General features: G+C 62.7%; 56 protein-coding genes (1 of these 56 running past the window's edge). 30 read left to right on the top strand and 26 right to left on the bottom strand.

The window, feature by feature from the left end; all coding sequences use genetic code 11:
• On the top strand, positions 1–214 hold a 214-nt coding region (locus tag ASE69_RS22370), incomplete at its 5' end, for an SGNH/GDSL hydrolase family protein (RefSeq protein ID WP_414882950.1).
• Between the two features lie 170 nt (positions 215–384).
• Here ASE69_RS22370 and ASE69_RS21810 read toward each other — a convergent pair.
• A complete protein-coding gene (locus tag ASE69_RS21810; RefSeq protein WP_156362145.1) occupies positions 385–810 on the bottom strand; it encodes a hypothetical protein in 426 nt (141 codons plus the stop codon).
• Between the two features lie 195 nt (positions 811–1005).
• Between ASE69_RS21810 and ASE69_RS04770 the strand changes: the two genes are divergently transcribed.
• Positions 1006–2811 carry a DUF885 domain-containing protein gene (locus ASE69_RS04770; RefSeq protein WP_056483771.1) on the top strand — a complete coding sequence of 602 codons (1806 nt, stop codon included), beginning with the start codon at positions 1006–1008 and terminating at the stop codon, positions 2809–2811.
• Positions 2812–3026: 215 nt separating this feature from the next.
• Here ASE69_RS04770 and ASE69_RS04775 read toward each other — a convergent pair whose 3' ends face one another.
• Together ASE69_RS04775 and ASE69_RS04780 are read right to left on the bottom strand one after the other, a co-directional pair.
• The gene (locus ASE69_RS04775) at positions 3027–3896 is read right to left on the bottom strand and encodes an SDR family NAD(P)-dependent oxidoreductase (RefSeq protein WP_056483965.1); all 870 of its coding nucleotides are present in this window, start codon (positions 3894–3896) and stop codon (positions 3027–3029) included.
• Between the two features lie 94 nt (positions 3897–3990).
• Positions 3991–4662, bottom strand: a complete 672-nt coding sequence (locus ASE69_RS04780; RefSeq protein ID WP_056483774.1) for a TetR/AcrR family transcriptional regulator — start codon at positions 4660–4662, stop codon at positions 3991–3993.
• A 142-nt stretch (positions 4663–4804) separates the two neighbouring features.
• On the opposite strand from ASE69_RS04780, the gene ASE69_RS04785 reads away from it, so the two are divergent.
• Both ASE69_RS04785 and ASE69_RS04790 read left to right on the top strand, forming a co-directional pair.
• The gene (locus ASE69_RS04785) at positions 4805–6115 is read left to right on the top strand and encodes a spinster family MFS transporter (protein ID WP_056483777.1); all 1311 of its coding nucleotides are present in this window, start codon (positions 4805–4807) and stop codon (positions 6113–6115) included.
• On the top strand, positions 6112–7722 hold the full coding sequence (locus tag ASE69_RS04790; RefSeq protein ID WP_056483779.1) for a carboxylesterase/lipase family protein: 1611 nt from the start codon (positions 6112–6114) through the stop codon (positions 7720–7722). Before ASE69_RS04785 ends, ASE69_RS04790 begins: the two co-directional genes overlap by 4 nt.
• 55 nt (positions 7723–7777) lie before the next feature.
• Here ASE69_RS04790 and ASE69_RS04795 read toward each other — a convergent pair whose 3' ends face one another.
• The 3 genes from ASE69_RS04795 to ASE69_RS04805 form a co-directional block, all read right to left on the bottom strand.
• Entirely contained in the window at positions 7778–8473 is a 696-nt protein-coding gene (locus ASE69_RS04795; RefSeq protein ID WP_056483782.1) for a TetR/AcrR family transcriptional regulator, read from the bottom strand.
• Positions 8474–8488: 15 nt separating this feature from the next.
• Positions 8489–10075, bottom strand: coding sequence for an AMP-binding protein (locus ASE69_RS04800; RefSeq protein ID WP_056483785.1), 1587 nt, complete (start codon positions 10073–10075; stop codon positions 8489–8491).
• 81 nt (positions 10076–10156) lie between these two features.
• Positions 10157–12424 (bottom strand): TonB-dependent receptor, encoded by a 2268-nt coding sequence (locus tag ASE69_RS04805; protein WP_056483788.1) that lies wholly within the window; start codon positions 12422–12424, stop codon positions 10157–10159.
• A 165-nt stretch (positions 12425–12589) separates the two neighbouring features.
• Between ASE69_RS04805 and ASE69_RS04810 the strand changes: the two genes are divergently transcribed.
• The 7 genes from ASE69_RS04810 (at position 12590) to ASE69_RS04840 (ending at position 19214) form a co-directional block, all read left to right on the top strand.
• On the top strand, positions 12590–14113 hold the full coding sequence (locus ASE69_RS04810; protein WP_162236837.1) for a carboxylesterase/lipase family protein: 1524 nt from the start codon (positions 12590–12592) through the stop codon (positions 14111–14113).
• A gap of 80 nt (positions 14114–14193) precedes the next feature.
• Entirely contained in the window at positions 14194–15495 is a 1302-nt protein-coding gene (locus tag ASE69_RS04815) for a glycoside hydrolase family 1 protein (RefSeq protein ID WP_056483794.1), read from the top strand.
• Positions 15492–16637, top strand: coding sequence for a DUF3089 domain-containing protein (locus tag ASE69_RS04820; RefSeq protein ID WP_082452882.1), 1146 nt, complete (start codon positions 15492–15494; stop codon positions 16635–16637). The genes ASE69_RS04815 and ASE69_RS04820 overlap by 4 nt, the downstream gene beginning before the upstream one ends.
• A 411-nt stretch (positions 16638–17048) precedes the next feature.
• Positions 17049–17246: a hypothetical protein gene (locus ASE69_RS04825; RefSeq protein ID WP_056483968.1), complete on the top strand. Its 198-nt coding sequence runs from the start codon at positions 17049–17051 to the stop codon at positions 17244–17246.
• A gap of 109 nt (positions 17247–17355) precedes the next feature.
• Entirely contained in the window at positions 17356–17541 is a 186-nt protein-coding gene (locus ASE69_RS22765) for a DUF5818 domain-containing protein (protein WP_414882951.1), read from the top strand.
• A 125-nt stretch (positions 17542–17666) separates the two neighbouring features.
• Positions 17667–18110, top strand: coding sequence for a hypothetical protein (locus ASE69_RS04835; RefSeq protein ID WP_056483803.1), 444 nt, complete (start codon positions 17667–17669; stop codon positions 18108–18110).
• 157 nt (positions 18111–18267) lie between these two features.
• Positions 18268–19214, top strand: a protein-coding gene (locus ASE69_RS04840; protein ID WP_156362147.1) for an IS630 family transposase whose coding sequence is annotated in 2 segments (ribosomal slippage) — positions 18268–18604 and positions 18604–19214 — 948 coding nt in all. Because the reading frame shifts where the segments join, the coding sequence is not laid out codon by codon here.
• Between the two features lie 209 nt (positions 19215–19423).
• Here ASE69_RS04840 and ASE69_RS04845 read toward each other — a convergent pair.
• The 6 genes from ASE69_RS04845 to ASE69_RS04865 all read right to left on the bottom strand — a co-directional run bounded on the left by ASE69_RS04845 (position 19424) and on the right by ASE69_RS04865 (position 23794).
• Positions 19424–20686: an NAD(P)/FAD-dependent oxidoreductase gene (locus ASE69_RS04845; RefSeq protein ID WP_082452883.1), complete on the bottom strand. Its 1263-nt coding sequence runs from the start codon at positions 20684–20686 to the stop codon at positions 19424–19426.
• 141 nt (positions 20687–20827) lie between these two features.
• Positions 20828–21673, bottom strand: coding sequence for an S-formylglutathione hydrolase (gene fghA, locus ASE69_RS04850; protein ID WP_056483973.1), 846 nt, complete (start codon positions 21671–21673; stop codon positions 20828–20830).
• Between the two features lie 5 nt (positions 21674–21678).
• Positions 21679–22062 (bottom strand): VOC family protein, encoded by a 384-nt coding sequence (locus ASE69_RS04855; RefSeq protein WP_056483809.1) that lies wholly within the window; start codon positions 22060–22062, stop codon positions 21679–21681.
• 93 nt (positions 22063–22155) lie between these two features.
• Positions 22156–22473, bottom strand: coding sequence for a 2Fe-2S iron-sulfur cluster-binding protein (locus tag ASE69_RS04860; protein WP_056483812.1), 318 nt, complete (start codon positions 22471–22473; stop codon positions 22156–22158).
• 1 nt (position 22474) lies between these two features.
• Positions 22475–22600 (bottom strand): hypothetical protein, encoded by a 126-nt coding sequence (locus ASE69_RS23190; RefSeq protein WP_268795478.1) that lies wholly within the window; start codon positions 22598–22600, stop codon positions 22475–22477.
• A gap of 375 nt (positions 22601–22975) precedes the next feature.
• Positions 22976–23794: a phytanoyl-CoA dioxygenase family protein gene (locus ASE69_RS04865; protein WP_162236838.1), complete on the bottom strand. Its 819-nt coding sequence runs from the start codon at positions 23792–23794 to the stop codon at positions 22976–22978.
• A 158-nt stretch (positions 23795–23952) separates the two neighbouring features.
• On the opposite strand from ASE69_RS04865, the gene ASE69_RS04870 reads away from it, so the two are divergent.
• From ASE69_RS04870 to ASE69_RS04885, 4 genes are read left to right on the top strand one after another with little or no spacing between them, the layout of a single operon-like run.
• Entirely contained in the window at positions 23953–25242 is a 1290-nt protein-coding gene (locus tag ASE69_RS04870; RefSeq protein WP_082452884.1) for an aromatic ring-hydroxylating oxygenase subunit alpha, read from the top strand.
• 4 nt (positions 25243–25246) lie between these two features.
• A complete protein-coding gene (locus ASE69_RS04875) occupies positions 25247–27178 on the top strand; it encodes a prolyl oligopeptidase family serine peptidase (protein ID WP_156362148.1) in 1932 nt (643 codons plus the stop codon).
• Complete coding sequence (locus tag ASE69_RS04880; protein ID WP_056483823.1) at positions 27175–28359, top strand: MFS transporter; 1185 nt, start codon at positions 27175–27177, stop codon at positions 28357–28359. The genes ASE69_RS04875 and ASE69_RS04880 overlap by 4 nt, the downstream gene beginning before the upstream one ends.
• On the top strand, positions 28356–29573 hold the full coding sequence (locus ASE69_RS04885; RefSeq protein ID WP_056483826.1) for a cytochrome P450: 1218 nt from the start codon (positions 28356–28358) through the stop codon (positions 29571–29573). Before ASE69_RS04880 ends, ASE69_RS04885 begins: the two co-directional genes overlap by 4 nt.
• Here ASE69_RS04885 and ASE69_RS04890 read toward each other — a convergent pair.
• The gene (locus ASE69_RS04890) at positions 29560–30219 is read right to left on the bottom strand and encodes a TetR/AcrR family transcriptional regulator (protein ID WP_056483830.1); all 660 of its coding nucleotides are present in this window, start codon (positions 30217–30219) and stop codon (positions 29560–29562) included. The genes ASE69_RS04885 and ASE69_RS04890 overlap by 14 nt on opposite strands.
• A 415-nt stretch (positions 30220–30634) precedes the next feature.
• Between ASE69_RS04890 and ASE69_RS04895 the strand changes: the two genes are divergently transcribed.
• Positions 30635–32719 carry a TonB-dependent receptor gene (locus ASE69_RS04895; protein ID WP_162236839.1) on the top strand — a complete coding sequence of 695 codons (2085 nt, stop codon included), beginning with the start codon at positions 30635–30637 and terminating at the stop codon, positions 32717–32719.
• A 208-nt stretch (positions 32720–32927) separates the two neighbouring features.
• Here the strand turns inward: ASE69_RS04895 and purU are convergent, their stop codons facing one another.
• Genes purU through ASE69_RS04920 form a run of 5 tightly spaced genes read right to left on the bottom strand, consistent with a single transcriptional unit; the run spans position 32928 to position 38837 of the window.
• Positions 32928–33785, bottom strand: a complete 858-nt coding sequence (gene purU, locus ASE69_RS04900) for a formyltetrahydrofolate deformylase (RefSeq protein WP_056483836.1) — start codon at positions 33783–33785, stop codon at positions 32928–32930.
• On the bottom strand, positions 33785–34333 hold the full coding sequence (locus tag ASE69_RS04905; protein ID WP_056483839.1) for a sarcosine oxidase subunit gamma: 549 nt from the start codon (positions 34331–34333) through the stop codon (positions 33785–33787). The genes purU and ASE69_RS04905 overlap by 1 nt, the downstream gene beginning before the upstream one ends.
• Positions 34326–37283 (bottom strand): sarcosine oxidase subunit alpha family protein, encoded by a 2958-nt coding sequence (locus tag ASE69_RS04910; protein ID WP_056483842.1) that lies wholly within the window; start codon positions 37281–37283, stop codon positions 34326–34328. The genes ASE69_RS04905 and ASE69_RS04910 overlap by 8 nt, the downstream gene beginning before the upstream one ends.
• Complete coding sequence (locus tag ASE69_RS04915; protein ID WP_056483845.1) at positions 37280–37576, bottom strand: sarcosine oxidase subunit delta; 297 nt, start codon at positions 37574–37576, stop codon at positions 37280–37282. The genes ASE69_RS04910 and ASE69_RS04915 overlap by 4 nt, the downstream gene beginning before the upstream one ends.
• A 10-nt stretch (positions 37577–37586) precedes the next feature.
• A complete protein-coding gene (locus tag ASE69_RS04920; protein WP_414882952.1) occupies positions 37587–38837 on the bottom strand; it encodes a sarcosine oxidase subunit beta family protein in 1251 nt (416 codons plus the stop codon).
• A gap of 103 nt (positions 38838–38940) precedes the next feature.
• On the opposite strand from ASE69_RS04920, the gene ASE69_RS04925 reads away from it, so the two are divergent.
• The 4 genes from ASE69_RS04925 to ASE69_RS04940 all read left to right on the top strand — a co-directional run bounded on the left by ASE69_RS04925 (position 38941) and on the right by ASE69_RS04940 (position 41707).
• A complete protein-coding gene (locus ASE69_RS04925; RefSeq protein ID WP_056483849.1) occupies positions 38941–39882 on the top strand; it encodes a bifunctional 5,10-methylenetetrahydrofolate dehydrogenase/5,10-methenyltetrahydrofolate cyclohydrolase in 942 nt (313 codons plus the stop codon).
• Positions 39879–40949, top strand: a complete 1071-nt coding sequence (locus ASE69_RS04930) for an S-(hydroxymethyl)glutathione dehydrogenase/class III alcohol dehydrogenase (protein ID WP_056483852.1) — start codon at positions 39879–39881, stop codon at positions 40947–40949. Before ASE69_RS04925 ends, ASE69_RS04930 begins: the two co-directional genes overlap by 4 nt.
• 130 nt (positions 40950–41079) lie before the next feature.
• A complete protein-coding gene (locus tag ASE69_RS04935; RefSeq protein ID WP_056483855.1) occupies positions 41080–41262 on the top strand; it encodes a hypothetical protein in 183 nt (60 codons plus the stop codon).
• 22 nt (positions 41263–41284) lie between these two features.
• Entirely contained in the window at positions 41285–41707 is a 423-nt protein-coding gene (locus tag ASE69_RS04940; protein ID WP_056483858.1) for a cupin domain-containing protein, read from the top strand.
• Positions 41708–41732: 25 nt separating this feature from the next.
• On the opposite strand, the gene ASE69_RS04945 is transcribed toward ASE69_RS04940, so the two are convergent.
• On the bottom strand, positions 41733–42206 hold the full coding sequence (locus ASE69_RS04945) for an Lrp/AsnC family transcriptional regulator (RefSeq protein WP_056483861.1): 474 nt from the start codon (positions 42204–42206) through the stop codon (positions 41733–41735).
• Between the two features lie 94 nt (positions 42207–42300).
• On the opposite strand from ASE69_RS04945, the gene phhA reads away from it, so the two are divergent.
• The 8 genes from phhA to ASE69_RS04985 all read left to right on the top strand — a co-directional run bounded on the left by phhA (position 42301) and on the right by ASE69_RS04985 (position 49544).
• Positions 42301–43167, top strand: a complete 867-nt coding sequence (gene phhA / locus ASE69_RS04950; RefSeq protein ID WP_056483864.1) for a phenylalanine 4-monooxygenase — start codon at positions 42301–42303, stop codon at positions 43165–43167.
• Complete coding sequence (locus ASE69_RS04955; protein WP_056483867.1) at positions 43164–44369, top strand: aromatic amino acid transaminase; 1206 nt, start codon at positions 43164–43166, stop codon at positions 44367–44369. Before phhA ends, ASE69_RS04955 begins: the two co-directional genes overlap by 4 nt.
• An 11-nt stretch (positions 44370–44380) precedes the next feature.
• A complete protein-coding gene (gene hppD / locus ASE69_RS04960; protein WP_056483869.1) occupies positions 44381–45445 on the top strand; it encodes a 4-hydroxyphenylpyruvate dioxygenase in 1065 nt (354 codons plus the stop codon).
• A gap of 121 nt (positions 45446–45566) precedes the next feature.
• Positions 45567–46844, top strand: coding sequence for a homogentisate 1,2-dioxygenase (gene hmgA / locus ASE69_RS04965; protein ID WP_056483872.1), 1278 nt, complete (start codon positions 45567–45569; stop codon positions 46842–46844).
• Positions 46841–48133, top strand: coding sequence for a fumarylacetoacetase (gene fahA / locus ASE69_RS04970; protein ID WP_056483875.1), 1293 nt, complete (start codon positions 46841–46843; stop codon positions 48131–48133). Before hmgA ends, fahA begins: the two co-directional genes overlap by 4 nt.
• Positions 48130–48579 carry a glutathione S-transferase N-terminal domain-containing protein gene (locus ASE69_RS04975; protein WP_056483878.1) on the top strand — a complete coding sequence of 150 codons (450 nt, stop codon included), beginning with the start codon at positions 48130–48132 and terminating at the stop codon, positions 48577–48579. Before fahA ends, ASE69_RS04975 begins: the two co-directional genes overlap by 4 nt.
• A gap of 10 nt (positions 48580–48589) precedes the next feature.
• Positions 48590–49240: an SDR family NAD(P)-dependent oxidoreductase gene (locus tag ASE69_RS04980; RefSeq protein WP_162236840.1), complete on the top strand. Its 651-nt coding sequence runs from the start codon at positions 48590–48592 to the stop codon at positions 49238–49240.
• Between the two features lie 13 nt (positions 49241–49253).
• The gene (locus ASE69_RS04985; RefSeq protein ID WP_056483976.1) at positions 49254–49544 is read left to right on the top strand and encodes a 4a-hydroxytetrahydrobiopterin dehydratase; all 291 of its coding nucleotides are present in this window, start codon (positions 49254–49256) and stop codon (positions 49542–49544) included.
• Positions 49545–49756: 212 nt separating this feature from the next.
• On the opposite strand, the gene ASE69_RS04990 is transcribed toward ASE69_RS04985, so the two are convergent.
• From ASE69_RS04990 to ASE69_RS05010, 5 genes are all read right to left on the bottom strand, one after another.
• Positions 49757–50992, bottom strand: a complete 1236-nt coding sequence (locus ASE69_RS04990; protein ID WP_056483884.1) for an integrase — start codon at positions 50990–50992, stop codon at positions 49757–49759.
• A 213-nt stretch (positions 50993–51205) separates the two neighbouring features.
• Positions 51206–51715, bottom strand: a complete 510-nt coding sequence (locus ASE69_RS04995; RefSeq protein WP_156362150.1) for a hypothetical protein — start codon at positions 51713–51715, stop codon at positions 51206–51208.
• A gap of 57 nt (positions 51716–51772) precedes the next feature.
• Positions 51773–52117, bottom strand: coding sequence for a hypothetical protein (locus tag ASE69_RS05000; RefSeq protein WP_056483890.1), 345 nt, complete (start codon positions 52115–52117; stop codon positions 51773–51775).
• A 109-nt stretch (positions 52118–52226) separates the two neighbouring features.
• Positions 52227–52853: a hypothetical protein gene (locus ASE69_RS05005; protein WP_056483892.1), complete on the bottom strand. Its 627-nt coding sequence runs from the start codon at positions 52851–52853 to the stop codon at positions 52227–52229.
• Between the two features lies 1 nt (position 52854).
• On the bottom strand, positions 52855–53352 hold the full coding sequence (locus ASE69_RS05010; protein ID WP_056483895.1) for a hypothetical protein: 498 nt from the start codon (positions 53350–53352) through the stop codon (positions 52855–52857).
• A gap of 296 nt (positions 53353–53648) precedes the next feature.
• Here ASE69_RS05010 and ASE69_RS05015 point away from each other — a divergent pair, with 296 nt between their 5' ends.
• Complete coding sequence (locus tag ASE69_RS05015) at positions 53649–53861, top strand: hypothetical protein (protein WP_056483898.1); 213 nt, start codon at positions 53649–53651, stop codon at positions 53859–53861.
• A gap of 522 nt (positions 53862–54383) precedes the next feature.
• Here the strand turns inward: ASE69_RS05015 and ASE69_RS05020 are convergent.
• Both ASE69_RS05020 and ASE69_RS05025 read right to left on the bottom strand, forming a co-directional pair.
• Entirely contained in the window at positions 54384–54713 is a 330-nt protein-coding gene (locus ASE69_RS05020) for a hypothetical protein (RefSeq protein WP_056483901.1), read from the bottom strand.
• Complete coding sequence (locus ASE69_RS05025) at positions 54710–54925, bottom strand: hypothetical protein (protein WP_056483904.1); 216 nt, start codon at positions 54923–54925, stop codon at positions 54710–54712. Before ASE69_RS05025 ends, ASE69_RS05020 begins: the two co-directional genes overlap by 4 nt.
• Before the next feature lie 701 nt (positions 54926–55626).
• On the opposite strand from ASE69_RS05025, the gene ASE69_RS05030 reads away from it, so the two are divergent.
• Positions 55627–56570, top strand: the 5' portion of a protein-coding gene (locus ASE69_RS05030) for a hypothetical protein (protein ID WP_156362151.1). 478 nt of this gene lie beyond the right edge of the window; the window shows 944 of its 1422 coding nt (coding positions 1–944); the start codon lies at positions 55627–55629; the stop codon falls past the right edge of the window.

Genomic DNA, 56570 nt, shown 5'->3' on the forward strand with positions numbered 1-56570 from the left:
ACAAGGCGAGGCGGTGCGACAGGCGCTTAACAATTGGATCCGAAGTTCAGGGGCCTTCGATGGCGTAATCGATTTTGCGTCGTCGGTCGCTGACAAGACTGATCCCCAAGCCATCGCCTCGGCGTTCAACGACGGTGACAAGCTGCACCCCAACGACGCTGGCTACAAAGCCATGGCAGATGCGGCTGACCTGCAAGTAATTACCGGTATGTGATCGGCTAGCTCGTGTCCCGTACGCCCGTATCGAATGGTGCGTAGTTCAGCGCTTTGTCCCCCTCGAGCATCGGACAAGACGTCGGTCGCTACCATTCACAATCGCAGATCACCTGACCCATAAACGGTCATCCACGTGCCTCTACCCGCCTCCCAACTTTGGACACTCGTTCATTCGGACTCGGCAGGATCGTCATCGAGCGTAGCGACCCCCATCAACGGATGCATGACGAAGGTCCAGCCGTCGCCGCCGACGATCATAAGGCGCAGCGATTGACGATCTGCGGTGCCAAGCAGCGATGCCGCTCCTGACGAAGCCGGCAATGTGACCGTCCTGCCATCCTGTAGAATACCGGTTGCCCAGCCACGGCGGCCATTGCGGATCTCGTTAGCAAGGCGCTCCAAGGCCGTCTCGAGCGCAGTGCGCGCACGTTTTCCTGTGACCCATGCATATCCGCCCGAACTCAATTGCAGCGGCGTTACTTGGGGTTGGTTGGGGACTAGCGACGGCTGTTTGACAATACGGCTGGGGTTTTCTTTCAGGGTGTTGAGAGGACGCACACCCTCCGTACTCATCACGCGCGCAAACTCATCCATCGCTGTTTCCTCAGTGGTAGCGCTCGGAGCGAATGGGTTTGACTACTGGTTCCTTCCTGGTGCGAGGATGTCGTCCGAGCACGACCGCATGCTTCGGTCCGAGTGCCCCCGGAGCATGCTCGACAAATTCGGTCGGAGCCTTCAGACCGTGTCCGTACCGCGCAGGTGCGCGTAACCGATCGGTCTGGAGCGTTCATGCATCGTCGCCACTTTATCACGTCCGCCGGGCTCGCCTCTGCTCTGTTGGCGCTGCCAGCGTTCGCGCGTGCTGCGATTGGTCGCGACGACGCGAAATTGCGTGCCATGCTCGACCGGTTCTTCTACGCCCGGCTGGACGACAGCCCCGAACAAGCGACCTCGCTCGGCCTCGACGTCGGCGCGCGGATCGGACTTAGATCGAAGCTCGACGATACCTCGCGTGCCGGCGAGCAACGCCAGTTCGCGCGGGCCAAGACCGAACTCGCTACGCTGAAGACGGTGTCGCGCGACGCGTTGGGCGACGCGGCAAAGATCGATTACGACGTCGTCCAATACAGCCTGGACCGCATGATCGCGGGGCAGCGCTTCGCGTACGGCGCCAGTGCGGGCCGGTACGCGCCCTATGTGCTGACCCAGTTGAGCGGCGCCTATCGCGACGTCCCCGACTTCCTGGCCAACCAGCATGCGGTGAAAACCGCCGCCGACGCGGACGCCTATGTCGCCCGCGTGCAAGCCTTTGCAGGCGTTATCGATGCCGAAACCGAGCGGCAGCGCGAGGATGCAGCCAAGGGCGTGTTCGCGCCGGACTATATCCTCGACACCACGCTGAAACAGTTGGCGTCGGTGCGCGACAAGGCGCCCGAACTGTCCGGCCCGGCAACCGATCTGGCTGCCAAGCTCAAGGCGGCCGGCTTGCCGCCCGAGCGCGGCTTGGCGGTCGCGGCGCTGATGCGTGAACGGGTGTTTCCTGCGCTCGATCGGCAACGTGCGCTGGTGACCGAACTGCGCAGCAAGGCGACGCACGATGCGGGCGTCTGGCGCTTGCCGGACGGCGACGCGTATTACGCCGCCGCAGCGAGTGCCGCCACCACGGTGGAACTGACAGGCGACGAGATCCACAAGCTGGGTCTGGCGCAGGTCGCCGAAATCAGCGCGCGCATCGATGGCATCCTGAAGACGCAAGGCATGACGCAGGGTAGCGTCGGCGAGCGTCTGGTCGCGCTCAACACGCGACCCGACCAGCTCTACCCCAACACCGATACCGGTCGCGAGGCGCTGCTCGAGCAACTCCGTGCGCAAATCGCCGCGATGGCGAAGCGGCTGCCCGAGCAATTCACGGTTCTGCCCAGGGCGCCGGTCGAGGTGCGCCGCGTTCCCGAGGCGATCCAGGCCGGTGCGCCCGGTGGCTATTATCAATCCGCCTCTCTCGATGGGTCGCGATCGGCGATCTATTTCATCAATCTGCGTGATACGTTCGACCGCCCGAAATTCGGCTTGGCGACGCTGAGCTATCACGAGGCGATTCCGGGCCACCATCTTCAGGTCATGTCGGCGCTGGAGAGCGAGGACATCCCGCTGATCCGCCGCCGCGGCTTCTATTCGGGGTATTCCGAGGGCTGGGCGCTCTACGCCGAACAGCTTGCAGACGAGATGGGCGTTTACGATGGAAACCCGCTGGGCCAGGTTGGCTACCTCCAGTCGTTGCTGTTTCGCGCCACCCGTCTGGTGGTCGATTCAGGCATGCATGCCAGGCGCTGGAGCCGGGAGAAGGCGACCGATTACCTGATTGCCACAACCGGTATCGCCCGTGGGCGCAGCCAGGGTGAGATCGACCGCTACACCGTCTGGCCCGGACAGGCCTGCAGCTACAAGATCGGTCATACCGTGTGGGTCCGCCTGCGCGACGAAGCCAAGCGGAAGGCCGGCGCCAATTGGGACCCGAAGCAGTTCCACCGCGTGCTGACCATGGGAGCGATGCCGTTGACGGTGCTGGAGAAGGTCGCGCGGGAGCGGGTCGCGTAGCAGACGGGGATCAGGGCGCCCCGGAAACAGGCAGAGCATATCGTTCTTCGGTACCTAAGTGGCTGTCATTCCCTAAGGAACGCGCTGCGCGCGCGGGTTAAATGTCGCGCCGTACGTTCTCATTGACGCACTGAGTCGCGATCCTCGCAGCGTATGCGTAACCCAGTTTCGGACGTTCGCGGGCTTCTTCTGAGGTCGGCATTAAGGACGTTCGTTCATCCGGCGCCTCGCGCAGATTCAACCTCACGCTCGGCTTGAGTGAAGCCATAAGCCGGAATGATGTCGGCGGTTCGGTCCCGTATTTCGTCCCAGTGCAAGATTGCTTGTTCATCAGCGTCGTGGGCATGGCCGACATAACGTCCGCGCGTGAGCGTGACGTTCGCGGTAGCGAAATGGCCCGCCCCCGCGCACAGGATCACGCGCGTAGGCGCGTCGTTGCTCACCAACGTTAGCAATGCCGGCGACACGCGATCCGGCGCGAGCCTCTCGAGGCTTTCCGCGTCGAGCACGCCCTCGGTCATCCCTGTCGCGGCCGTCGGCGCAAGGCAGTTGACGCGGATATCGTATTTCTCACCTTCGATCGCCAGCGTCTGCATCAGGCCGACGAGTGCCATCTTGGCGGCACCATAATTCGCCTGACCAAAATTGCCGTACAGGCCGGAAGACGACGTCGTCATCACGATCCGGCCGAAACGCTGGTTGCGCATCGTATCCCACACCGCCTTGGTGCAGATCGCCGCGCCGATCAGGTGGACGTCGACCACCGCGCGGAAGTCGTCGATCGTCATCTTGGCGAAGCTCTTGTCGCGCAGGATGCCGGCATTGTTTACAAGGATATCGATCCGCCCCCAGGCCGCGAGCACCGACTCGACCATCGCCCCGATCCCGGTTTCGTCGGTCACCGACGCGGCGATGGCCATCGCCGTGCCGCCCAGCGCCTCGATCTCAGTTACGACGCGGCCCGCGGCCTCGGCGGAGACGTCGTTCACGACGACCCTGACGCCCTTACCGGCCAGATAGAGCGCGTGTGCCCGCCCCAGACCGCCACCCGCACCGGTGATGATCGCAACCTTACCATGAAGCATCGGATTCACTCTCCAGACGTTTTATTCGCTAACGTGATAGCGAACTAAAGTTGAGGCGCAATGTTTTCCTGATCGGTCCGACGCGACCGCGCCATCAGTCGCAGAGCGAGCGAAAGCCGGCAGCCATGAAGGTCGCCATAATTTCTTTCACGGCAGGAAAGTCGTCCGAACGGCATAGACCTCCGGATAATTTGTCGATGCGCCCCGTGCGCGCGAGTGTCAGCATCAGCGCGCCGGTGACGAAGTGATACCCCCAGAAGATACGCTCTTCCGGGCAATCGGGCATCGCTTTCTTGAGCAGCGAAATCAATCGCAGCACGACCGGATCGAAATGCTGGTCCATCAACTCGGCCCCCCACTCGGGCGTGTTCGCGACCTGTGCGCCGAGCTTGGCATAGTTCTTCCAGCCCTCACCGCCATCGATATAGGTATCGAGGTCGGTGTCGAGAAAGGCGTGCAACGCCCCTTCGATGGTTGGCGTGTCGCCGGCGGCGGCTTCGTAATCGGCCAGCGCCTTCATGCGCCGTTCGCTGGTGATCCCGGCCCGGCGTGAGAAGACTGCATCGAACAATGCCTTCTTGTCCGTGAAATAATAGTTGAGCAGCGTGTGATGGACCCCGACCTTCTTGGCGACATCCTTCAAGGTGACGCCGTGAAGGCCGTGCTTCGAGAACAACTCCTCGGCCACATCGAAAATCTGTTCCATCGTTTCGGCGCGCTGTTCGGCCTTGCGAGAGGGACGGGCGGATTTTGCTTGCTGGGTCACGCGTCTTCACTCCCGCGCTAGCGAGCAGGCGTCAAGGCGCGGCGTCCGGCGACCCATGCTCACCCATAAGAGAGTGTGTATTGACACCTACCCCTGCGTGCCGCATCGTCGGAGCATAATCCACGCCAAGTGGGAGAGGGTGATGACGGTCCTGAGCGACGAGGCGACGCACGTGGTGCGAGCGCAAACCATGGCACCCCGACGATCACGTCATCCCGGCATCGTGCTGGCGATGCTGACTTTCGTCTATGTGTTGAACTTCCTCGACCGACAGCTGCTCGGCATACTTGCCAAGCCGATCCAGGATTCGCTGCACATCACGGATGGCCAATTGGGGCTGATCGGTGGACTGTATTTTGCGATGTTTTATTGCTTCATCGCGATCCCGGTAAGTTGGCTTGCCGACCGTACCAGCCGGGTCGGGGTGCTCACCCTCGCCTGTGCAATTTGGAGCGCCGCGACGATCGCTTGCGGCATGGTGCGCACCTATCCGCAACTGGTGGTTGCGCGGATGACGGTGGGCTTCGGCGAGGCGGGCGGCGTGCCGCCATCCTATGCGCTCATCACGGATATTTTCCCGCCAGGCCGCCGGGGCGTCGCGTTCGGCATCTACAATCTGGGGCCACCAATCGGCGCAGCGCTCGGCATCGCGCTGGGCGCTACGATCGCGGCGATGTTCGATTGGCGCGACGCATTCGTGGCGATCGGCATCGTTGGAATCCTCGCTGCCGCCGCACTGCCGTTCGTCATCCCCGAGCCGGTGCGCGGTGCAGCCGATCCCGGCGCAAGCAATCTCTCCGACAAGGCCCCGTTCTGGGCGACATTGCGCGCATTCTTCGTGAATCCGGTGATGACGCTTGCCGCGTTCGGCAGCGGCGCGACTCAGTTCGTCACCTATGGCCTCGGCAATTTCGCGGTGCTGTTCCTCATCCGCGAAAAGGGCATGACGCTGCCGGAGATCGCCTTCTGGTACGCGCTGGCGATCGTCATCGGCATGGGCGGCGGCATGATCGCGTCCGGGCGGATCATCGACCGTTTCGCGCGACGCTCGCGCCGCGTGTTTGCGATCGCGCCAGCCGTATCGCTGGCCATCTCGATGCCGTTCTACGTCGCATTCGTCTGGGCGCCGACCTGGCCGCTGGCGCTCGCGCTGCTGACGGTCGTGATGTTCTTCAACTATTTCTACCTCTCCTGCTCGGTCACGCTGGTTCAGGAAGAGGCAGCCCCCAATCAACGCGTGCTGGCAGGCGCGTTGCTGTTGCTGGTGATGAACTTCATCGGGCTTGGCCTCGGGCCAACCTGGGTCGGTGCGGCGAGTGACCATTTCTCGGCCGGCGGGGCAACCAATCCGCTGCAGCTCGCACTCTACACGCTCGCCCCCTTCTACGTCATCGCGATCGGCCTGTTCCTCTGGCTCGCGCGGACGCTGCATCGCCAGGAGACGATTAAATGACGGTATTTCTGATCGCCATGACGCTGGCCGGTGCCGCGCCGATGCCGGTGGTGGACACGCCAGCGGGCAAGATGCGCGGCACGACCGAGGGCGAGCTCCGCGTGTTCAAGGGCATTCCCTACGCCGCGCCGCCGGTGCGCGACCTGCGCTGGCGCCCGCCCGCATCGTTGCCGCGCTGGAAGGGAGAGCGCCCCGCCACCGCATTCGGCCCGGCCTGCATCCAGCCTCAGGCGCCCAATGCCACGGTCTATTCCGGACCGCCAATGCCGGTCAGCGAGGATTGCCTGACGCTCAACGTCTGGGCCCCCGCCAACGCGAAGAATGCGTCCGTCATGGTCTGGATCCACGGCGGCGCGCTGCGCACCGGATCGAGCCGCGAACCGATGTACGATGGCCGCAAGCTCGCCGAGCGCGGGATCATCGTCGTGTCGATCAACTACCGGCTCGGCGTGCTAGGCTGGCTGGCGCATCCCGGGCTCAGCGCCGAATCCGCACGGCACGTCTCGGGCAATTACGGCCTGCTCGACCAGATCGCCGCACTGACATGGGTCCGCGACAACATCGCCGCGTTCGGCGGATCGCCCCGCAACGTTACCGTCGCTGGGGAATCTGCAGGCGGGCTCAGCGCGCTGTACCTGATGGCGTCGCCCGCCGCGCACGGCCTGTTCGCGAGGGTCATCGCGGAAAGCTCGTACATGATTTCCATGCCCGATCTGCGCAAACCGGCGTTCGGCATGCCGTCCTGGGAAGCCGGCGGCCAGGCGCTAGGGACTGCGTTGAAGGCACCCGATATCGCCGCCCTGCGGACCATGGACCCGCAGATGCTGACCGACACCGCGTCGAAGCTCGGGTTCGCGCCGTTCGGCGTGGTCGACGGCGCGGTGCTGCCGCAGCAGATGGTCGACGCGTTCGATCAGGGGAAGCAGGCCGCGGTGCCGGTACTTGCCGGGTTCAACCAGGGGGAGATCCGCTCGCTACGGATGCTCGCACCACCGGCACCGGCGGATGCGGCAGCGTATGAAAATACGATCCGCGCGCGCTATGCCGACCTCGCCGATCCGTTCCTGCGGCTCTATCCGGCGGCCGCGTACAAGGAGAGCATCCTCGCGGCGACGCGCGATGCGCTGTACGGCTGGACCGCGGAGCGCCTCGTCCGCAAGCAGGCCGCACTCGGCAAGCCCGCCTATTTCTATCTGTTCGATCATGGCTATGCGGCGATGGACCAGGCGGACCTCCACGCCTTCCACGCCAGCGAACTGCCGTTCGTGTTCGGCACATCCGCCAGCACGCCGCCGCAATGGCCGAAAATTCCCGACACCCCCGGCGAGCGGGCGCTGTCGGACGCCATGCTCGATTATTGGGCAAGCTTCGTCCGCGACGGCAAGCCCGTCGCCCGGCACGCCGCGCCCTGGCCCGCCTATACCGCGACGCGCGCGTACATGCATTTCGGCGCTACGCCGGAGGCACGGCGCGACCTGTTACCCGGCATGTTCGCGCTCAACGAACGCGTGATGTGTCGCCGCCGGGCGACGGGGACGATCGGCTGGAACTGGAACGTCGGCCTAGCCGCGCCGGCGATGCCACCGACCGTGGCGGGGTGCGATTAGGCGGAGATAACCAACCCGGCGAAGCACGGCATGGCACACAGTCCAATCGACGGCATCAGGCCTCAGCCGTGCGCGCCTCGCACGTCGCGATGAAGCCCGCCGCCATGAAGCGCGCCATCCGTTCCTTGATCGCCTCGAAATCCTCCGAGCGGCACAGACCGCCCGACAGCTTGTCGATCCGCCCCGTCCGCCCAAGCGACAGCATCAACCCGCCCGTCACGAAATGATATCCCCAGAACAGATCTGCCTCGGGACATTCCGGTAGCGCCTGTTTGAGGATGCTTATCAGCCGCAGCACCACCACGTCGAAATGCGTGTCCATCAGGTCGGCACCCCATTCGGCTGTGTTGCTCATCTGCGCGCCGAGCATGCCGAAGTTGCGCCAGCCGATGTCGCCGTTGCCGTAGAGATCGAGATCCGCGTCGAGATAGGCGTGCAGCGCTCCCTCCACGGTCGGGCTGCCCGCCGCGCTCCGCTCATAGGCATCGAGGGTTGCAAGCCGGCGCTCGATCGTCACCGGCGCACGCCGGGCGATCACCGCGTCGAACAGTTCCTTCTTGTCCTTGAAATAATAATGCAGCAGCGACTGGTGGACGCCGACCTGCTGCGCGACCTCCTTCAGCGTGACGCCGTACAGGCCGTGCTTGGCGAACAGCGCCTCGGCGGCGTCGAATATCTGCTCCAGCGTCGCGGCGCGCTGTTCGGCCTTTTTGGTCGGGGAACGTCGGGGTCGGGGCGGCGCGTCGGTCATGCCGCCGTCATGGCCTCAGCCATGCTCGGCCCGCAAGCGCATCTTGTCGATCTTGCCGGTCAGCGCCAGCGGCATGGCCGGAACGCGCACGATCGCATCGGGAATCCACCAGCTCGCGATCCGGCCACGCAACGCATCGAGCAGCGTCTCGTCGGACAGATCTGCGCCCTGCCGCTCTTCGATGACGAGCACCGGTCGCTCGCCCCAGCGCGGATGCGCACGGCCGACGACCGCGACCAGCGCCACGTCGGGCAAGGCGCCGACGATCGCCTCGATCTCGCCGGGATTGATCCATTCGCCGCCCGACTTGATCAGGTCCTTGGCGCGGCCGGTGATGCTCAGGTTCCCGTCGCCATCGATCCGCGCGAGATCGCCGGTATCGAACCAGCCCTCCGCATCGGTCGCGGCGTCGTGCTGCCCAAAATAGCGCTCGACCGCGCTTGCCGCCTTCACCCACAACCGGCCCTCGCCGTCTCGCTGGTCGGGCAGCGGGACCCCCGCCTCGTCGGTCAGCCGCAGATCGACGCCCAGCGGCGGCTTGCCCGATTTGCTCGAGACGCGCACCGGCGCGTTCGCCGGCGTCACGGTGCCGACCGGCGACAATTCGGTCATGCCCCAGCTCGTCTGGACGGTGACGCCCAGCCGCGCCTCGAACCGGTCCATCAGCGCCTGCGGCACCGACGATCCGCCGAGCAGGATGCGCTGCAACGACGGCACCGTCCCGCCGGTCTGTTCGAGGTGATCGACCAACCCCAGCCACACCGTCGCGACGCCTGCCGCCACCGTCACGCCCTCGTCGTTGATCAGCTTCGCCAGGCTCGCACCGTCCTGGTTGCGGCCGGGCAGCACCAGCTTCGCGCCCGCCGCCGGCCCTGCAAACGCGAAGCCCCAGCCGTTGGCGTGGAACATCGGCACGCCGACCAGCACCGAGTCGCGCGCGGTGATGCCGATCACGTCGGCGGCCATCAGGTGCGTGGTGTGGAGGTAGTTCGACCGATGAGTATACGTGACGCCCTTCGGCATGCCGGTCGTGCCCGAGGTAAAGCACAGCCCGGCGGGCGCGTTTTCGTCGAAGCCGCCCCAGGGCACGGGGGCGCCGTGTTCGGCAAGCAGATCCTCCAGCCGCCAGATACGCGCGCTATCCGATGTCGGAGCAGGGCTCGCCGGACCGGGCTCGTCGAACAGCACGACATGCTCGATCCCGGGACAGCGCGCGAGCAGATCCTCGACAAGCGGTGCAAGGCCAGGACTGACCGCCAGTATGCGGTTCTGCGCCTGGTGAATCATCGCGGCGAGATGCGCGGGCGCGAGCCGCGGATTGAGCGTGTGGCAGACGATCCCTGTCCCCATCGCGCCGTACCAGCATTCCATATGCGCTTGGCTGTTCCACGCCAGCGTCGCCAGATTGTCGCCCGCGCTGAGGCCAAGCGCGGCGAATGCCCCCGACAGGCGATTGGCGCGCTCGCGGAGCGCGGCATAGCCTATGCGCGCGCCGCCCCCCTCTCCGCCCGTCACCACTTCGGTGGATCCGTGCCACTTGGCGGCGTGATCGATGAACTTGTCGAGCGTCAGGCTATAGGGCTGCATCGATCCAGGGGTCATTGCGAGTCTTTCAAGAGGAGCCTGTCGCAGCACGTCGTTTGACGACCATGGGGGCGCGAGCCGAGGCCACGCCCCTCGCCATCAGAACTTCGTGCTGGCGCGGATGCCGTATTGGCGAGGGGGCGCCGCCAGGCGCCGGATGCCGTTGAGCGACCCGATATAATGCTGGTCGATCAAATTGGTGCTGAACCCCGCGATCGACCACGTCCCGTTGTCGAGCGTCAACTGCGCGTTGAAGATGTTGCGATCGACCAGATAGTCGCCCAGCGCCTCCTTCTGGAACAGCGTCGCCCATACAGACGAGATGTGCGCGTAATCCAGCCGCGGGGTCAGCGTGAAGCCTGCCGCGACGGGGATAGCATATTGCGCACCGGCGCTGACCGTGAACTTCGGCGAATAGCTCTGGCGGCGACCGCCCAGATCGATGCAGCCCGCCGTCGCCGGCCCCGTCGTGGCGTTGCATACCCCAGTCGTCGCGAGCCGCGGGTCGCGCGCGAAGAACTGGCCGACCGAAGAATGCGAGAGCGACGTCGAGAAATCGAACAGGAGGCGGTCGAACGACCCCTGCGCCGAGGCTTCGAACCCATAGAGCTTGGTCGTATTCGGCACGTTGAAGATTGACGTGTAGTTTGGCGTCGCCGGGTCGACGATCGTCACCTGGAAGTTCTTGTAGGTATTGTAATAGCCGCCGAGCTGCGTGCGCAGATGGCCGCCGAGCAACGTGCTCTTCCAGCCCAGTTCGTAATCGGTCACCTTCTCCGGATCGAACCCGCGCGGAGTTGCCCCGAACAGATTGGCCCCGTTCAGCCCGCCTGCCTTCGTCCCGGTGGCGACGAACGCATAGACGAAATTACTGGCATCCACCGTCCAGTTCAGCGCGATCTTGCCATCTACGTTCTTGTTGGCGTTGAAATCGTGCTGGACCAGTGTCACCGGCACATTCGTCGGCCCGCCAAAGTTGAGCTGGATCGGATAATTGACGTCGTTGCGCGAGGTCGTGCGTGACCAGCGACCACCGAGCGTTACCTGCAACGCGTCGGTCAGCTTATAGCCCACCTGCCCAAACCCAGCGAGCGCGGTGTGAGGATTGGTACCCTCGATCCGGAGCGAACGCAGCGCACCGGTCGCCGCGATCGAGACATACCCGTTGCCCACCGGAAAATCATATTTGTCGTGCTGATAAAAGCCGCCGAGCAGCCAAGTGAACCGGCCGGTGTCAGGCGAGACGATGTTGAGTTCTTGCGAAAAGATCTTCTCGTTGGCGAAATCCTGGAAGGTGTTGCTCGCGGTGCTCGTGCCGTCGGCGTCGAGTTCCTCCTGCGTCGTGCCCTTCTGATACCCGCTGATCGACCGTAGCATCAGCCCGCTGTCGAAGGTATAGCTCAGATTCGCCGAGATGCGGCCGAACTCGTCCTGGCCGGATAGCCGCGCGTTGCTGGTAACGGCGAACGGATCGCTGGTGTTCAGCGTGGGCGCGGCCGCGCTGCCGAAATAAGCCGGCGTGTTCGGGAAGCCGCCATAATTGATCTTGTTGTAATCGCCCTTCACCAACAGGCGTAGATGCGTATCCGGCTGCCACAACAGGCTCGCACGGCCGCTGATCGCATTGAGGTTTCCCGGATTGCCGGACCATGGCCCGGTAACGTCGAAGAAGCTGTCGCGCTTTTCGAGATTGGTGGCGAGCCGGATCGCGAGCGTATCGGTCAACGGAATGTTGATCGCGCCCTGCGATTTCAGCTGGTTGTAATTGCCATATTGCACGGTCGCGAAACCCTTGACGCGATCGAAGGTCGGGTTGGTCTCGGTGATGAACACGGCGCCGCCCGTCGCGTTGCCGCCGGCGAACGTGCCCTGTGGTCCGCGCAGCACCTCGACCGACTGAATGTCGTAATAGGGCTCGGTCTGGAAATAGCCGGGGAAGGTCGCCACGCCGTCGCGGTAGGTGACGACGCCGACGCCGACCGAACTGCTGATCTCCGACTTGCCGATGCCGCGGATGTTGAAGCTGTTCGCCTGGCCCGAGGTGTTGACCGTCAGCGACGGCGTAGAGAACTGGAGCTGCTCGACGGTGTTGACGCTTTTGCGGATCAGGTCCTCCCCGGTCAGCACGGATGCCGCGACGCCGGTGCGTTGCAGGCTGGTCGAGCGACGCTCGGCGGTGATGACGATGTCGGCGGCGCCGGTGTCGCCGGGAACGGCATTCGGGTCGGCCGCATCGACCGGGTTCTGCGACGACCGCGGCGTCGTCTGGGCGGACGTGGCGGGAGCATCGGCGGGGCCAACCTGAGCATAGGCGGCGCTCGAAGTCACAACGGCGATCACAGACGCCGACAGCAGGAACATGCGCATCAATCATCCTCTCTGAATGTCGCGCTCTGCGGCGCGTCGGACTTGAGTGGCATCGATTCGGCGTAACTGTCAACTTTCATTATCGCTCTGGTGAATGTTGATTTTGATGTTAGCATGCGTTGTGACAGTCGGGTCCACTCGGCGCGCAGGAGAGGTAACAAGGGTATGATCCGCACGACTTCATGGGCGCGCTGCGCCGTCTCGATGGCCGCCGCGATGCTGGCAACGGGCGCGGCCGCGCAACAGGCGACGATCGATACTGGTACTTTGATGGGCGCACGAGCTACCGACATCCTCGTCTTCAAGGGCATCCCCTATGCCGCGCCCCCGACCGGCCCTCTGCGCTGGAAAGCGCCGCAGCCTGCCGCGTCGTGGACGGGCGTACGCGACGCGCGCAGCTTCGGGGCCGCCTGCCCACAGGGCCCCGAACATAAGGAGCCCTGGGCGCAGGTCGGCGCGATGAGCGAGGATTGCCTGTTCCTCAACGTCTGGCGGCCGGCGCGGCCGGGCCGTTATCCGGTGATGGTGTTCCTGCATGGCGGCGGCTTCACCTATGGCGCGGCAGGAGTGCCGCTGTACGATGGCACGGCACTCGCGAAGCGCGGCGTCATGGTAGTGACGATCAACTATCGCCTCGGGCGCCTTGGTTTCTTCGCACACCCGGCGCTCACTCGCGAGGATCCGAACGGCCAGCTCGGCAACTACGCGATCATGGATCAGGTCGCGGCGCTGCAATGGGTCAGGCGGAACATTGCCAGCTTCGGTGGCGATCCCGCTAACGTCACGCTTTTCGGTGAGTCGGCAGGCGCCGGCTCAGTGCAAATCCTGATGGGCGCGCCTGTCGCGAAGGGTCTGTTCGACAAGGCGATCTCGGAATCGGGCGCAGGCGGCAGCGCGCTGTTCCCGATCCGCGGCGGCGTGCTGAACGCGGAGAAGGTCGGCGAAATGTGGGCCGACAACCTCGGCCTCAAGAACGCCACGGCCGAGCAGCTTCGCGCGGTCCCGCTTGCCGATGTCGTCAAGAACGGCCGCGCCTTCCCCTTCATCGACGGCAAGGTGGTGGTGCGCAGTCCCGGCGACCCCTTTTACCGCAAGGAAGAGATGGCCATTCCGATGATCATCGGGGGCAATTCGAACGAGTCCAGCTTGGGCGGCATGACCGAGGCAGCCGCGAAGGCCTTGCTTGGCGACGAATTCCCCGCGCTACGCGACGGCTATGCCACGATGACCGGCAAGGCTCCCGATGCCGCCACGACCGACTTGGCCGAAGACGTCGGCTTCGTCCTCCCCTCCTTCGCGCTCGCCGATCGGCACGCGGCGAACGGCGGCAAGGCGTTCGTCTATTATTTCGATCAGGTTCCCGTCGATCAGCGTGCGACGGCCGCCGGCACCGATCATGGCGGTGAACTGGAATATGTCTTCGGCACAAAGCCCGCCGAGCATCGCTGGGACGCGCGGGACACCGCCGTGTCCCGGATGATGGGCGATTACTGGGTCCGCTTCGCCAGGACCGGCGACCCGAACGGCGGCGCCGCACCGCGCTGGCCGGCGATCACGGCCGCGCCGACCGCCTATCTCGCGATCGGTGCGAAGACGCAGGCAGCCCGCCTCAAACCGATCCAGGAACGCGCGAAGGCTGCCGCGATGGCGGACGCGCAAAGGAAATGGGCCGCGATGCCGACGCCCTGACGCCGACGAGCCCATATATTTCCCGGCCACCCCAGGTTCGACCCCGGGGTGATGAAACCCTCCGCAAAGGCCAGCCGTCCATGAATCCCAGCAGACGAGACCTCGTTGCCGGCGCGGCCGGGCTCCTGACGGTCGGCAGCACCGCAAACGCGGCACCCCGCGCTCGCCCACGCGGTTTCCTCTGGGGTACCGCGATCTCCGCGCACCAGAGCGAGGGCAACAACACCGCGTCGGACAGCTGGCTGCTCGAGACGATCACGCCGACCGCGTTCAAGGACCCATCGGGCGACGCATGCGACAGTTACGAGCGCTACGAGGAGGATCTCGACATCGCGATGAGTCTCAGCCTCAACTGCTACCGGTTCGGGATCGAATGGGCGCGGATCGAGCCTGCCGAAGGCCTGTTCTCCGAAGCCGCTCTCGACCATTATTTCCGCGTGCTGCAGGCGTGCCATGCGCGCGGGCTGCTGCCGATCGTCACCTACAACCACTTCACCGTGCCCTTGTGGTTCGCGATGCGCGGCGGGTTCGAGGTGGCGGACGGCGCCGACCTGTTTGCCCGCTTCTGCGCGCGTGCGACGCAGAAGCTCGGGCCGCTGATCGGCATGGCGTCGACCTTCAACGAGGCGAACATCGTGCTGTTGCGCAAAGTCCTGCCGCGCTTCGCCAGCGACGCGGCGGCGGCGAATGCGCGCGCGATGATCGCGGCGGCGGCACGACGCACCGACTCGCCCGTCTTCTCTTCGATGCTGTTCGGCGATCCGGACAAGATCAGCGCCGTCATGCTCGACGCGCATGCCAAGGCCTATAAGGCGATCAAGGCGGGACCGGGTGATTTCTCCGTCGGCGTGACGCTGTCGATGCAGGAGATCCAGGGCGTCGGCCCGGGCAACCGCGCGGCCCAGGCCGAGCAGACGATGTACGGCGGCTGGATCGAGGCCGCGCGGGCGTCCGACTTCGTTGGCGTGCAAACCTATTCGCGGCTGCGCATCGACGCGCACGGCCTGATGAAGTCAGAGCCCGGCGTGCCACTGACCGACATGGGCTATGAGAATTACCCGCACGCGATCGGCGCGACGCTGCGCTACGCGCACGCGCACATCGACAAGCCAATCTACCTGACCGAGACCGGCATCGCCGCCACCGACGACCGCCTCCGCGCGCAGTTCATCGACGCCACGGTGGCCGAGGTCGCCAAGTGCATTGCCGAAGGGATCGACGTGAAGGGTTATCTCTACTGGTCGCTGCTCGACAATTTCGAATGGACCTCGGGCTATGCCAAGAAGTTCGGGCTGGTCGCGGTCGATCGCAAGACGTTCAAGCGGACGGTGAAGCCGAGTGCGCGGATGCTGGCCGCGCATGCCACGGCGAACCGGCTGTGACCGCGCCGCGACGGTGGGTAAGACGAAGCCTGGGCTCCTTCGGCCTGATCGTCGTCGTCTTGGTGGGAGCGTTCACCGCAATCGGCGGGTGGGCTACGCTCGCCAGCCTGCGCGGCCCGGCCAAGCCCTACGACGCGCGAACTCTGCCGCCCGCTCCCGACTACGCAAAAGCAAACGCCTGGCTGGCCCTGCCCGGCCACAACGGGCTCGAACGATCCACTCCGCCGGGGGTGACGCCCGTCGACGAAAGCACCGCGCCTGCAGACGTGTTCTTCGTTCACCCTACGACCTTCAAGGGCAGCCCGGTGTGGATCGCGCCGTTCGACGCCTCAGACACCGCCGCCCCGCTCAACGCGCCCGTGCTCCTCGATCAAGTCAGCGTCTTCAACGGCTGTTGTCGGCTCTATGTACCGCGGTATCGCCAGGCCACACTGGCAGCCCTCAAGGTGAACGCGGCGATAGACGTCGCCTATGGCGATATAGCCCGTGCGTTCAAATATTTTATCGCGCACCAGAACCACGGCCGCCCGTTCATTATCGCGTCGCATAGCCAGGGGACAGCGCACGCGATCCGGCTGCTTCAGGAAGAAATCCTCAGAACGCCACTCAAACGGCGCCTCGTCGCAGCGTATCTCATCGGAGGCTATGTGCCCGATACGTTCGGCGAACTCGGCCTGCCGATCTGCAGCACTGCGCGGCAGACCGGGTGCGTGTTGTCCTACAACACCAGTGAGACAGGCCGCAGTGGCGCGCGGATGATCACCGACAACCGCGCCTATTGGTGGCGAGGTCGCCATGTTACCGACGGCCGGTCGCACGCGCTTTGCGTCAATCCGCTGACCTGGCGGCGCGTGGGCGCGGCACCGGCGACCGCAAACGCCGGCAGCCTCCCCTTTCCCGTTGCGCCGTTCGGGCGGGTCGCCCAGCCGTTATCTGCGCTCGTACCCCATCTCACCGGCGCAGTGTGTCGCGACGGCCTACTCGCCGTGCACGTGCCATGGTCCGCGCCGTCCGGATTCTTTGACAAGCTGAGCCTGGCATTCGGAAGCTATCACCTCAACGACTATGGGATCTTCTACGACGCGCTGCGCCGCAATGCTGGCGACCGGGTGACTGCGTGGCAGGCCGACGCTACCAAATGATAGCGATTGCTCTGGCATCACGGTTTTGGGACTCCAATACCCCAGCGTTTTCGCGGCAGCCGCCTTTGCACACTACTGGACGAGCCCACCCGGCCTCGAAGATGATTGGTGCCGCACCCATCTCAACGAAATTATGAACGAACGGCTGCTTTCGCGATAGCCACCCGTAAGCGGCCAAGCCGCTTTCCACCAGTTTTGCCATAGATGCGGACAGTCCGCAGGAACCTCGATTACGCCGTATACCGTTACAGCTGTCCGTTCCTGCCGCTTCGACATCTCTCCGAACGCGGTGCGGTTCTCCATTGGAGAAGCTTCTTTCGCCTGCAGATAGGGTGCATTTTTGCCGAACGACCTCAGCCAGCGGGCGTAATTGCCTCTGCCGCCCCCGCGGCGTTTATGATAAAAGGCGACATGCTCAAGACAAGAATGAAGCGGGTCGCCGATCGCGGCGATCACGCGGTGCAGCGGCTTGCCGAGATCGAAGCCTCGATCGCGGACCTTTCCAACGAGGATCTGCTCGATTTGGCCGACATCTTTAAAGCCGAGCCCCGCTCAACAATCGGGGATATGGCATTCGTTGAAATGGCGCGGCGGAATATCAGTCTTTAGAGACCGGTCGGGAACGAATTAGCAGGATCATGGGACTTCCAAGGAGCATCGGCTGCCTCAAGGATCTCCCGCAATTTTGCATGATCATTAACCGAGCGACGACATAGCGATGGTAGCGATTGGTACCCGGATTAATGAAATAGGCACCTTGGTCCGCGATGGCGGAGCCTTCTATCTTCGCCGCGATGTCGGTGGCCGCTACGAGCTGGAATTGCATCGAACCCCCCGTAGATCTGGTAGAGAAGCGCGTCCGGCTCATCGGCACATTGGTTGGCCCGGATCTAGTGAACGCTGACGCCGTCGCGCCAGCTTAGTTGGCTTGATATTTGTCCCGTTCAGTCGTCAGCCACTGGCCGCGATTATGATTCAACCTGACTCATTGCAGTTGCGCACAAACCACGAGCGGGCATCCTCCATGTCATGGAACAGCGGATCATTCATGCCTGCGGTCATGAGCAGGCTCATTATCTCACCGGCTTTGAAAGCCAGCAGGAACGTAAGGCCAAGTGGCTGAAGACGACTACCTGTCGTGACTGCTTCGTTGCGGAGAAGCGGTCTGAGGAGGTCGCTGCGGCAGCGTTAAGCAGCGCCGCTGTCTCACACCTTGTTCTTCCGCCGCTGACTGGGACTGATCGGCAAATCAGCTGGGCGTCGACGGTCAGGAACAAGAGGCTCGCAGCGCTAACCAACTCAAACAGCGACGCCGACTGTAACGCATGCCTTCGGGTCACTGACGCCAAATGGTGGATCGATTGCCGCGATCTAGGTGATGTTGATTTGATGGCAGCCGCGAACCGAGTGTCAAACATGCAATGCGTGCCGACGCTTATGCCATCGACTACAAATCCCACTATCGCCCTCTGAAGGCATAGGCCGGCCTCGCAATTCACGCCGGTAAGCCAGACGCCTATGTGTGCAAGCAGGATCTAGAGCGGTTTCTCACCGGGCTGAATCATAATGGGATTCCCGTCGCCGCGGTTTTCTGATTCAGGATTCATGCCGGTGCAGGAGGCTGGCATGGATGGCGCGAGCATTGTCGGTAGATCTTCGGAATAGAGTTGTGGCGGCTATCGCGGGTGGTCTGTCGCGTCGGCAGGCTGCGGTACGGTTCGGTGTCAGCGCCGCGAGCGCCATCCGGTGGCAGCAGCTTGCAACCCAGCACGGGACGCCAGCGCCACAGCAACAGGGTGGCGATCGACGTTCGATGAGGATCGAGGCGCATGCCGGGTTGATCCTAGACGCTTACAAGGCGACCCCCGATATAACGCTGGCCGAATTGCAGGCGCTCCTCGCTGATCACGGCACCGAGGTCGCGCTCGGTACGATATGGCGGTTCTTCGCGCGACGCGGAATAACGCGCAAAAAAAGACAGCGCACGCGACCGAGCAGGATCGTCCCGACATCCTGAAGCGGCGCGAGGAATGGTTCGACGGTCAGCTCGATCTCGATCCCGAGCAGCTCATCTTCATCGATGAGACGTGGGCATCAACGAACATGGCGCGTCGCTACGGCAGAGCGCCACGCGGCGAACGACTGCGGGCCGGCGTGCCGCACGGGCACTGGAAAACCACCACCTTCGTCGCAGGTCTGAGCCGCACCGGCATGATCGCACCCTGGGTGCTCGACGGACCGATGAACGGTGATGCCTTCACCACCTACGTGACCCGCGTGCTGGTGCCCGAACTCTCGCCCGGTAACGTCGTCATCATGGACAACCTGTCGAGCCATAAGGCGCCGGCCGTGCGTGTCGCTATCGAAGCCGCAGGTGCCAGGCTCCTGTTCCTTCCGCCCTACAGCCCGGACTTTAACCCTATCGAGATGGCCTTCTCCAAGCTGAAGGCGCATCTGCGAAAAGCGGCCGAGCGGACCATCCACGGCCTGTGGGATGCCATCGGCCGTATCGTCGACCTCTACTCGCCCCAGGAATGCTCGAACTATTTCTCAGCCGCTGGTTACGATGCAGACTGATCAGAAACCGCTCTAGACCTCCTGAATACGGTGTTCAATTTCGCTGTTACCGCCCCTGTTTGAACGGGATTTGTGTTCAAACCACATGCTCACTCAGGGTATACCCTGCGGAGCAACGTTAGTGTGCCCATAACTACGTTAGCATTAGCTGCTTCTGGGAACGGATTTCGTTAGGAAATAACTACTCATAGCGGCTGCGGCTGAAAAGGTTAGGTCAAGACGGATTTGACGTTGGATGCCGAGGATAACCCAATCTCCTTCAATGATACGGTTCGATCCTGTAACTGCTCCGGCGTAACCGCGACTCCTTCGATAACAAGTCCCCGTCCCTGAACATAGTCTTTGACCATGTTCACGCAGTCCAACGCGATCACCCGCCCCTGCCGCAGATAAATGACCGAGAAGGCGCGTGATGCCGGCTCACCGCGCACAACGACCTGATCGTAATTGGTTGACAGTCCGACGGTCTGCAGCTTGAGATCATACTGGTTCGACCAGAACCACGGCACGGTGGCATAGGCTTCCGGTACGCCGGTCAACGCCTTGGCCACGATGCTGGCCTGGTCGTTAGCGTTCTGCACGGACTCCAACCGGATGGTCGCGCCATCGGCGAAGCTGTTCGCGTGCGCGGCGCAGTCTCCGATCGCGTAGACGCCGGCGAGACTGGTTCTGCAAAATTCGTCGACCTGCACACCGTTGCCGCCTACGGCGCCAGCGTTCAGCAACGGCCCGACCGACGGCACGATGCCGATACCGACGATGATCATTTCGCACGACAGTATTTCGCCACTGCCAAGCCGGACGCCGACGGCTGCACCGTCTTGCTCGACGACGCAATCCACGAGAGCATTAAGCCGTATGTCGACGCCGTGCGCACGATGTTCTGCCTCGTAGAACCGGGACAGTTGCTCACCCGCCACCCGGGCAAGCACCCGGTCCTGCGCTTCCAGTACCGTTACCGGCTTGCCCAACTTCGTCAGGACCGCTGCGGCTTCAAGTCCGATATATCCCCCGCCGATCACGACGACACGCGTCACGCCCGGCAGTTCAGAGATCATCCGGTCGACGTCGGCACGGTTACGGACACTGTGGACACCGCTAAGATGATGACCCGAGCAGGTCAGACGACGAGGACTGCCCCCGGCGGCCCAGATCAGCGTGCCGTATCCCAGCGTGCTGCCATCCTGCAGGGTGACAATGTGGATCTCGGGTGCGACTGAGGTCACCCGCTGCCCGAGCCGCAGAGTGACGTCGCGCTCCATCCAGAAAGACCTCGGCCGGATGAGGATACGCTCGAAATCCTTCTCGCGTGCAAGATACTCTTTGCTGAGCGGCGGGCGCTCATAGGGGGGATCGGGTTCGTCACCGACGATAGCGATGGTGCCGGTAAACTTCCGCTGACGCAGTGCCGCCGCAACCTGCGCGCCGCCATGGCCACCGCCTACGATCAGAGCGTCGTATCGATCGATCATCCTGCGTCTCCTTTTGTATAAGCGTCCGTGTCGATCCCGAACTCCGTCGCGCCCGGCTACGGTTCGAGCCTCGGCCCGGCGACGAGGCGACGCACCGCCTCCGCGTAGATCCCTGTCAGGCCATAAACGCCGTCGGGTGCCTTACTTGCCAAGTCTTGCGGCGTGCCAGCGCAAATGGTCTTCTAGAAACGTGGAAATAAAGAAATAGCTGTGGTCGTATCCCTCCTGCATGCGCAGCGTCAGCGCGATACCGGCGCGTTCGCAGCTTTCAAGGAGTCGCTCAGGCTGGAGTTGCGCATCAAGGAATTGGTCAGCCGTGCCCTGATCGACCAGCAGATCGGTGACGCGCGCGCCATCATCTATCAACGCGACAGCGTCGTGACGACGCCAGGTTTTTCGGTTTCCACCTAGATAACCTTCGAGCGCCTTTTGCCCCCAAGGGACCTTGCTGGGCGCAACGATGGGACTGAACGCACTGATCGCCCTGTAGCGCTCCGGATGACTGAGACCGATGGTCAGCGCGCCATGTCCGCCCATGGAATGTCCCATGATGGACTGCCGGTCGCGATCTACAGGAAAGCGCTCAGCAATGAGGGCGGGCAACTCTTCGGTCACATAACGCCACATCCGGTAGTGTTCGGAATAGGGTGCCTCGGTTGCATCAACATAAAAACCTGCACCGAGCCCGAAGTCGTAGGCACCGGCCGGATCGTCAGGAACGCCTTCTCCACGTGGGCTCGTGTCTGGGGCAACGAAGATCAGACCCAATTCGGCACATGTCTTTCGATATTCGCCTTTATCCGTGACGTTGGCGTGTGTGCAGGTGAGCCCCGAGAGATACCATATGACCGGCAGCGCGGTGCCCTTCGCGTGAGCAGGGACGAAGACCGAGAAGGTCATCTCAGTACCCGTGCTGTTGCTTCGGTGGCGACAGACGTGTTGAACACCACCTTGCGCAGTATTGATTGATATCGTCTCGAAGCTCATGCGCTTCATTCCGCCGTAAAGCTGTAGGCAGTGATCTTGTTGCCGTCGGGGTCGCGGACATAGGCGGCATAGGCCGTATCGGTGAACGCGCGGGGACCCGGTGCCCCCTCATCCGTCCCGCCGTTCGCCAGCGCCGCCTCGTGGAAAGCGCGCACCGCCGCACGGTCCGGAGCAAGAAAGCCCAGCGTACCGCCGTTGGCGAAGGTCGCCGGCTCGCCGTTACCTGGCTTGGTAATGATGAACTCGGGGCCCTCGGCACCGTACATCATACCATTCTCGCCGAAGCGGCCCTGCCGCTTGCTACCGAGCGGGGCCAGCGCTGCATCATAGAAGCGTTGCGCTTTTTCGAGATTATTCGTGCCGAGCACCGCGTGCGAGAATATCGACATATCATCTCCTGTATTTTCCGCGTCGCGGCGATGGCGAACCCTAGTGACCCTGGGTTTGTCGGGGGATCCGAGGGATCCGAGACATTTGTGGATCTAGTCTTCAGGCGTGATCGTCACGCGGAGACCTGTCAGCGCATCAGAGAACGGGATCTGACAGGACAGTCGGGAGGCGGCAGTCCGGTTGTCCGAGCTGCCTAGAAGGTCATTCTCGTCTTCGCTTATGGGAGGTAGCTGATCGAAATCAGCCTCGTCGACATGTACGTGGCAAGTCGCACAGGAAAGACACCCTCCGCACAATGCGAGCAGTTCGTCGATGCCGGCATCCCGGATGTTTTCCATCACCGAAAGGCCAGATTTGGCGTCCAGTTTGCGGACGTCGCCATCGCGCATTGTTACGATCAGCGTTGCCATCTCAGTACGCCACCACGCTGCGCATGCTCTCGCTCGCGAGCATCAGGTCGAAGCCCCTGTTGATCTCGTCGAGTGTCAGATCAAGCGGCTGTCTGGCTTTGACCGCAACGGCAGCACCGGTATTCATTCGGACTCCTTGGCCATAGGGAAACAGCACACCAATCCGATCGCAATATTCTTGGCGCTTTGATGAGATGATCGGCCAATACGCGGTCGCAAGATCCTGGCCCACTCGACCTCTAATTTGACCAAGTCGCCTGTTGCATGTCGTCATTCCGATTCGAGGCCACGCCTGGCACCGACCCTTCCTGATCTGAGCAGCTCTTCTGGATGAAGTGTCTCGGTTTCGTAGATAAATGAGATCAGCTGCGCGAAGTTTGCGATCTTCGTATTGATGCTCTGTCAGCGTGCGCAGTCTGTCGCTCCCGTGACGTGTCTGTCCCATACGGCATCCTTCCATTCAAACGAAGTATCGCGTCATCAAAACCGTGGGCTCAAACATCTAGGCTTTGATCGTGTCAGGCTTGCGTTTAGGCCAGGCGATTGGAAACAGTTCGCTGGTAAGCGCAGCGCCGGTTTCGAGCGCTATTTCTGGAATGGGAAGCCCGCTGTTCCGACCCATATGAAAGAAATCATCGGCGCGCGGATCGTAGCGGACGTCCTGATCGGTCCAGCGCGTTGCAAGCGCTCGGCGTTGTGCAGTTGGACCGGTGGCCGGCGCGCCGTGCAAGGTATCAACATCGTGGATCAGCACATCGCCCGGTTCGAGCGTCCAGGCGAGAAATTCGTGCCCCTCGATCTCGCTTCCCGGTTCTGGCAAATCGCGAACAAACGCTTCGACCGAAACGCGGCCTCGTTCGTGAACCCAGCGATGCGAACCCTTGAAATACGTTACCGCCCCCGAAGTCGGCGAGGCGTGGTCGAACGGAATCCATATCGACAATACCTTGCCTTCCCGCGTCGGGAAATAGGTCGAGTCGAGATGCCAAGGCGTCGCGCTTGGCAGACCCGGCTGTTTGACAATCAACTGGTCGTAGAAGAAATTGACATGCCGCGCCCGCAGGAAGCGCTGCGCGATGTCGGGCAGAGCTGAATCCAACAGGAAATCGCGAAACACCGGGTTTCGCCGCCAATGTAAAAAACCGTTGTAAAACCCGTTCCGTGTCGTGAACGCGGCACCCGTATCGTTCATGGCGTCTGCGATTGCGTCCCGCATCGCCGCAATCCAGCCCGGTTCGATGGCTCCCCGGACGACGGCCGCGCCGTCTCGTTCGAAAGCCGTAACCGCATCCGCATCGCTAGCCGAGACCATATCACGCATCATCAAGCTCTCGATTTCTGTTTCTACCTGATTGTTACATCAGGACGAAAAGCTACGCGATTGTCAATACACTACTGCATGGAAAGGGCGGCGGTGAACGGGGAATCTGGCGAGAGACGATTGATTGACAGGACCAAGCATGAACCATACATCTATGTATGTTTGATACGTTCTGCAGGATAGATTTCGGACAGCAAGGACGCGAAATGATTAATGATACGGCATTTCTAGAACTCCTGGAGCGCCAGCGCACCGGCTGGACGCTCGAACAACCGTTTTATCTTGATGCAGATATCTTCGAGTTCGAGCGCAACGCCTGGATGACGCGGCAATGGATGCTGATGGCGCATGTCGCCGAACTTCCAGTCAAAGGCAGCCATATCGTCCGCGACCTGTTTGGCGAGTCTATCGTCATTGTGCGCGCGGGGGACGACGACGTCCGCGCCTATTTTAATGTCTGTACGCATCGCGGATCACAGCTTTGCAAGGTGGACGGTCGTGCCCCCCTGCTCGTCTGCCCCTATCACGCCTGGTCGTTCAAGCTCACCGGCGAGCTTCAGAGCCGCGCCGACGTGCCGGTTGACGTCGACCCCGCGGGGCTGGGCCTGCATCCTGTTCCCGTTCATCTGGTCGAGGGGCTGATCTTCTGTGCACTTCCCGGTGACAGCTTGCCCGATCCCGTGTCGGCCCTCGATGCCTTGGCACCGGCATTGAGCCAGCACGGCATTAAGAGGGCGCGGATCGCTGCGCGGAAAAGCTATCCGACTAACGCCAACTGGAAACTGGTGCTGGAGAACGCATTCGAATGCTATCATTGCCGCGGCGCCCACCCCGAATATACCCGAGCGAACGGGCATGTACAGGTGACAGGCATGCGCGATGCGGCGAAGGCGGAATCCTGGGCCGATGAAGTATCGGGTTGGCAAGGCGCGATCGCCGAGGCTTCCGGGTTCGACATGAAGTTCCGTGATATCGGAGATCTCGACCGGATGGCCTGTAGCGTGACGCGTCATCCAATCGGGCGCGGGCGCTCGACGCTATCGCAGGACGGCGCACCGGTATCCAAGTTGATGGGCGCGTTCGCCGATTATGACGGCGGGGAAACACAATTCCGCTTCGGGCGGCTGTCGTTCGCAAGCGCTGCGAATGATTATGTTACGCTTGTGCAAATTCAGCCGCGTGGCGCGCAACAGACCGACATGGTTCTGACGTGGTTGGTCGACGCAGAAGCCGATCCGGGGCTGGACGTCGACGCTGTCCAGTGGATGTGGGACGTGACGACGATCCAGGACAAGAGGATCATCGAGGACAATGCCGCGGGTATCCGCTCCAGTGCCTACCGGCCCGGACCCTATACCCCGCTGGAAGACGAAACTGCGGCTTTCGTTCAAACCTATCGGGCTGAGATGCGCGCACTGGCGCAGCTAAACGCCTGTGGAAGGAATTAACCCCTTGAGCGCTGCGGCGAAAGTGGAGGTCATATACACGCGGCTGATGCGCGCGGGTAGCGGCGCCCCGTTCAACGCCTCGGATGCCTGCAGCGCCGATGGCGAAACGCTGTTCTTCATCGGAACCGTTTGCGGAGGCACGGTTTTCGCTGGTTTGCACTCGATTGTTTATCGGGTGACCCAGACCGGTGAACTGGTGGCCCTGCATCAGGGGCCAGCCAAGCTCCTCGAACTGGCACCGGACGGTGCGCGGATCGCCTTCGCGGTCGCTGATCGAGAGACCGGTCGTGATCGCCTGGTCGTCATGACCGAAGATGGCGCGGTCGACCACGATATACAAAGTGACGGCAGGATCGAACAGGTCGACTGGTCCCCGGACGGTACGGCGCTATTGGTCTTGGTGGCCGGTGCCGGAACCGACACGACCACACTGGCCGGATCGACCGGCACTGATGCTGGTCGGGCGATCGAGCCCTGGCGCCCGGCCATTGATGATGGCACTCCCGATCCCGAGGATTGGCGACGACTGTCAGTTTACCGCCTGGGTGAAGCTGGGTTCGACCCGTCGCTTAGTGTCAAGGGCATGATCTGGGAGGCGTCATGGACCGGCGACGCCGCGATCGCCGTGCTTCTCAGCGAGCGCAGCGGTGAGGCGGCCTGGTATCGCGCGGTGCTGGCAAAAATCGATCTGCCTTCGCTTGGTGTCCGTACTCTGTATGTACCTCAGGACCAGATCGGTCAGGTCCGGGGATCGCCCGATGGCAGCAAGATCGCATTCATCGAGGGTGTAGCGAGCGATCGCGGGCTCGTCTGTGGTCCTTTGAAATCGATCAATGCCGATGGCAGTCAGCTGAAAATCCTAGCAACGGACGACATCGAGATTACCGCCGTCACGTGGCGCGGACCCGCGCTTCATCTTGCGGGGCAGCGCGGCCTCGTTACAGTGATTGGCGACCACGATCTGTCTTCGAATGGCTTCCGCGAACGCTGGTTCTCGGACCAGTGGAGTTGCGGAGCCTATGTCCCTGTGTCCCGCCCGGTGGGCGCAGATGGCGCGGTCGCGATCATGGAAAGCCAAACGGGTGCGCCGCGCCTAGCCCTGATCGGTGATGGCGCGTTCGAGACGATCATACGTTTCGCTGACGGGGATGACCGCAACGATGTCATCACCACACCAATCCGTTGGGTTGCGCCCGATGGACTCGAAGTCGAAGGACTGCTGGTCCGTCCCGCCGACGCGAACGGCCCCATGCCAACGGTGGTCGATATCCACGGCGGCCCGGTCTGGGCCTATCGCGCACGTTGGGAAGGGCGACAACGGGCGACGCCCGCGCTGGTCGCAGCAGGCTTCGCCGTGCTGTATCCCAACCCGCGTGGCAGTTTCGGGCGAGGACAAGATTTTGCGCGGCGAGTTCACGGTGACATGGGCGGCGCCGACACTGGTGACATCCTGTCGGGAATCGATCATCTGGTTGCTCAGGGGGTTGCAGACCCGGCACGGATCGGGCTGACCGGCTCCAGCTATGGTGGCTATATGTCTGCGTGGCTGCCCAAGCTGAGACCCCAGATCGCAGCAGCAGTGAGCATTTCGCCGGTCGCGAACTGGTTTAGTCAACATTTCACATCCAACATGCCGGTTCTCGAAGAAATTTTCATCGGCGGTAGTCCGGGAGTGTTGGGACAAGAATACCTTGCTCGGAGCCCGGCGATGTCTAAGGCGAAGACGCAGGCGGCAACGCTAATTCTTGCCGGCGCGCTGGACCGGTGCACACCGATTGGCCAGGCGATTGAGTTGCACCGCGCCCTGTTGGAACAGGGATCGACTAGCGTGCTGGTCACCTATCCCCAGGAGGGTCATAGCGTAAGAAGCCCGCGCGGGTTCATCGACAGTGCCACGCGCACGCTCGACTGGTTCTGCAAGCATATGGCGCCATGAACATTGGTACGCGGGTCAGGCGCGACTTTCTCGGGCTGAACGTGGCTGAATGGGCGACGATCGCGATCGCGTTGTCGGCCGCCACACTGCCGGCGGTGCTGCCGCTGATGGTAGGTGTGCTCACCAGGCAGTTCGGGATCGGCACCGCGCAAGCGGGCTATGTCATTGCGATGAACATGGGCGGCATTCTCGTTGGATCGCTCAGCTGCGTGCTGCTGACGCGACGGTTCGGTTGGGCGACGCTGATCATGGCAGGCTTGGGCATCATGGTGCTGGGGAACGCACTGACGATGCTGACCAGCGGCCTGCCCCCGCTTATCGCCAGCCGACTCGTTTCGGGCTGGGGCGAGGGCGTGGTCGGCGCCTGCTGCTATGCATTGATGGGGCAGGCGCGATTGCCCGGCCGATCGATTGCCTTCTATACGGGTGGGCAGTCGATTGTCGCCGCGGTCGGACTGGCGACCCTCCCAACGCTAATGGCAACGTTTGGCTGGCATGTCTTCTACATCCTCGTTTCAGTCGTTGCAGTGCCCGCGATGCTGCTGACGCCGATTGCAACACGCGCGCGTACGCCGGCGGTCGCGACGGTCGATCGGCTAGGGCCAGCGCCGAAGCAGTTGTCGGCAACGGGCGTGGGTGCACTGGTGTCGATCTTCCTGTTCTTTGTCGGGATCGCGATGATCTGGGCGTTCATGGAGCCGCTGGGCGTGCGGCAACATCTCAGCGTTACGCAATTGTCTGTCGCGTTGTCGGCCTCGTCGATCGCCGGGCTGGCGGGATCGTTCGTTGCCGGAGCACTGGCCGACCGCCTGCACGCCGCGACCGGGCTGGTGTTCGGCGTTGCGGTGATCGTCGGCAGCTTGGGACTGCTGCTTACCGGCGGATTCTATCCGTACATGGCGGCGATCTGCGGGCTGTTTTTCGCGTGGACCTATCAATTTCCGTTCCTGTTCGGGTGTCTTGCCGACACCGATCGCGGCGGGCGGATCGCGGTGATGACGCCGGTCGCGACCGGTGGCGCGCTGACCGCCGCCCCAGCGATCGGCGGTTTTGTCCTGGAACATGGCGGCGTGGCGATGCTGAGCGCCGGCTGCCTGGTACTGACCCTGATTGGAACACTTCTTGCCGCTTGGGTTCGCATGCGGGCGAGCTCTCATTTGACCGAGGTACGCACATTATGACCGAAGCACCCTGGTCGACCGATCTCCACTGGCCGGCGGAACTGACGCCGTTCGATCCGTTCGACACCGACATCCAGCGCGACCCCTATGCGCATTACGCCTGGCTACGCGATCACGCGCCGGTGATTCGCGCGGGACAACGGGAAGCCCCGCTGTATATTGTCTCACGCTTCGACGACGTGACCGACACGCTACGCAACGCCCGTGACTTCTCATCGGTACCGCGACGCGATATTGTCATCCCGGGGTTCCTGCTCAACAGCGATCCGCCCGACCATACGCGTCTGCGCCAATCCGCCAGCCGGGCTTTTTCGCCGCGCGCGATCGCCGCCGCCGAGACCGTGATCGCCCGACTGATCACCGAACGATGGCAACCGATCCTGGCAGCGGGCGGCGGCGAGGTGATCGGCAGCTTCGCGAGCCCGCTCACGATTTCGGTGATCGCGACGGTGCTGGGCATCCCGGTATCGCAGTCGGAAACAATGCGCGACTGGACCACCGCAATCATCGACTATGTGGGAATGCTGTTCCGCGGCGTCCCGAGCGCCACAGCCAATGACAGCGCGCTGAAGGCAATGCTCGCTTACATCAATGCCGTGTTTGACGACGTCGATGTGGAACAGGGCGAAACCGTCGTCGCCAACCTAGCGCGGTTGCGCGACGAAGGTGTGCTGTCGGCCGAGGAAGCCGCAGGTTTCGCCTGCCAGTTATTCATGGCGGGCCATGAGACTACGACGCTGCTGACGGGCAATTGCCTGGATTTTCTCAGCGTCAATCCGGACATTTTCGAGTCACTGCGCGCGCCCGATACGATCCCCAAATTCATCGACGAGATGGTCCGCTATCGCCCGCCGGTCCATCGGCTGACGCGCTACACGACCTGCGAGGTCATCATCGCGGGCTGCTCCATTCCCGCAGGGTCAAGCGTACGACTACTCATCGCATCGGCCAATCGCGATCCCACCAAGTTCTCCGATCCCGATCGCTTCGATCCGAAGCGCAAAAATGCCTCGCATGCTGGGTTCGGCTACGGGATCCACATGTGCATCGGATCGTGGCTCGCAAAGCTGGAGGTGCGCCTGATGCTCGAGACGCTCGTCAATACCACCGCGACACTCGAACCCGAACCGCGCTGGCCACGCCAGCCACTGGCCGGGGGCGCGTTCGCGACGGTGGGGCTGCATAGTCTGGGGTTGAAGGTCACGTCGATCTAGCCGACCGCTTCTTGCGAGCCCCGGCGCGTTCAATCAGCATGCGCAACATCGCTTCCAGTTCCGGTGTGGGCTTCTGACCCGTCAGGACCTCGTTGTAGAACGGAGCCAGCCGGACGCGTTCCGTCATGTCCTCGTCGATGGCTAGTGCATAATACCCAATCTGGTGAAAATAAACGACGCGCGCACGGACGAGTGATTCGTCCGGGCCGAGGCCCATCCGGGTGAAATGAGTCTGGAGCAACGCCACCCAGGCGTCGTCGGTTTCATGGACCAACCTAGCGACGGCCACACTCTTGCGCGCCCAAGCTCGGATCGCGGTATCGAGTTGCGGGACGATAGGGTCCTCGCCGAGCCATATGCGGATAACCTCAACGAAATCGAACGGCGTGGTCGCCCAGCGCGCGGAGATTTGTTCGATCTCCCGCACATTGCGCCCGCGCCAATCCTCTAACAACGCGTCGAGCAGAGCCTGGCGATCCTTGAAATGCCAGTAGAAACTCCCGCGTGTCACTTTCATTCGCTTCGCCAAGCGATCAACCTTCACATCGTCGATGCCAGATTTTACCAGCACTTTGCACGCCATCGCGACCCAATCTTCGCGCGTCAGCCGTCGGCTCACTACCATATCGTCCACCCAATCGATCATCGCCGTGCAGGATAATGATATTCCGTCGATTGCAAACGCCAACCTTCGTCGATGTCCGGAAGGACCGGATGGACTGAGCGTCACGCATACTTTGCGTTTTCGGCACCCAGCATTCTGCAAAATATCATGATCAAGTCGGTCGCTTGACAGTACATCACTGTATGTTCTAGCCTCTTGACAGATAATAAAGACGGCAGATTTCGACGTTCGCAGGCTCGACCTATCATGTCGGGGAACGTCACAGCTGACCGCCATCGTTTCATCGGAACTTAGGGGATTATGGATGCGAAGCGGATCAAAGCTGATTTTGACGGGACTGCTGACGGGTTGTGCCTGGCTTGCTCCCGCAAGCGCACAAACCGTCGCGCCGGACCCCACGAATACGAACGCTGTTGTCGCGAGTGACGATATCGTCGTGACTGCGCAGAAGCGTGCCGAACGTCTGCTCGACGTTCCCGTCGCTGTAACCGCGGTCAACACCGATGCGCTGGTCGCGCAGAATTTGGTGCAGGTGCGCGATTTCTACGCCACTGTTCCGGGCTTAAGCTATGCCGGAGGCAGCGGCCAGACGACGCTAGCGTTGCGCGGGGTGACTACGTCGATCGCAGGCAACCCGACTGTAGGCGTGACCGTCGACGACGTCCCATTCGGCTCGTCATCCGCGCTTGGTTATGGCGGGCGCCTGTCGCCCGATCTTGATCCCTCGACGCTCGAGCGCATCGAGGTTCTGCGCGGACCGCAAGGCACGCTCTACGGCGCTAGCAGCCTTGGCGGCCTGCTCAAATATGTCACGACCGCACCTAGCACCACCGAATGGTCGGGCCGGGTCGAGGCGGGTGCCAGCTTCGTCGAGCACGGCGCGGACGGCTGGTCGACGCGCGGGAGCATCAACGCGCCAATACTTGCCGATCATGTCGGGCTGAGCGTCAGTGGCTTCTATCGCCGCGACCCCGGCTATATCGACAACACGAACGCGCGCATCTTCGATTGGAACCGCGCCCGCGCTTATGGCGGGCGGGTAGCGTTGCTCATCAAGCCGGTCGACGCCGTTTCGATCCAGCTGTCGGCGCTGGTGCAGAATCTGGACGGCCAAGGATCGCCGAACATCGAAGTATCGCCGGCCTATGTCCCGATCGCGGGATCGCTCGCCACGGCGGCAAGCCAGGGCGATGACCCGTATATGACGAAGGCGCGGCTCTATACCGGACGGATCGCCGCCGATCTCGGCTTCGGCGAACTGACTTCGATCACTGCCTATGGCGAGAACCGGTACAGCGCCTCGCCCGACCAGTCAGTGCGGTTCGCCGGCCTGCTACGCGCCTTCGACCTAGCCGGTAACCGCGCGGTACTGGCGAACACGTTCAAAACCGACAAGTTCTCGCAGGAAATTCGTCTCGCCTCCAACGGGACAGGGGCCTTCCAGTGGCTGGTCGGCGGCTTCTACACCAAGGAGAAAACTAGAGGCCTGCAGACGCTCGATGCGTTGAACCCGACCAGCGGTGCGCTGGTTTCGCGGCTGCTGGCCGCTGATTTTCCCTCAAACCTCGAGGAACTGGCGGGCTTTGCGGACCTGACCTACAAGGTAACCGACAAATTCGATATCCAGCTCGGCGGTCGCTACAGCCATAACAGGCAGGACTATGTCGAGGTCGACAGCGGGCCGCTCGCCGGCGATCCAATTCCGCTGTCGCGATCGTCGGACAATTCCTTCACTTGGCTGGTGACGCCGCGCTACAAGATTTCTGACGACACGATGCTTTATGCGAGAATCGCATCGGGCTATCGACCCGGCGGGCCAAACAGCAATGTCGGGAATATCCCACGCAGTTATGGTCCCGACAAGACGATCAATTACGAACTGGGACTAAAAGGCACTACGTCAGACAGGGTACTGACTTATGCGGCGTCGCTCTTCTGGATTGACTGGGACGACATTCAGCTCGCGCAGACCGACCTAACGTCACAGTTTCTATATTTCACCAACGGCTCCGGCGCGCGTAGCCGGGGTGCGGAGGTCGAGCTCAGCATCCGTCCGTGGCGCGGCATGACGCTGGCCGGCAACGCAGCTTATACCGATGCGACGTTGACGCGGGCTCTGCCGGGATCGGGGACGATTGGCCAGCAGGTCGGCGATGCGGGTGATACCCTGCCCTATGCCGCGAAGTTCGCCGCCAATCTCAGCGCCGACCAGAAGTTCGAACTCGGCAACGACCTCACTGCCTCGCTGGGCGGCAGCATGTCGTATCTCGGTAGGCGGCTTGGCACCTTCGCGTCCGCGCCTGCAACGCCGCGCGGCGTCGCGCCCGCGTTCACGACCTTCGATCTGCGCGGCGGCGTCGACTATCACGGCATCCGCTACAGCCTTTATGTCCGCAACCTCACCGACAAGCGTGGCTATACGAGTGCTGAACTGCGCGCGGCGGGCAATCTGGCGAGCGGCTACAACCTCAGCCTCATCCAGCCCCGCACGTTCGGGGGCAGCTTAGCGGTAAGCTTCTAGGCCGATCGCCGGGCACAGCGACAACCCTCCCCGGTGGGGGGGGAAGGTGATAGCAAAAGGCGAATACGAGGCGCCGCCCTTTTCGGCCAGGCAGACGCCGGACCGATTGCTGGTGGGAAAGGTTGTACATCGATCGGGTCGATTTTGATTGATCGTAAAGCGGCACAGGCGACTTCGGCGTTTCACAAACCGAAGTCGCCGCCTACCGTCAATCGAACACGATGGTCTGCTGGCCGTTTAATAGGACGCGGTGATCAACCTGCCAGCGCATCGCGCGCGCCAGTACCGAACATTCGACTTCCTCTCCAATTGTCACGAGATCTTCGGCCGATCGCGCATGACTCACGCGGCGCGTCTCCTGTTCGATGATCGGCCCCTCGTCGAGATCGGTCGTGACATAATGCGCGGTCGCGCCGATGATCTTCACCCCGCGCGCATGTGCCTGATGATAGGGCTTGGCGCCCTTGAAGCTCGGCAGGAAGCTGTGATGGATGTTGATACAGCGTCCTGACAGAACCTCGCACAGGCGCGGCGACAAGATTTGCATGTAGCGTGCGAGAACAACAAGATCGACGTGCAGGGCCTCGATCAACGCGATGATCTCCTCTTCCTGCTGTGGCTTGGTCTCCTTCGTCACCGGCAGATAATAATAGGGGAGCCTATGCCATTCGGTGATTGCGCGCATGGCATCATGATTCGACACCACGCCGACGATCTCGACCGGCAGCTGTCCGCTACGCCAGCGATGAAGCAAATCGTTGAGGCAGTGGCCGAATTTCGAGACCATGATCAGGACGCGCGGTTTGACCGCGGTATCGTAGAGGCTTGCCTCCATCGCGAACTGCTCGGCGACCGGGGCGATTTCGACGCGCAGCCGATCGAGCGTGGGCGGCACATCGCCCTCCGCGACGAACACCACGCGCATGAAAAAGGTACCGGTACCCGCATCCTGATGCTGGTGCGCCTCAAGAATCGAGCATTCTTGACTGGCGAGCAGGCTGGTCACGGCCGCGACGATACCACGCCGATCGGCGCAGCGGATCGTCAGGATATAGGTCGGAAGCATTAGTCGGTGTCCTGGGTCTGGAATTCCAGTACGGCATCGGCGAACCACAGGTCCAGATGCTGCACGTAGCTGGCGTCTGCATAGATATGAAAGACCGCCTCTTCGGATGGCTGGTCGATCACGACGAAGACCTGCGCGAGCGCGGACTGGGCAGCCCGGCTCGGCCCGAACACTCGCGGATGCAGGTCGATTGTGCAGCCCTTGGCGACGAGATCGCGCGCCCGCGGCCCAGCGACCGCATAGACCACACGCCCCTCACCCAGGTCCGCGACATGCGCGACGCGTGCGCCAGAGGCCGCAGCTAACAGCGCAGCACTCGGGACGACACTGCCAACGAGCATCCATTCACCGGGCGCGATTGCGATCGCGCGCGGATCGGTGCCGACGGCATGGTTGGGTACGCGCGGCAATTCGGTTGACAGGCAACGATCGAGCGCACCCAGCACAGCATCGTCGAACCCGCGCAGGCGCAACAGATGGAGCGCGGGCGTCGAGATGCGCGCCACCGTAACATTTTGTGCGGCGACGCGCCACGGATCATCAACCACGAAGGCGCTCCCCTTCCTTGTCGTAGAACGTTGGATCGACGATCGTTGCGGTCCGACGCGCGGCACCCGACCCGATCCGGACGATTTCGCCCGTCCTTGCGGCGCCGCCGCGGACCATGCCGAGTGCGATCGCGTGCCGCAAAAACGGACTGAACGCGGTCGACGTTACATATCCTTCGGAGACGACCGTCCCGTCGGGGGCAGTCCCGACGACATGATCGCCGATCGGCAACGGTGGCTCGTCCGCCGCCACTGCAAACCCGACGAACTGAAGCCGATCGGAGCGCTGATCGGCGTCGCGCAACAACGAGCGTTTGCCTATGAACTCGTTCTTCTTCTTGAGGACGTGGTTCCAGCCGAGGTCGAGCGCATTGGTCGTGCCGTCCGTGTCAGCGCCGATATGGAGATAGCCCTTTTCGGTCCGGAGCACCATCCAGGCGTCGATTCCGACTGGTATTAGTCCGTGGTCCGTTCCCGCTGCCATCAAGGCATCCCATAGCGCGGCGGTGCTGCGCGTCGGCACGTTGATCTCGTAAGAAGTCTCGCCAGTGTAGCTGACCCGAAATACACGCGCCGGCAGGCCCGCGACCGTGCCCTCCGCAAAGCTCATATGCGGAAAATCATCGAGCAGCACCGTGGTGCCGACCGCCCGCACGATCGTGCGGGCGGTCGGGCCGGTGATCGTGACGACCCCCCACGCCGCCGTCACCGGCGCCACCACGACGTCAAGATCGAGCCATTCGCACTGGAGCCATTCCTCCATCCACGCCGAAATGGTGTCGGCACCGCCGCTCGACGTGCCGATCAGGAAATGATCGTCGGCCAACCGCGTAGCGACGCCATCGTCGATGACGACGCCCTGTTCGCTCAGCATCAGGCCGTAACGGACCTTGCCGGGTTTCAGCGTGGACATGGTATTAGCGTAAATCAGATCGAGGAAACGGCCCGCGTCTGGCCCCTTCACCTCGATCTTGCCGAGCGGCGATCCTTCGAACAGCCCGGCGGCATTGCGCACTGCGAGCGCCTCGCGCTGCTCGGCCAAGTGCGGTGTTTCGCCAGCACGTGGATAGTAGGCCGGGCGCATCCAGCCCCCATAATCCTCGAACACCGCGCCCTCCCCGACATGCCGGTCATGCGCAGGCATCCGGCGGCGCGGTCGGAACAGCTCGCCCCGGTTGCGCCCCCCCATGCTGCCAAGCGGGATCGATGTGAAGGGAAAGCGATATCGCGTATGGCCGGTGTCCTCGACGCTCCGCCCGGTCAGCGTGCCCATAATCGCCAGCGCGTTGACATTCGAGGTCTTGCCCTGGTCGGCGGCCATCCCGAGCGTCGTGTAACGCTTGAGATGTTCGACCGAGCGGAAGTTCTCGCGCGCCGACAAAGCGATGTCGCCGACGCTGACATCGTTCTGGAAGTCGACGAAGGCCTTCTTGCGCCCGCCCTCCACGTGCCAGCAGGGCAGCAACGGTGCCTCCGGTCGTTCATCGGTAGTCCATCGCGAAGCGGACTGGGGGACAACGTATTCGGCGAATGCCGCCGCTGTGCGTCCCGCCGCCTCGCCCGCCTCCAGCGCCTGCACCGTTGCGTAAGCGCCCGCCGCGGCTCCGACCGAGGTTTCGGCTTGCACGGAAACGCCGGGGACGAACGCGGCAATGGTGTCGTCCCAGCGCGTGACGCCGCCGGACTGACTGAACAGATGCACTGTCGGGTTGAAACCGCCCGACATCGCGAGATTGTCGCACGCAATCCATTCCTCGCCCCGCGCCGATCGTACCAGTGCACGGTCGATGCGCTTGCGCCCGCGCGTGTCGATGACCGTCCCGCCGGCGATCGACCTGATGTCGCGCGCCGCTAGCGCCGCGAGCAGGTCGGTCGACACGGTTTCGCGAACATCGACGACCGCCGCCACGTACGCGCCGCTATCCGCGAGGGCGGTGGCGGTACGATAGGCATTGTCGTTGTTGGTGAAGATCACTGCCCGCCGGCCTGGTAGCACGGCAAAGCGGCGCACGTAGTGACGCGCCGCGCTTGCCAGCATGATGCCGGGGCGGTCGTTGCCCGGAAATACGAGCGGGCGCTCGATCGCCCCGGTGGCCAGTACGACGCGCCCAGCGCGCACCTGCCAGGTGCGATAGCGTGCGCGTCTGGGGTCAGCGGCGCATTCGGCTTCGTTCGCGAGCTGTTGCACCATCGTCAGGCTGTTGTGATCGTGATAGCCGACCACCGCGGTACGCAGCAGAACCCGCGCCTCTGCCTGTGCAGCGATCGTGCGACCGACACGGTCCGCCCAGCGTGCGCCGGGCTGGCCATCGATCATGACGTCATCGTAGCGTAAGGTGCCGCCGAGGACGCCGTCCTGCTCCGCCAGGATCACGCGAGCCCCCGATGCGGCGGCGGCATTGGCAGCGGCTAGCCCGGCTGGCCCCGCACCAATGACAAGCACGTCGCAATGCGCGAAGCGACTTTCGTAGCGATCGGGATCGGCACCCTTCGCCACCTTCCCTAGACCGGCAGCCCGGCGGATGATCCCTTCGTAGAGATGCCAGTCCGGCCACATGAACGTCTTGTAATAGAAGCCTGCCGGCAGGAAGCGCGCGACCAGATTGTTGATGCCGCCGATGTCGAAACGGCTGTTGGGAAAGCAGTTCACCGGCTTCGCTACCAGGCCATCGTACAGCGGGATTTCGGTCGCGCGCATGTTGGGCGTCGATCGAGCACCGTCACCCAATTGTACCAGCGCGTTGCACTCTTCGACACCAGCGCCAATGATCCCGCGCGGGCGATGATATTTGAACGATCGGCCGACCATTGACACGCTGTTCGCCATCAGCGCTGACGCGAGCGTATCGCCCGCATAGCCCTCCAGCGCGCGGCCTTCCCATGTGAAGCGTAGGGGGCGTGTGCGATCGATCTGCCCACCGCTCGAGAGGCGTGTGTTCTGGCCGCTCACAGCGCGTCCGTCCCGTCGAACGCAGAGGGCGCGGGTTCGTGCATCATGTAGATCGCTTCGATTTGGTGTGTGGCGGTATGCCGCGCGACGTTGAACCACCGGCGGCACCCAAATGCATGGACCCAACGCTCGTAGTGCACGGCCTTGGGGTTCTTGCGCGTGAACAGATATGCGCCCCAGTCGGCGTCGGAGATGGTCTCCGACGGGCCGGGTCGGCTTATATGACTTTCGCCGCCGCAGCGGAATTCGAGTTCTTCACGTGGTCCACACCATGGACAGTGGATCAACAGCATGGTTCGCTCCTCAATGCGCGATACCGGAGGCGGCGGCTTCATCGATCAACGCGCCGGTCGAGAAGCGGTTGAGCGAGAAGGGTGTGGCGAGCGCATGTGGCATACCGGTCGCGATGTGATGGGCCAGCAGCGTACCGCCCGCCGGGATCGCCTTGAACCCACCGGTGCCCCAGCCGCAGTTGATGAACAAGTTCGGCACCGGAGTTGCGCCCAAGATTGGACTACTGTCTTGCACGACATCGACGATCCCCGCCCATTGCCGTAGGAACCGCACGCGCCCTAGCGACGGGAATTGCTGTGCCACCGCACCGAGCACATTGCGCGCCATCGGCATGTTGCCGCGTTGTGCATAAGACGGATACAGGTCCAGTGCGCCGCCGATCACCAGTCCGCCCTTGTCCGACTGGCTGAGATACAAGCCAGTAGCGAGCGACAGCACTACGGTGTCGAGTATGGGTTTGAGAGGCTCGGTGACGAACGCCTGCAACGCATAGCTTGTCACTGGCAACCGGAAGCCCGCCATGTCGGCCAGCATCGTCGAATGCCCAGCGGCGGCGATGCCGACTGTCTTCGCGTTGATCGGGCCTCGGCTAGTTTCCACCCCCGCGATGCTGCCATCGGCGTTGCGACGAAAACCCGTCACCTCGCATTGCTGGATGATGTCAACGCCGAGCGCATCCGCTGCGCGGGCATAGCCCCAGGCGACTGCGTCATGCCGCGCGGTGCCAGCGCGCTTCTGCGCAAATCCGCCGAGCACCGGATACCGAGCATCCGGAGACATATCGAGGATCGGCACGCGCCGGGCGATCTCGGCGGGATCGATCATGTCGGTATCCACACCGTTGATCCGCATCGCGCCAACCCAGCGCGTCGCCGCCTCCAGATCGTGCCGACTGTGCGCCAGCGTGATAATCCCGCGCTGACTGAACATGACGTTGTAGTTCAGTTCCCGCGCAAGGCCCTCGTAGAGCTTCAACGAGAAGTCGTAGAGCGCTGCGCTCTCGCGGTAATAATAGTTCGACCGGATCACCGTTGTATTGCGACCGGTATTGCCGCCGCCGAGCCAGCCCTTTTCCAGCACCGCGATGTTGCGGATCCCATGATTCTTGGCGAGATAATAAGCCGTGGCGAGGCCGTGCCCGCCGCCGCCGACAATGACGACGTCATACGCCGGCTTCGGCACAGGATCACGCCAGGCCTTGGCCCAGCCCGTCTGTCCGCGCAGCCCCTCGCGCACTACACGCCAGCCCGAATAGTCCAGTCTCGCCAATTCCAGACCCCATTCCATACAGAACTGTATTGATTGCTTGTACGTCTGCGGATACGATGATTGCAAGCATTCTTCTTCGTAAGGGAACGAGGCGTTGGGAGCATCGATCATCGACGGGCGCGGTCGAGCGGACCGACTTTGTGCCGAGCTCGCGATGGATGTTGCGGCTATGATCGCACAAGACAACCTCCGTCCGACGCTCGCAACGATCCTGGTCGGCGACGATCCCGCCAGCGAGATTTATGTGCGGAGAAAGGCGGAACAGGCGGAGCAGGTTGGTATAAGGTCGTTACGGTTTCGATTGCCGGCGGAGACCGATACGGCATCGCTGCTTGGGCTTGTTGCAGGGCTGAACGCCGATCCGGACGTTCATGGCATCCTTGTGCAGCTTCCCTTACCTGATCATATCGATCGTGCCGCGATTCTGGATGCCATCGAACCCGGCAAGGACGTCGATGGCTTTCATACCCTCAATGCGGGTCGGCTCGCGTTAGGCGTCACCGGCCTCGTGCCCTGCACGCCTGCCGGTTGTATGATCCTGCTCGCCGATCACCTGAGCGATCTTCAAGGACGTCATGCGGTCGTCGTGGGATGCTCCAATATCGTCGGCCGTCCACTGGCGCAGCTGTTGCTCCAAGCGCGTTGCACGGTCACTGTCGCGCATATTCACAGCGTCAATCTACCGGGTCTCGTCGGACTGGCAGATATTCTGGTGGTCGCGGCCGGATCGCCGGGACTGATCCGCGGCGACTGGCTTAAATTTGGTGTGGTGATCCTCGACGTTGGAATCAACCGGATCACCGATCCCGTCACGGGCACCGCGCGCATCGTCGGGGATGTCCGATTCAACGAAGCGCTGGACCGCGCGGCCGCGATCACCCCCGTTCCCGGCGGAGTTGGGCCAATGACGATCGCATGCCTGCTTCGCAACACGGTAATCGCCGCGCGACAATCAAGAAAGCGGACAATGTTCACGAACATCCCCGGGTCAGCCGAGCACCATCGATCGAACATGCAAGAGGAAGTTATCTCATGAAGACCCGCGCCGCTGTCGCATTCGAAGCGAAAAAACCGCTCGAGATCGTCGAACTCGACCTCGAAGGGCCAAAATTTGGTGAGGTGCTCGTCGAAATCATGGCGACGGGCATCTGCCACACCGACGCCTACACGCTCGACGGGCTTGACTCGGAAGGGTTGTTTCCGAGCGTGCTGGGCCATGAAGGCGCCGGCATCGTGCGCGAAATCGGCGCGGGCGTGACCAGCGTCTCGGTTGGGGATCATGTGATTCCGCTCTACACCCCCGAATGCCGTCAGTGTAAGTCGTGCCTTAGCGGCAAGACCAACCTGTGCACCGCGATCCGCGCGACGCAAGGCAAGGGTCTGATGCCCGACGGGACGACGCGGTTTAGCTACAAGGGGCAGCAGATCTTCCATTATATGGGCTGCTCGACCTTCTCGAATTTTACGGTGTTGCCAGAGATCGCGGTGGCGAAGATCCGCGAGGACGCGCCGTTCGATACGTCCTGCAACATCGGTTGCGGCGTCACGACCGGGGTCGGTGCGGTGGTGCACACGGCGAAGGTGCAGCCGGGTGACACGGTTGTCGTGTTCGGGCTCGGCGGGATCGGGTTGAACGTGATCCAGGGTGCACGGCTTGCGGGCGCGGGGATGATCGTCGGCGTCGACATCAACCCTGACCGCGAGGAATGGGGCCGCCGCTTCGGCATGACCCACTTCGCCAACCCAAAGGATGTCGGTGACATCGTCCAGCACATCGTCGCGCTGACCGATGGCGGCGCGGATTATACCTTCGACGCGACCGGCAACACGATGGTCATGCGGCAGGCGCTGGAAGCGTGCCATCGCGGCTGGGGCACCTCGATCGTGATCGGCGTGGCCGAGGCCGGCAAGGAAATCTCGACGCGGCCGTTCCAGCTCGTCACCGGGCGCAACTGGCGCGGCACCGCGTTCGGCGGGGCGCGGGGGCGGACCGATACGCCGAAGATCGTCGACTGGTACATGAACGGGATGATCGAGATCGACCCGATGATCACGCACCGCCTGACGCTCGACGAGATCAACAAGGGCTTCCGGACAGGTTGATCCCGCCGGATTNCCTTGCCAGCGCGGAACGCGGCCCACAGGCTATCGGTGGTGATCGCGATCAGCGACGCGCCGAGGAGCATCAGCATCACGACCCGCTCGACCTGAGTCCGCGCCCGTCGACGGCAAGGTGACGTTGTCGAAGTCGGCCGACGAAGGGCGGACCGATACGCCGAAGATCGTCGACTGGTACATGAACGGGATGATCGAGATCGACCCGATGATCACGCACCGCCTGACGCTCGACGAGATCAACAAGGGCTTCGACCTGATGCACGCCGGCGAGAGCATCAGGAGCGTAGTCGTCTATTGACGACCACGAGAGGGGACGAACCATGAAAACGGTGAACGATCCGACTGCGACGGCTGCCCCAGCGCCACGGTTCCGGAAGATTTCCGGCGGCGCCTACGTCCACCGTGTTCAGGCCATGCACCAGGGAGAAGGCGCGATCGACATACATCGCTTCGCCTTTTTTGCGGAACGACAGACACCTTATTTCGTGATGTTCGATATGCCGCCAGGAACTAGCGAGGGCGTGCATGTTCACGGTGTTGAGGATCCGTCCGAGGGCTGGCTCGACGAGTATTATCACATCGTCGAGGGCGCAGGCATAATGCGGATCGACGGCGAGTTCGTCGCCGTCGCGAAAGGCGATGTCATCTACACGCCGGCCGGCGTTTCTCACGGAATCGAAAACGCCGCCGAACACGGCAATCTCAAGGTCATGTTGACGGTGCTCGCGGTGCTGCCGACCTGAGCACTGTGCCGTTCCACTGATCGCGTCAGGGGAGCGGAAGGGCCGTCGTATATTTGGTCAACGAAAGCGCGAAATGCGAGGATGCACCGCCAACTGAGGGATGTTCGAGAAGCGTGTTCATCAGAAAATGCTCATAATCCGACACGTCTATCGCGACGATCCTTAGCAGATAATCCCAGTCACCCGACATAGAGAAGCATTCCAGAATTTCGGGGCGCCCGGCGACAAAATGCTCGAACGCACCGCGGACTTCCCGGGCGTGACTGCACACGCGGATGTTGCACAGCACGTTCACCCCGTATCCGAGCACGCTCTGATCAAGCAGCCGAACCGACTGCCGAATGAGTCCGCGCGACTCCATCGCCTTGATCCGCCGCCAGACCGAAGCCGCTGAACTGCCGACATGCTCGGCAAGATCGCCATTGCTAATCGCAGCATTGACCTGAAGTTCGGCAAGGATTCGCCGATCGACATCATCGAGCTTGTAGGTCGATTTCATAAAGACGTCACTTATCGAAAAATTCTTTCGGTTTTTCGCATTTCTCGGTAAATATTGAAAGGCAAATTCACACGCAGAGTGCGATATTGTTCGCATGACACAGGGAACGATCGATCGCCCCGCGGGCACCGCCCCGGACTGGACCATCCCGCAAGGCTGGGACCGCTATACCGCAGCCGAACACGCGATGTGGGATCATCTGTTCGAACGGCAGGCAAAGATGCTGCCCGGTCGGGTCGCGACCGAATTCATCGACGGGCTCGACGTCTTGCGCATGTCGAAACCCGGTATTCCTGATTTTGACGAACTTTCCGAACGGCTGATGAAGGCGACGGGCTGGCAGGTGGTCGCAGTGCCGGGGTTAATTCCCGACGACGTGTTCTTCGATCATCTGGCGAACCGCCGCTTCGTCTCGGGCAATTTCATCCGCACCCCCGAACAACTCGATTATCTCCAGGAGCCAGACATCTTCCACGACGTCTTCGGCCACGTCCCCCTACTCGCGAACCCGGTCTTTGCCGATTACATGCAGGCCTACGGCATAGGCGGACAGCGCGCGGCGAATGGCGGGGTGATAGAGAAGCTGTCGCGACTCTATTGGTACACGGTCGAATTCGGGTTGATCCGTGGGGCGGCCGACGATCTGAAAATTTATGGCGCAGGCATCGTCTCGTCCTACGGCGAGTCGCTTTTCGCGCTCGACGACCCCTCACCCAACCGGCTCGGCTTCGACGTTAGGCGACTGATGCGCACCAAGTACCGGATCGACGATTATCAGCAGAACTACTTCGTCATCGACAGCTTCGAGGACCTACTCGAGCAGACGCTCAACACCGATTTTGGTCCAATCTATGCCGAACTCGCAGGCGCGCAGGACATAGAGATCGAGACCATCCTGCCGACTGACAAAGTCTACACGCACGGCACGCAGGCTTACGCCCGCGCGAAGGTGACGGCATGACGCTCGTCGTCAACGCGACCGCGGCACAGGCGCTGTTCAGCTCACTTGAGCGGCAACCGCCGGATGCACTCCTCGCCGTTATCGGCATGCACCGTGCGGATCCTCGGGCGGACAAGATCGACGTCGGCGTCGGCGTCTACCGCGACGAGCTTGGTGGCACGCCGGTGATGCGTGCGGTCAAAGCCGCCGAGGCACGGCTCCTGTCCCATCAGACGAGCAAAAGCTACCTCGGTGCAGAAGGCGACCAGCAATACACGGACCTGCTCGCAACGGTCGCGCTCGGCGCATCGGCAGGCGACCCACGGATCACCGGGATCCAAACTCCGGGAGGCACCGGCGCTCTGCGGCTCGCGGCTGAGTTGATCTCCCGTATCGGCGGTACGCCCACGGTCTGGATCGGCGCACCGACCTGGCCGAACCATGGTCCGATCTTTCGTGAGGCGGGACTTGCCGTGCGAACACATGACTATTTCGACGCCCGCCTCGGTGATATCGATTTCGACGCGTTCATGGCGGCGCTGGTCGACGCACAAGGCGGCGATGTCGTCCTGCTACACGGTTGCTGCCACAATCCCACTGGTACCAGCTTTGATGGTGGTCAGTGGCGGGCGATCGCCGACCTCCTCATCAGGCGCGGTCTCGTTCCTTTGATCGACTTAGCTTATCAAGGGCTGGGCAGCGGTCTGGAGCAGGATGCTGCTGGCCTGCACACGATCCTGTCGATGGTGCCAGAGGCGATGGTTGCCTACAGCTGCGACAAGAATTTCGCGCTGTATCGCGAGCGGGTTGGCGCGCTGTGGGTACAGGCGCAAACGTCCGCCGCCGCAGTGCCGGTCCGCGAAACGATGCTGGTCCTCGCGCGCAGTCTCTGGTCAATGCCCCCCGATCACGGTGCGGCGACCGTCCGGCTGATTTTGGAAGACGCAACGCTCGCTGCCGATTGGCGCCACGAACTCGGCAGTATGTGCGCACGGATAAACGCGCTTCGGTCCGCGCTTGGTGCTGCCCATCCCGCATTGTTCCGGATCTCACGCCAGCAGGGACTGTTCGCGCTGCTTCCAATCGACCGGGCGGCGGTCATCGCGCTCCGTACGGAGCACGGGATCTACATGCCTGAATCGGGACGCATCAACATCGCCGGCCTGCGCGAAGCGACGATCGCTCCGTTCGTCGCGGCGCTGACACCATATCTTCCGTTTTGAAAGCAACCGACATGGCAGATCTTAACGCCGCTCTGGCTAACCCGCTCGGCCTCGATGGCTTCGAATTCTGCGAGTTTACCTCGCCAAATCCCGATACGCTTGCTCGCCAATTCGAATCTTTGGGCTTCGTACCGTCTCACCGACATCGTACGAAGGACGTAATCCGCTACAAGCAGGGGCGTATCAATCTCTTGCTCAATCGGGAAGCCGTCGGGCAGGCTGCAGACTTCCGTGCGGCCCACGGCCCCTCCGCCAGCGGTATGGCGTTCCGGGTAGCCAACGCCGCTCGCGCCTATGAGCATGCCCTGTCGGAAGGTGCGACTGCGGTCGACGCGTCGGTGGGGGTGCTTGGAGACGACAGCCACGCAATTGAAGGGATTGGCGGATCCTACCTCTACCTCGTCGAGGGCGACATCTATGCCGACTGGGACGAAATCGAGGGCTGGAGACAGGCCGAGCAGGAGAATAACGTCGGCCTCGACCTGCTCGACCATTTGACCCACAACGTTCGCCGCGGTGAGATGCGCACGTGGTCTAGTTTCTATGGTCAGCTATTCGGATTTCAGGAGCAGAAATACTTTGACATCAAGGGCGAGGCGACCGGGCTGTTCAGCCAGGCAATGATCGCGCCCGATGGCGCAATTTGCATCCCGCTGAACGAGAGCCAGGACGAAAATAGTCAAATCGAAGAATTCATCCGCGAATATCAGGGTGAAGGCATTCAGCACTTAGCACTCACCACCGACAATATCTTTACGACCCTCGAAAAACTGCGGGCACGTGGTGTGCGGCTACAAGACACGATCGAGACGTATTACGAACTGGTCGACAAGCGCGTACCGGGCCATGGCGAGGATCTCGAGCGTCTGCGGAGAAACCGGATCCTGATCGACGGCAACGTCGGCGAGGAGGGGCTCCTGCTCCAGATCTTCACCGAGAACATGGTCGGCCCGATCTTCTTCGAGATCATCCAGCGCAAGGGCAACCAAGGCTTCGGCAACGGCAACTTCCAGGCGCTGTTCGAAAGCATCGAGCTTGATCAGATTCGGCGCGGCGTCATCAGCGTCGACGCCTGAGGGAAACCACCTCGCCGCATGAGCCGGGCGGTCCGCAACCGATGGCGGCTGCTCGGTGGCAGGTTCACGTATTTCAAAGGTCCCCGGCCTTGTCCGGGGCGGCACAGGTTAGGCTTCGGCGATGATCGATTACGTCTCCGGCTTTGGCAACCACTTCTCGAGTGAGGCTGTCCCCGGTGCCCTTCCGATAGGGCGGAACTCGCCCCAGCGGCCTCCCTTCGGTCTATATGCCGAACAGTTGTCCGGCACCGCCTTCACCGCACCGCGACATGAGAATCGCCGCACGTGGCTCTACCGTCTGCGACCCACAGCGGAGCATCCTCCGTTCATCCGCTACGAGCAGGCCACCCGATTTACACGCGACGTCGGTAATGCACTCCTCGCGCCCAACCGCCTGCGCTGGAATCCGATAGCGGACGCGCTACCCGGCACCGACCTGATCGACGGCATTACAACAATGCTCGCCAATCGTGATCCGGCCGATCTGGAGGGGGTCGCCATCCACCTCTACGCCGCAACGCTCGAGATGACCGACCGGGTCTTCATGAACGCAGATGGCGAAATGCTGTTCGTGCCGCAGGCGGGCCGGCTCGAACTGCTGACCGAGCTCGGCCGGATTGAGGTTGCACCGGGCCAGATCGCGCTCGTCCCGCGCGGCGTTCGCTTCCGCGCACTTCTGCCGAACGGGTATGCACGCGGCTACGTATGCGAAAATCACGGTGCGTTATTTCGGCTCCCGGACCTTGGACCCATCGGTGCCAATGGCTTGGCGAACCCGCGTGACTTCGAAACGCCGATCGCCTGGTTTGAGGATCGGGACATCCCGACCCAAGTGGTTCAGAAGTTCATGGGCGCGCTCTGGACTACGGAGCTTGACCACAGCCCCCTGGATGTCGTCGCGTGGCATGGCAACTTGACCCCGTGTAGGTATGATATGGCGCGCTTCAACACGATCAACACCGTGTCGTTCGACCATCCCGACCCATCGATCTTTACCGTGCTGACCAGTCCCAGCGACGTACCCGGTCGCGCCAATGCCGATTTTGTTGTCTTCCCGCCGCGCTGGATGGTGGCGGAGGACACGTTCCGCCCGCCCTGGTTCCACCGTAACGTCATGTCGGAGGCCATGGGCCTCATCACCGGCGCTTATGACGCCAAGGCGGAGGGGTTCGCCCCCGGCGGACTCTCGCTTCACAACCTGATGGCTGGACATGGCCCCGATCTCGACAGCTGGCAGGGCGCATCCGATGCCGAACTCAAGCCGCGCCGGATCGAGGGGACGATGGCGTTCATGCTGGAGAGCTGCTGGCCGTATCGCCCGACCGCCTATGCGCTCGAACACGGCCAGCCCGATTACGACGCCGTATGGGCCGATTTTCCGAAAGCCACGTTGCCATGACCATCGACCATACCCATGCCCCTGCCCTAACCAGCTGGGTCGACAGCGCTAATAGCCACGTGGACTTCCCAATCCAGAACCTCCCACTAGGCATCTTCACTCCCGCTGACGGCGTCACGCCGCGGCCGGGTACCGCGATCGGCGACCTGATTCTCGACCTCGGCGGCGTTGTGTCGCTGCTGCACGACGCAGTGGCGCCAGCCCTCACTGGTACGACGCTGAACGCGTTGTTCGCACTGCCCGCGGAAGACCGGGTGGCGCTCCGTCGTCGCCTGTCGCAACTGTTGTCCGACCCTGCCCACCGCACCGTGATCGAGCCGATGCTCTACACCGCCGCCGACTGTACGATGCATCTACCCGCCGCGATCGGCGACTACACCGACTTCTATGTCGGCATCCATCACGCCAACAATGTCGGCCGCCAGTTTCGTCCGGACCAACCGCTGCTGCCCAACTACAAATGGGTCCCGATCGGCTATCACGGCCGCGCGTCATCGGTCCGCCCCAGCGGCGTGCCGGTGATCCGTCCAAAGGGCCAGCGCAAGCCGCCCCAGGCCGAAGTGCCCGATTACGGCCCCAGCCGCCGCCTAGATTATGAGCTAGAGATGGGTGTGTGGATCGGCCTAGGCAACGCGCTGGGCGAGCCGATCGCGATCGCCGACGCGGGCGCGCACGTCGCCGGGCTCTCGCTATTAAACGACTGGTCGGCACGCGATTTCCAAGCATGGGAGTATCAACCGCTTGGTCCCTTCCTATCGAAGAATTTCCACACCAGCGTCAGCCCATGGGTCGTCACCGTCGAGGCATTGGCCCCGTTCCGTATCCCACAGGCGGCCCGACCGGACGGAGATCCTCAACCGCTTCGCTATCTGTGGGACGATGGAGACCAAGCATCTGGCGCACTCGCGATCGAACTGGAGGTGCACCTGACTACCGCCGCGATGCGGGCGGCGGGCACTGCGTCGCATCAACTCAGCCGGGGTGTGGCGAGCAATATGTACTGGACGATCGCGCAAATCGTGACCCACCACGCGTCCAACGGCTGCGATTTGATGCCGGGCGACCTGCTAGGCACCGCCACCATCTCCGCGCCCGACGACAGCGGTTACGGCAGCCTGCTCGAGATATCGCGCGGCGGTAGCCAGCCGGTGAGGCTGCCTAGTGGCGAAACCCGCTTCTTCCTAGAGGATGGCGACGAGGTAACGTTGACCGCCCGCGCTGTTGCGAACGATCATGTTCCGATCGGCTTCGGCGCGTGCAGCGCCACCATCCTGCCGGCACGGCTGTGACGTTGCGCTTGCACGGGCACTCGTGGCAAAGCGCGGCCTATCGAGTCCGCCTCGCGCTGGCTCTGAAAAGGCTGGACTACGAGCAGCAGCCGCACGACCTGCGCATTGGCATGCAGGGCGCGCCGGACTATCCCGCGTTCAATCCGCAGGGACTTGTGCCCGCCCTTGAAACCACAAAGCGGGTGCTAGTGCAGAGCCCAGCTATCCTCGAATGGCTGGAGGAACGGTACCCGTACCCCATGCTGCTTCCCGCTGCGGCGGGCGTCGCGCCTGCCGCTAGCGCAGACACTCGACGACTCTCTTGGCGCCGGCAGCGAACTTATCGCATGCAGCTGGCACTCGGCGCTTTTCTCGCTGGACCCCGGCATCTGCGTCAGCGGTCCATGCACGGATCAGTCGCTCACACTTTGGCTAGTCGCCGTGGTCGCCGGGATGATGGCGCATGAGGAACCTGCGATGAGGGTATTGATCACGGGCGCGAGTGGCGCGTTGGGACACGCGGTGGTGCGTCGCTTTGCCGAATACGGCTGGCGCGTAGCGTCGCTCGGCACGTCTGCCGACCGGGACGACGGTAGGTTCGTGGCGGGGGATCTTGCGGAGGAGCACAACGCTAAGCAAGTCGTCGACGACGCGGCAGCGTGGCTGGGTGGGATCGATGCCTTTGTGCACCTTGCGGGCGCGTTCCGCTGGATCGAAGTCGGATCGTCCACGCTCGCCGACTGGCGGGCACTCTTCGACGCGAACGTCGCAACAGCGGTCGCAACAACGAACGCTGTGCGTCCCCATCTCCTTGCAAGAGCATCAATGGTCTTCGTCGGGGCTCGCTCGGCAGAGCCTGCGGGAGCGGGCTTCGGCCCCTACGCCGCGGCGAAATCCGGCGTTGCCCGCCTCGCCGAGGCCCTGTCGCGGGAACTCGCACCAAGGATTCGAGTCAACGTGGTTCTGCCCGCAATCATCGACACGCCTCAGAACCGTGCCGACATGCCTGATGTCGACCCAAGCCTATGGACAAGCCCCGACGCAGTGGCAGATGCTATTGTGTTTCTCGCTACGCCGGCATCTCGAGCTGTTAACGGCGCCCTGCTTCCCGTGGGCAATCCCGCCTAGAAGGATAAATATGATGCACTCCGAACCAAGCGCAAATGATCTGCAGCGCTTTGCCGACACATTACCTGCGTGGAAATATAACCCGGAACGCCGTGCACTGCATCGCCGTTTGAGCTTCGCGAGCTTCGGCGAAGCGCTTGGTGCGATGGTGCGCATCGGTGTTGAGGCCGACAAGCGAGATCATCATCCCGAATGGGCAAACGTGTATAATACCGTCGATATATGGCTTACCACGCACGATGCTGGCGGCGTTTCGAACAAGGATGAGAATTTAGCGTCCGCGATCGACCGCATGTTCCCATGATTTTTGCGAAAGTTTAAAATTATTACATTACTGTAACGGGAAAACACCTAATTTTAATATAATCGGATAACTGGCCAGCATTCGATCATCAATCACATATTTTTTAGATCAACGTTTAGAGGATTGGTCGCGAGACTCGACGACGAGTACAGTGTGCTCATACATCGCGAACTCAACCCGACACCCGAATAGGCTGCATCGTTTTTGCAAGTTCAAGCTCTAATGCGAGACAATACGCGTGCAGCAACATTACTTCTGGCCGCAAGCTTGCGCCCATAACGTAACGTGGTCGATGGCGACGACCAGCGCAGCGCCTGCGCAATGCCGACGCCGTCTTCGCCGGCCGCAAACAGGTCCTGCGTGAGCCCGACGCGCAGCGAATGGCTCGACAGCGCCCGCACCGCTTCTTCGACCTTTGCAATCGGCATCTCGACCAGCCCCTTATCAAAGGCACTCAGCGCCCTCCGCCGATAGATCCCGTTGACGCCTTGCCGGCTAAGCGAAGCCGTCCCGACGGTGTAGACCGTCCTCGCCGGCTCAGCCTTCTTGCCCTTGAGCTTCTCCTGCCAGTGCCGCGTGTGTCCTGGGATCGCCTCGTACGCCATTGGCGGAACCGCGACGCGCAGACGGCGCCGATCAACCCCAACGCGGCGGAAGACCGGCCCCTCGGTGATGGCACTCGCTACCAGCCAGGCGCCGACCCGGCGCATCGTGTCCGCAGACAGCCAGCCCCAGGCCCCCTGCCCTTCCTGATCGGTCTTGGACGATGGGATGAACAGGAGCGCCGAGCCGTCGCTGTGCGGATCGATATGCGCGACGGTGACGGCGACGAGCTCGCTGACCCGCAGCCCAGCGTCATAGCCGAGCGACAGCAGCGCTGCGTCCCGCAAGCCTTGTAGATCGCCGCCACAGGCCCCCAGCAGCGCCGTCAGCGTGAAGCCCTTGGTGTGGGGATCGAGCGAGGCACCGAAGCGCAAGGGCGCTGCCTGACGCTGCGCGGCGCCACGACGACGACGCAGGCCCTTGAGCGCCGCTCGCACCATGACGTGGCTGGTGGGCGCATGCCCCCTCTCCTGCAGCCCTGACAGGCTGTGGGCGGTGGCCAGGCTGGCAACCCGCCGGGCAACGGTCGCGGGCTTGGCGCCGCGCGTCTCGAGCATGGTGATGTAGCGGACCAGGTTTTCGGGCTCGGCCGGCAGCGGCGCGACCCGGATGCCCTCACACCAGCGCAGATAGCAGGCGAGGTCCGATGCAAGCGCCGCCTTGCTCGCTGCTGCCATAGCGCCAAGCTGCGCGTCGAAGCCGATCTCGCTGACAGGGCCGGCATCAGCCGGCAGTGCCAGGCCCAGCAACCGGGTAACGCGGGCATCGATCGGCTCAACGAGGCCTCGCTGTGCCCGGACCGGAAGCCCCTCCCCGTCGGTGCGATGGACGACGATTTCGCTCACGCGGGCCCTGCCCGCTTGTCCGACTTACCCTGCATTTGGCCTTCGTAGCACATCGCTGTAGTTACCATAATTTTTGATTATGGTAAGTGCTTCGGCGCTCTCTGAAAACCAAGCAAACAGAGTAGGCGTCGTCTGCATTGAGCATCGAGGTCACTACGAAATCCAAGTCTGAGGCGGGGCGTTAGTAAAGCCGCCCCGCCCGCATTTCGGTACCTATTGACCGGCTCGTGCTTTGCAACAGGCTCGAACCACATCAGCTGCGGCTCGCTCAAGCCCAGCCGCACGATCGGTCCACCGGTCGAACGGTGCGATGAGCGACACCCAGATACCATCGGGGCCGACCGTGAGGAACAGGTCCTGGTGCTGTGGCACGAGGTGGAGTTGCCCGTCCATGTCACGGAAGAGACTGAGGTCGGGGAGGAGGATCGGCCCGGTGGTCGACCTGAGGGCGACATCGACCCGCACCGGATCGAGCGTCTCGGGGTAGAAGCCGTGACGTACAAGGAGTGTGTCACGATACTCCGCCGAGCGCAGCAGCGCCTCATCGAAAACGCGGACGCTGACCGGGGTGGCGGCCAGCACGACGTTGTGATCCAGGCTCTCGAGGGCGCCGGCGGGCAAGCCGGTGTTGCCGCCGAGCGGGTAGTAGGTTTCGCCGCCGAGCGCGGCGAGAAAATAGTCGAGCAACGCGTTCGACGTGGACGGCAGCGGTTCATGGAGCATGCGGTGCATGACGGTAGACCTTCTTTTTGGCGTTATCCCCGAACCGACTGGTTCGGATCAGGCCCGTTCGCTTTTCATCGCGCTTCCCGGGCTTCGCCTGCCTGTCCTGCCGATCCATTCCCCATTCCGCGGTCGCGGCAGCGTGCAGCGATTCCTACCGTTCCATCCGGTCCGATCGCCGAGAAGGGCGTAGCCCCAGCGGTCGAGCAGATGGGCGCTGTCCGCCACGGTGAGCGGGCCAGCTTCGCCACCGACGCCAGGACAATAGGAGTGCATCATGGTCACCAAAGCATAGCCATCGGCGCCAAGTGGCTGCCGCTGCCACCACTGACCGAGCACAGCAGAACTGAGCAGCAGCATGGCGGCGAAGCGGAACACCATGGGTGGATTGCGCGCGATCATCGTCTTTTCTCCATCGGGCTTGTTGCCCCATCGAGATCATCCAGCGTCTCGCCACCGGTAGCCGGATGCCGGTGGTGCCGATTGCCGGAGGCGCTCGGAACCCTCATCTTCAAGCCGCCGGCCTACGACGCCATGCCTCGCAGAAGTCGAGCCATCGCTCGGCCCAAGCGCCATGCTCGCTTTCGGCGAGGTCCGGATGCAGCTGAGCCCATCCGCACGCATGATGGATACGGCTGAACACGACAATGTGAGCGTGCGGCGCTTCCGCGGCGAGTTGATCACCGGGCGCGTGCAGCACGGCAAGGCTGGTGAGTTGCCTCGCCCGCGCCAGATGCAGCATGGCCCAGGTGATCACCTTGTCGAACTGATCGTGCAGCGGTTCACCGCGAACGAATGGCAGCGTCAGGACAGCAGCGAGCAGCCGCTGGTGCTCGGGCACCGCCGCGTCATAATCAGCAAACAGCCGTTCGAGCGACACCGGGTCTGCGACACCCGGCGCGAGCAGCAGCCGGTGATCGCGGGCGGTCGTCGGCATACCGCAGCGGGTATGCGGGCTGGTAGCTCCGGGCTCGATCGGATTCATCTTGGCGAAGGCAAGCCGCGACAGACTTCGCTCCTGCCCCTTGGAGCGGGGACGCAACAGTGCGTAACCAAGCCCCGTCACGCCCGGCTGGCGCACATCGAACATCATGTCCGACGCTTCGCTGGGGCTAGCCCACAGCTTGAGCTGGCTCATATCAGCGCCCCGCCATCAAGGCCGCAAGCGCGTCGGCGCCGAGCGCGAATCCATCCTCGCGCTCCTCGTCGCTGCTCCACGGTGGCACCTCACAACCGCGCAGCCCTACGCTGAAGAGGGCAAAGACGGTGTCGTCCGGATGATTGGGGACAAAATGCGCCGGTGCCGCTGCTCCGAGCCACAGCCGGGTAGGCGCCGACCAGAACAGGCGATGTCCATGCAGACCGACCGTAAAGCGGGCACGCGTTGCATCGGCGCCATCTGCTCGCGCCACCAGCGCGTCGCACCCGAACGCCGCCATCACCTCGCCCACGGCGGCGGCATCGCTGCCGTCCGACAGGGTTGAGGGAACAAGTAGCAGCCGCGCAGTGCGCGCGTGGAGGTAGTTGCGAATCTTCAACATCGGCACGTCGACGTCCGGTTCGAAGCGCAATGCCGCCAGGCGCGCAACCATGAGCGCTGCCGCGATGGCGGCAGCCTCGTTCGAATGATGGTTCATTGTGTTCGTCTCTCAACGGAGCAGGCGCGCGGGCTGTTCGCGTCACCTGTCGGGATCATTTCACCTTCCGGTTCAGCCGAAAGGTTTCTCTCCCCCCTCTCGCTGTTGCTTATCTTGCCGCCCGTAGCGGCGCAGGCTCGTCTTGGTATTCGGAGGGGCTTTATTTGCTTAGAATCCTCGGCGCCGAGGCGACAATGGCGACGCTCATCGCGCGGCCTATGACCACCAGCATCGCGCTAATCGCCCATTGATCAGCAGGCGTTGAAGGGCATGTCGCTACCAGATAAGGTCGCCCGATGGTCGACGTCCCCAAAGCGCGGTCATGCTGGGACGCTAGATATGAATGCGGGAATCTGACCTTCAGCAGGGGACAGATCTTCGTCGCCGACACCTCATCCGGGCTCGACGTCATGGCCGGGCGCGGCAGCCTGGCACAGAACGCCGACAAGGCCACAGTTGACGCGGATGCGGCCCGTCAGACATCGGCAAAATCGAAATTAGCATTCTGATGCGGGCGGGCGATCCCAACAGCTGAGTAAATCGACCATGCCGTCCCTACGGGGGTCCTTGTCGGACGCACGTTTGCTGTTACTCGGGCGTGTCGTCCTGTCGCATGCGATGCTGATCGCGTTCCCGTCCTATGCGGTGGCTGTGGGCGCGTTCTGGCTGACATATCAAACTTTGGTCCCGCCGCCGGTCCTTACGCCTACGTGCTCGTGCCGGCAGCCCTGCTTGGCTGGACGCTGTGGCGGCCGGCCGAGAACAGGATCGAGCTGCAGATGTGTGACGGGTTATATGTCTCGACCCGGCTGAGGATCGCTTAAGCCACGCAGATACTGGCCGTCACGTTGCTCGTGGCCCAGGGCCGGATCAAGCCATGGCTCAGCCAAGCTTAGCCAATGGCGCTGCTCGCCATCGCCTGCTGGCCCGCTCCAGCTTAAGATGATGCGCTGGCTGCGACAATCCCATCGCTTTGCCGGCGCCAGCGGCATAGCCGTCTAGCAGCCCCACCACGCAGAACCCGGCAGCAATCATGGTTTCCACCCAGGCACGAGTGACATGAGCCGCACCACCTCGATCCGGTCGATCGCGTTGCAGCCGAGCAACGGTTCCAGGTCGGTCATACCGAGATGCCGCAACTCGGGCCGGGCGAACGGCGGTGTTTGCATCGTCGACAGGCATTCGATGATCTCGACGATCGACCACCCGCGGACATCGACCTCAATGACGCGTCGCTGTTCGAAGGTGATAATCGTCTCACTGTCGGTCAGCACGTTGCCGTGAAGGCCGGACATCCGCAGCCACAGCCCCCGCGTCGTCGTCCAGTCATGTGGCAGGGCGAGCAGACGGCCGCCCTTCACAGCGCCCCCCGCGCGATCTGACGGCGCTTGCACGCCGCATCGACGATGCAAAGCCGCTCGAAATCGGTTGCGGTCATACGCCTTTCGATCAGCGCGGCTTCCACGACCCAGCGCTCGGCCAGTATCCAGATGTGTCCTTCGAGCAGTGCGACGATGCCGCTCAGACCTGCTCCGCTGTTGTGCACTTCGCGCACGACGTAGAGTTCGTTCATATGTCCTCCGCGTCGCGCGGGACTTAAGGCGGACTGCCTTTTCTCCTCCCCATCACGACATCAAGGTCTGACGCTCCTCTCCGAATCTACCAGCCTTGTCCTGAAGCGCCCCGGCGTGGGTTTGCCGCCCTCTGAAGACGATCGTCTTCTTGGACGGCACAGCCGTTCCCACACTCGGCCAGGGCAGCGGGATGATGGCCCAAGATCCAATCAGGCGGGTGGACGGGATCGGCGCGCTACGGACCGGCATCGGGCTTGAGCTGAGGCAGATCGGCACCGCCGCGACGTAGGCGAACGAGTGAGCTGTTGGGTCGCTTCCCTTCGCACGCCTACAATCGGAATAGATGCCAAAGCCCCATCGGGCTCCTTACTCTTATAACCGGCCTACACGGTGATGCTCACCAGTCCGCCTTCCGGAGATGCCGTCGTAGCGGCATCGGAGGACCTGGAGGCGCCGCCTCCACAGCGGCAGCAGGCCGCCTCGCGCGCACGCGCCGCCAAAGCAAAAGTGGGTGCCCCAGTTTTGCGGTATTGCGCCGCAACTGTTTGTGAGGGTCTGCAAGCCCCTCGGTGCTTCTTCCTGTTAGGGCGCCCTACCCCTTCTGTAAGGCCCTGCCTGATCCCTTTGTGAGGTGGCGGACGAATAAATTGTGAGGCTCGATTCACCACTTGTCAGGCTCTACATGGCAATTTCCTGTGCCATGACCCGCAGAAATGTTGAATCCGGCGACGCAGCCGCGGAGACCGTCCTCGACCTCAATCAGCTCCTGACACCGCAGGAGGTGGAGAGCTATCGGCAGCATATGGAAATTAGGGATGACGACGGCCGGATCGTCGTTACCGCCGCTGAGATGACGAAGCGAATGCTCAACATGCTCGTCACCGAGCATGGCCACAAGAACGAGACGGGGGGCGTTCACATCGGTCGCAAAACCGTGCTGCCGCTGCTGATGGAAGCCTTGGTCGGCTCGGAGCCGGATGTCGGCGCCTGGATTGAAGCGATCGCCCATGGAGAGTTCGACGTCGCCGCTCACATCCCTGTCCGGAAACCAGGGAACGAGACAGGCTCCGCCGGCAACTATCTACCGCGGATCCTGACACGATATGAGCGGACGGCTAATAAGCGTGGTTCAGTGCACGCAACGATAGCGCAAAAGCAGCGCACTGAATTGGGCTTGCTGATTGCCGTCACGCTGATACGCGAATTACGTAAGGCGATCGGTGCCAAAGTGGCGCTCGGCTCGGCTTGGCCGCTGATGCGAGCAGTATCCCAGCCGAAGGATGCCAAACTGCGACGGTACTTGGCCGATTTCGGCGCGGACATGGATTTCCTCGGTCACCTTCGTGCCAGCATCATCGACGCAACGCGCGAATGGGCAGAGCACGCTGGCCGTAAAAAACCACGCTCGACCAACGCTCAGGTCGCTTCAAGCCTCCCAGCCAACGCCGATCCCTCCGTTTACTTCGCCACCGTAGAAGACCGAGATAAACGCCGGGAAAACGAACTCGTGGCGTTCGGAAAGCTGATGCTAGGTTCGTCGGCCAATGGACACGATAGGCACGTGCTTGATCGGCTGGCAAATGAGGAGCCGGCCTATGCGGATTGGCGCGCCGTGATGACCGGCGCCCGCCTCCCTTCTGCAGT

Origin of the sequence: Sphingomonas sp. Leaf208 (assembly GCF_001421415.1) — a bacterium.
Lineage (GTDB): Bacteria > Pseudomonadota > Alphaproteobacteria > Sphingomonadales > Sphingomonadaceae > Sphingomonas.

Excerpts from the sequence above, each read along its gene's own strand:
- ASE69_RS21810 (WP_156362145.1), bottom strand. The coding sequence starts at position 810 with ATGGATGAGTTTGCGCGCGTGATGAGTACGGAGGGTGTGCGTCCTCTC.
- ASE69_RS04770 (WP_056483771.1), top strand. The coding sequence starts at position 1,006 with ATGCATCGTCGCCACTTTATCACGTCCGCCGGGCTCGCCTCTGCTCTG.
- ASE69_RS04775 (WP_056483965.1), bottom strand. The coding sequence starts at position 3,896 with ATGCTTCATGGTAAGGTTGCGATCATCACCGGTGCGGGTGGCGGTCTG.
- ASE69_RS04785 (WP_056483777.1), top strand. The coding sequence starts at position 4,805 with ATGACGGTCCTGAGCGACGAGGCGACGCACGTGGTGCGAGCGCAAACC.
- ASE69_RS04790 (WP_056483779.1), top strand. The coding sequence starts at position 6,112 with ATGACGGTATTTCTGATCGCCATGACGCTGGCCGGTGCCGCGCCGATG.
- ASE69_RS04795 (WP_056483782.1), bottom strand. The coding sequence starts at position 8,473 with ATGACCGACGCGCCGCCCCGACCCCGACGTTCCCCGACCAAAAAGGCC.
- ASE69_RS04800 (WP_056483785.1), bottom strand. The coding sequence starts at position 10,075 with ATGACCCCTGGATCGATGCAGCCCTATAGCCTGACGCTCGACAAGTTC.
- ASE69_RS04805 (WP_056483788.1), bottom strand. The coding sequence starts at position 12,424 with ATGCGCATGTTCCTGCTGTCGGCGTCTGTGATCGCCGTTGTGACTTCG.
- ASE69_RS04810 (WP_162236837.1), top strand. The coding sequence starts at position 12,590 with ATGATCCGCACGACTTCATGGGCGCGCTGCGCCGTCTCGATGGCCGCC.
- ASE69_RS04815 (WP_056483794.1), top strand. The coding sequence starts at position 14,194 with ATGAATCCCAGCAGACGAGACCTCGTTGCCGGCGCGGCCGGGCTCCTG.
- ASE69_RS04825 (WP_056483968.1), top strand. The coding sequence starts at position 17,049 with ATGCTCAAGACAAGAATGAAGCGGGTCGCCGATCGCGGCGATCACGCG.
- ASE69_RS22765 (WP_414882951.1), top strand. The coding sequence starts at position 17,356 with ATGGTAGCGATTGGTACCCGGATTAATGAAATAGGCACCTTGGTCCGC.
- ASE69_RS04835 (WP_056483803.1), top strand. The coding sequence starts at position 17,667 with ATGGAACAGCGGATCATTCATGCCTGCGGTCATGAGCAGGCTCATTAT.
- ASE69_RS04845 (WP_082452883.1), bottom strand. The coding sequence starts at position 20,686 with ATGATCGATCGATACGACGCTCTGATCGTAGGCGGTGGCCATGGCGGC.
- fghA (WP_056483973.1), bottom strand. The coding sequence starts at position 21,673 with ATGAGCTTCGAGACGATATCAATCAATACTGCGCAAGGTGGTGTTCAA.
- ASE69_RS04855 (WP_056483809.1), bottom strand. The coding sequence starts at position 22,062 with ATGTCGATATTCTCGCACGCGGTGCTCGGCACGAATAATCTCGAAAAA.
- ASE69_RS04860 (WP_056483812.1), bottom strand. The coding sequence starts at position 22,473 with ATGGCAACGCTGATCGTAACAATGCGCGATGGCGACGTCCGCAAACTG.
- ASE69_RS23190 (WP_268795478.1), bottom strand. The coding sequence starts at position 22,600 with ATGAATACCGGTGCTGCCGTTGCGGTCAAAGCCAGACAGCCGCTTGAT.
- ASE69_RS04865 (WP_162236838.1), bottom strand. The coding sequence starts at position 23,794 with ATGCGTGATATGGTCTCGGCTAGCGATGCGGATGCGGTTACGGCTTTC.
- ASE69_RS04870 (WP_082452884.1), top strand. The coding sequence starts at position 23,953 with ATGTTTGATACGTTCTGCAGGATAGATTTCGGACAGCAAGGACGCGAA.
- ASE69_RS04880 (WP_056483823.1), top strand. The coding sequence starts at position 27,175 with ATGAACATTGGTACGCGGGTCAGGCGCGACTTTCTCGGGCTGAACGTG.
- ASE69_RS04885 (WP_056483826.1), top strand. The coding sequence starts at position 28,356 with ATGACCGAAGCACCCTGGTCGACCGATCTCCACTGGCCGGCGGAACTG.
- ASE69_RS04890 (WP_056483830.1), bottom strand. The coding sequence starts at position 30,219 with ATGATCGATTGGGTGGACGATATGGTAGTGAGCCGACGGCTGACGCGC.
- purU (WP_056483836.1), bottom strand. The coding sequence starts at position 33,785 with ATGCTTCCGACCTATATCCTGACGATCCGCTGCGCCGATCGGCGTGGT.
- ASE69_RS04915 (WP_056483845.1), bottom strand. The coding sequence starts at position 37,576 with ATGCTGTTGATCCACTGTCCATGGTGTGGACCACGTGAAGAACTCGAA.
- ASE69_RS04930 (WP_056483852.1), top strand. The coding sequence starts at position 39,879 with ATGAAGACCCGCGCCGCTGTCGCATTCGAAGCGAAAAAACCGCTCGAG.
- ASE69_RS04940 (WP_056483858.1), top strand. The coding sequence starts at position 41,285 with ATGAAAACGGTGAACGATCCGACTGCGACGGCTGCCCCAGCGCCACGG.
- ASE69_RS04945 (WP_056483861.1), bottom strand. The coding sequence starts at position 42,206 with ATGAAATCGACCTACAAGCTCGATGATGTCGATCGGCGAATCCTTGCC.
- phhA (WP_056483864.1), top strand. The coding sequence starts at position 42,301 with ATGACACAGGGAACGATCGATCGCCCCGCGGGCACCGCCCCGGACTGG.
- ASE69_RS04955 (WP_056483867.1), top strand. The coding sequence starts at position 43,164 with ATGACGCTCGTCGTCAACGCGACCGCGGCACAGGCGCTGTTCAGCTCA.
- hppD (WP_056483869.1), top strand. The coding sequence starts at position 44,381 with ATGGCAGATCTTAACGCCGCTCTGGCTAACCCGCTCGGCCTCGATGGC.
- hmgA (WP_056483872.1), top strand. The coding sequence starts at position 45,567 with ATGATCGATTACGTCTCCGGCTTTGGCAACCACTTCTCGAGTGAGGCT.
- fahA (WP_056483875.1), top strand. The coding sequence starts at position 46,841 with ATGACCATCGACCATACCCATGCCCCTGCCCTAACCAGCTGGGTCGAC.
- ASE69_RS04980 (WP_162236840.1), top strand. The coding sequence starts at position 48,590 with ATGAGGGTATTGATCACGGGCGCGAGTGGCGCGTTGGGACACGCGGTG.
- ASE69_RS04985 (WP_056483976.1), top strand. The coding sequence starts at position 49,254 with ATGCACTCCGAACCAAGCGCAAATGATCTGCAGCGCTTTGCCGACACA.
- ASE69_RS04995 (WP_156362150.1), bottom strand. The coding sequence starts at position 51,715 with ATGCTCCATGAACCGCTGCCGTCCACGTCGAACGCGTTGCTCGACTAT.
- ASE69_RS05000 (WP_056483890.1), bottom strand. The coding sequence starts at position 52,117 with ATGATCGCGCGCAATCCACCCATGGTGTTCCGCTTCGCCGCCATGCTG.
- ASE69_RS05005 (WP_056483892.1), bottom strand. The coding sequence starts at position 52,853 with ATGAGCCAGCTCAAGCTGTGGGCTAGCCCCAGCGAAGCGTCGGACATG.
- ASE69_RS05010 (WP_056483895.1), bottom strand. The coding sequence starts at position 53,352 with ATGAACCATCATTCGAACGAGGCTGCCGCCATCGCGGCAGCGCTCATG.
- ASE69_RS05015 (WP_056483898.1), top strand. The coding sequence starts at position 53,649 with ATGGTCGACGTCCCCAAAGCGCGGTCATGCTGGGACGCTAGATATGAA.
- ASE69_RS05025 (WP_056483904.1), bottom strand. The coding sequence starts at position 54,925 with ATGAACGAACTCTACGTCGTGCGCGAAGTGCACAACAGCGGAGCAGGT.